The sequence below is a fragment of the Flavobacterium sp. WG21 genome (assembly GCF_000335775.1).
Lineage (GTDB): Bacteria > Bacteroidota > Bacteroidia > Flavobacteriales > Flavobacteriaceae > Flavobacterium > Flavobacterium tructae.
This window is the reverse complement of sequence record NZ_AMYW01000002.1, coordinates 230,686-288,356: the sequence shown is the minus strand read 5'-3', so window position 1 is coordinate 288,356 and position 57,671 is coordinate 230,686. Positions and strand designations below refer to the sequence as shown.

50 protein-coding genes and 1 pseudogene (1 of these 51 running past the window's edge) are annotated in these 57,671 nt (G+C 35.2%); 31 read left to right on the top strand and 20 right to left on the bottom strand.

Annotated features, from left to right (window positions below; all coding sequences use genetic code 11):
• The 17 genes and pseudogenes from C245_RS23875 to C245_RS0102830 form a co-directional block, all read left to right on the top strand.
• Window positions 1-135, top strand: the 3' portion of a protein-coding gene (locus C245_RS23875) for a DUF1843 domain-containing protein (protein WP_017495080.1). 39 nt of this gene lie to the left of the window's left edge; 135 of the gene's 174 nt are visible here — the last part of the coding sequence; the start codon falls outside the window, past its left edge; the stop codon is at window positions 133-135.
• Between the two features lie 183 nt (window positions 136-318).
• Window positions 319-1,749, top strand: coding sequence for a radical SAM protein (locus C245_RS0102910; protein WP_017495079.1), 1,431 nt, complete (start codon window positions 319-321; stop codon window positions 1,747-1,749).
• Between the two features lies 1 nt (window position 1,750).
• Complete coding sequence (locus C245_RS0102905) at window positions 1,751-2,329, top strand: hypothetical protein (protein ID WP_017495078.1); 579 nt, start codon at window positions 1,751-1,753, stop codon at window positions 2,327-2,329.
• 58 nt (window positions 2,330-2,387) lie between these two features.
• Entirely contained in the window at window positions 2,388-3,200 is an 813-nt protein-coding gene (locus C245_RS0102900; RefSeq protein WP_017495077.1) for a hypothetical protein, read from the top strand.
• Window positions 3,201-3,248: 48 nt separating this feature from the next.
• On the top strand, window positions 3,249-4,475 hold the full coding sequence (locus C245_RS0102895; protein ID WP_017495076.1) for a hypothetical protein: 1,227 nt from the start codon (window positions 3,249-3,251) through the stop codon (window positions 4,473-4,475).
• A gap of 93 nt (window positions 4,476-4,568) precedes the next feature.
• Window positions 4,569-5,396, top strand: a complete 828-nt coding sequence (locus tag C245_RS0102890; protein WP_017495075.1) for a glycosyltransferase family 2 protein — start codon at window positions 4,569-4,571, stop codon at window positions 5,394-5,396.
• A gap of 11 nt (window positions 5,397-5,407) precedes the next feature.
• Window positions 5,408-6,604: an AMP-binding protein gene (locus tag C245_RS0102885; RefSeq protein ID WP_017495074.1), complete on the top strand. Its 1,197-nt coding sequence runs from the start codon at window positions 5,408-5,410 to the stop codon at window positions 6,602-6,604.
• A gap of 259 nt (window positions 6,605-6,863) precedes the next feature.
• Window positions 6,864-8,708, top strand: coding sequence for a hypothetical protein (locus C245_RS0102880; protein ID WP_017495073.1), 1,845 nt, complete (start codon window positions 6,864-6,866; stop codon window positions 8,706-8,708).
• 104 nt (window positions 8,709-8,812) lie between these two features.
• On the top strand, window positions 8,813-9,226 hold the full coding sequence (locus tag C245_RS0102875; protein WP_017495072.1) for a DUF1842 domain-containing protein: 414 nt from the start codon (window positions 8,813-8,815) through the stop codon (window positions 9,224-9,226).
• A 182-nt stretch (window positions 9,227-9,408) separates the two neighbouring features.
• Window positions 9,409-11,229 (top strand): hypothetical protein, encoded by a 1,821-nt coding sequence (locus tag C245_RS0102865; protein ID WP_017495070.1) that lies wholly within the window; start codon window positions 9,409-9,411, stop codon window positions 11,227-11,229.
• A 668-nt stretch (window positions 11,230-11,897) separates the two neighbouring features.
• Window positions 11,898-12,110: pseudogene (locus tag C245_RS24680) on the top strand (helix-turn-helix domain-containing protein); the annotation flags it as partial.
• 171 nt (window positions 12,111-12,281) lie between these two features.
• Window positions 12,282-12,569, top strand: coding sequence for a helix-turn-helix transcriptional regulator (locus C245_RS24675; protein WP_255348294.1), 288 nt, complete (start codon window positions 12,282-12,284; stop codon window positions 12,567-12,569).
• A 358-nt stretch (window positions 12,570-12,927) separates the two neighbouring features.
• Window positions 12,928-13,149 carry a hypothetical protein gene (locus tag C245_RS0102850; RefSeq protein WP_017495067.1) on the top strand — a complete coding sequence of 74 codons (222 nt, stop codon included), beginning with the start codon at window positions 12,928-12,930 and terminating at the stop codon, window positions 13,147-13,149.
• A 230-nt stretch (window positions 13,150-13,379) separates the two neighbouring features.
• Entirely contained in the window at window positions 13,380-14,090 is a 711-nt protein-coding gene (locus C245_RS0102845; RefSeq protein WP_017495066.1) for a hypothetical protein, read from the top strand.
• A gap of 85 nt (window positions 14,091-14,175) precedes the next feature.
• Entirely contained in the window at window positions 14,176-14,901 is a 726-nt protein-coding gene (locus C245_RS0102840; RefSeq protein WP_017495065.1) for a hypothetical protein, read from the top strand.
• A 241-nt stretch (window positions 14,902-15,142) separates the two neighbouring features.
• Window positions 15,143-19,291, top strand: coding sequence for a glycosyl hydrolase family 18 protein (locus C245_RS0102835; RefSeq protein ID WP_017495064.1), 4,149 nt, complete (start codon window positions 15,143-15,145; stop codon window positions 19,289-19,291).
• A 216-nt stretch (window positions 19,292-19,507) separates the two neighbouring features.
• A complete protein-coding gene (locus tag C245_RS0102830) occupies window positions 19,508-20,755 on the top strand; it encodes a hypothetical protein (RefSeq protein WP_026109823.1) in 1,248 nt (415 codons plus the stop codon).
• A 135-nt stretch (window positions 20,756-20,890) separates the two neighbouring features.
• Here the strand turns inward: C245_RS0102830 and C245_RS0102825 are convergent, their stop codons facing one another.
• Window positions 20,891-21,337 (bottom strand): hypothetical protein, encoded by a 447-nt coding sequence (locus C245_RS0102825; RefSeq protein ID WP_017495062.1) that lies wholly within the window; start codon window positions 21,335-21,337, stop codon window positions 20,891-20,893.
• Between the two features lie 161 nt (window positions 21,338-21,498).
• On the opposite strand from C245_RS0102825, the gene C245_RS0102820 reads away from it, so the two are divergent.
• Window positions 21,499-22,740, top strand: a complete 1,242-nt coding sequence (locus C245_RS0102820) for an IS1595 family transposase (protein ID WP_232424318.1) — start codon at window positions 21,499-21,501, stop codon at window positions 22,738-22,740.
• A gap of 17 nt (window positions 22,741-22,757) precedes the next feature.
• A complete protein-coding gene (locus C245_RS24150; protein ID WP_017495060.1) occupies window positions 22,758-22,928 on the top strand; it encodes a hypothetical protein in 171 nt (56 codons plus the stop codon).
• Between the two features lie 20 nt (window positions 22,929-22,948).
• On the opposite strand, the gene C245_RS0102810 is transcribed toward C245_RS24150, so the two are convergent.
• The 3 genes from C245_RS0102810 to C245_RS0102800 all read right to left on the bottom strand — a co-directional run bounded on the left by C245_RS0102810 (window position 22,949) and on the right by C245_RS0102800 (window position 24,009).
• A complete protein-coding gene (locus C245_RS0102810) occupies window positions 22,949-23,446 on the bottom strand; it encodes a hypothetical protein (RefSeq protein ID WP_017495059.1) in 498 nt (165 codons plus the stop codon).
• Window positions 23,430-23,648, bottom strand: a complete 219-nt coding sequence (locus tag C245_RS0102805) for a hypothetical protein (RefSeq protein ID WP_017495058.1) — start codon at window positions 23,646-23,648, stop codon at window positions 23,430-23,432. The genes C245_RS0102810 and C245_RS0102805 overlap by 17 nt, the downstream gene beginning before the upstream one ends.
• Before the next feature lie 112 nt (window positions 23,649-23,760).
• Complete coding sequence (locus C245_RS0102800; RefSeq protein WP_017495057.1) at window positions 23,761-24,009, bottom strand: hypothetical protein; 249 nt, start codon at window positions 24,007-24,009, stop codon at window positions 23,761-23,763.
• Window positions 24,010-24,400: 391 nt separating this feature from the next.
• On the opposite strand from C245_RS0102800, the gene C245_RS0102795 reads away from it, so the two are divergent.
• Window positions 24,401-25,222: a hypothetical protein gene (locus tag C245_RS0102795; protein ID WP_017495056.1), complete on the top strand. Its 822-nt coding sequence runs from the start codon at window positions 24,401-24,403 to the stop codon at window positions 25,220-25,222.
• A gap of 222 nt (window positions 25,223-25,444) precedes the next feature.
• Here the strand turns inward: C245_RS0102795 and C245_RS24145 are convergent, their stop codons facing one another.
• The 5 genes from C245_RS24145 to C245_RS22620 all read right to left on the bottom strand — a co-directional run bounded on the left by C245_RS24145 (window position 25,445) and on the right by C245_RS22620 (window position 29,740).
• Window positions 25,445-25,606: a hypothetical protein gene (locus C245_RS24145; protein ID WP_017495055.1), complete on the bottom strand. Its 162-nt coding sequence runs from the start codon at window positions 25,604-25,606 to the stop codon at window positions 25,445-25,447.
• Window positions 25,607-25,708: 102 nt separating this feature from the next.
• Window positions 25,709-26,734, bottom strand: a complete 1,026-nt coding sequence (locus C245_RS0102785; protein ID WP_157495763.1) for a hypothetical protein — start codon at window positions 26,732-26,734, stop codon at window positions 25,709-25,711.
• Between the two features lie 34 nt (window positions 26,735-26,768).
• Window positions 26,769-27,332: a hypothetical protein gene (locus C245_RS22625; RefSeq protein ID WP_017495053.1), complete on the bottom strand. Its 564-nt coding sequence runs from the start codon at window positions 27,330-27,332 to the stop codon at window positions 26,769-26,771.
• 101 nt (window positions 27,333-27,433) lie between these two features.
• A complete protein-coding gene (locus C245_RS0102775; protein ID WP_017495052.1) occupies window positions 27,434-28,594 on the bottom strand; it encodes an IS3 family transposase in 1,161 nt (386 codons plus the stop codon).
• 36 nt (window positions 28,595-28,630) lie between these two features.
• Entirely contained in the window at window positions 28,631-29,740 is a 1,110-nt protein-coding gene (locus C245_RS22620; protein ID WP_017495051.1) for an IS3 family transposase, read from the bottom strand.
• Between the two features lie 274 nt (window positions 29,741-30,014).
• Here C245_RS22620 and C245_RS0102765 point away from each other — a divergent pair, with 274 nt between their 5' ends.
• Window positions 30,015-32,060: a T9SS type B sorting domain-containing protein gene (locus C245_RS0102765; RefSeq protein ID WP_017495050.1), complete on the top strand. Its 2,046-nt coding sequence runs from the start codon at window positions 30,015-30,017 to the stop codon at window positions 32,058-32,060.
• 35 nt (window positions 32,061-32,095) lie between these two features.
• On the opposite strand, the gene C245_RS0102760 is transcribed toward C245_RS0102765, so the two are convergent.
• The 5 genes from C245_RS0102760 to C245_RS0102740 form a co-directional block, all read right to left on the bottom strand.
• Complete coding sequence (locus C245_RS0102760; RefSeq protein WP_017495049.1) at window positions 32,096-32,755, bottom strand: vancomycin high temperature exclusion protein; 660 nt, start codon at window positions 32,753-32,755, stop codon at window positions 32,096-32,098.
• A 144-nt stretch (window positions 32,756-32,899) separates the two neighbouring features.
• On the bottom strand, window positions 32,900-34,927 hold the full coding sequence (locus tag C245_RS0102755) for a M3 family metallopeptidase (RefSeq protein ID WP_017495048.1): 2,028 nt from the start codon (window positions 34,925-34,927) through the stop codon (window positions 32,900-32,902).
• Window positions 34,928-35,042: 115 nt separating this feature from the next.
• The gene (gene purE, locus C245_RS0102750; protein ID WP_012022518.1) at window positions 35,043-35,528 is read right to left on the bottom strand and encodes a 5-(carboxyamino)imidazole ribonucleotide mutase; all 486 of its coding nucleotides are present in this window, start codon (window positions 35,526-35,528) and stop codon (window positions 35,043-35,045) included.
• A gap of 67 nt (window positions 35,529-35,595) precedes the next feature.
• The gene (locus C245_RS0102745; protein ID WP_017495047.1) at window positions 35,596-36,744 is read right to left on the bottom strand and encodes a 5-(carboxyamino)imidazole ribonucleotide synthase; all 1,149 of its coding nucleotides are present in this window, start codon (window positions 36,742-36,744) and stop codon (window positions 35,596-35,598) included.
• 132 nt (window positions 36,745-36,876) lie between these two features.
• The gene (locus C245_RS0102740; RefSeq protein WP_017495046.1) at window positions 36,877-37,431 is read right to left on the bottom strand and encodes a hypothetical protein; all 555 of its coding nucleotides are present in this window, start codon (window positions 37,429-37,431) and stop codon (window positions 36,877-36,879) included.
• 213 nt (window positions 37,432-37,644) lie between these two features.
• On the opposite strand from C245_RS0102740, the gene C245_RS0102730 reads away from it, so the two are divergent.
• The 6 genes from C245_RS0102730 (at window position 37,645) to murC (ending at window position 45,400) form a co-directional block, all read left to right on the top strand.
• Entirely contained in the window at window positions 37,645-38,175 is a 531-nt protein-coding gene (locus tag C245_RS0102730; RefSeq protein WP_017495044.1) for a phosphoribosyltransferase, read from the top strand.
• 74 nt (window positions 38,176-38,249) lie between these two features.
• A complete protein-coding gene (locus C245_RS0102725; protein WP_017495043.1) occupies window positions 38,250-38,822 on the top strand; it encodes an adenylate kinase in 573 nt (190 codons plus the stop codon).
• A 211-nt stretch (window positions 38,823-39,033) separates the two neighbouring features.
• On the top strand, window positions 39,034-40,308 hold the full coding sequence (locus C245_RS0102720; protein WP_081603501.1) for a hemolysin family protein: 1,275 nt from the start codon (window positions 39,034-39,036) through the stop codon (window positions 40,306-40,308).
• A gap of 101 nt (window positions 40,309-40,409) precedes the next feature.
• Window positions 40,410-41,411, top strand: a complete 1,002-nt coding sequence (gene obgE / locus C245_RS0102715) for a GTPase ObgE (RefSeq protein WP_017495041.1) — start codon at window positions 40,410-40,412, stop codon at window positions 41,409-41,411.
• A 230-nt stretch (window positions 41,412-41,641) separates the two neighbouring features.
• Complete coding sequence (locus tag C245_RS0102705; RefSeq protein WP_026109821.1) at window positions 41,642-43,786, top strand: S46 family peptidase; 2,145 nt, start codon at window positions 41,642-41,644, stop codon at window positions 43,784-43,786.
• A 258-nt stretch (window positions 43,787-44,044) separates the two neighbouring features.
• Window positions 44,045-45,400 carry a UDP-N-acetylmuramate--L-alanine ligase gene (gene murC / locus C245_RS0102700; protein ID WP_026109820.1) on the top strand — a complete coding sequence of 452 codons (1,356 nt, stop codon included), beginning with the start codon at window positions 44,045-44,047 and terminating at the stop codon, window positions 45,398-45,400.
• 73 nt (window positions 45,401-45,473) lie between these two features.
• Here the strand turns inward: murC and C245_RS0102695 are convergent, their stop codons facing one another.
• The gene (locus tag C245_RS0102695; RefSeq protein WP_157495769.1) at window positions 45,474-46,103 is read right to left on the bottom strand and encodes a DUF1287 domain-containing protein; all 630 of its coding nucleotides are present in this window, start codon (window positions 46,101-46,103) and stop codon (window positions 45,474-45,476) included.
• 125 nt (window positions 46,104-46,228) lie between these two features.
• On the opposite strand from C245_RS0102695, the gene radC reads away from it, so the two are divergent.
• The 3 genes from radC to C245_RS0102680 are packed head-to-tail and all read left to right on the top strand — an operon-like array spanning window position 46,229 to window position 48,405.
• Entirely contained in the window at window positions 46,229-46,966 is a 738-nt protein-coding gene (gene radC, locus C245_RS0102690; RefSeq protein WP_017495037.1) for a DNA repair protein RadC, read from the top strand.
• 3 nt (window positions 46,967-46,969) lie between these two features.
• Complete coding sequence (locus C245_RS0102685) at window positions 46,970-47,656, top strand: YjjG family noncanonical pyrimidine nucleotidase (RefSeq protein ID WP_017495036.1); 687 nt, start codon at window positions 46,970-46,972, stop codon at window positions 47,654-47,656.
• A gap of 2 nt (window positions 47,657-47,658) precedes the next feature.
• Window positions 47,659-48,405, top strand: coding sequence for a hypothetical protein (locus tag C245_RS0102680; protein WP_017495035.1), 747 nt, complete (start codon window positions 47,659-47,661; stop codon window positions 48,403-48,405).
• A gap of 15 nt (window positions 48,406-48,420) precedes the next feature.
• Here C245_RS0102680 and C245_RS0102675 read toward each other — a convergent pair whose 3' ends face one another.
• Window positions 48,421-49,698, bottom strand: a complete 1,278-nt coding sequence (locus C245_RS0102675; protein ID WP_017495034.1) for a replication-associated recombination protein A — start codon at window positions 49,696-49,698, stop codon at window positions 48,421-48,423.
• Window positions 49,699-49,917: 219 nt separating this feature from the next.
• Here C245_RS0102675 and C245_RS0102670 point away from each other — a divergent pair, with 219 nt between their 5' ends.
• Entirely contained in the window at window positions 49,918-50,682 is a 765-nt protein-coding gene (locus C245_RS0102670; protein ID WP_017495033.1) for a rhomboid family intramembrane serine protease, read from the top strand.
• Window positions 50,683-50,831: 149 nt separating this feature from the next.
• Here the strand turns inward: C245_RS0102670 and rlmB are convergent, their stop codons facing one another.
• The 4 genes from rlmB to C245_RS0102650 all read right to left on the bottom strand — a co-directional run bounded on the left by rlmB (window position 50,832) and on the right by C245_RS0102650 (window position 57,431).
• Complete coding sequence (gene rlmB / locus C245_RS0102665) at window positions 50,832-51,566, bottom strand: 23S rRNA (guanosine(2251)-2'-O)-methyltransferase RlmB (protein ID WP_017495032.1); 735 nt, start codon at window positions 51,564-51,566, stop codon at window positions 50,832-50,834.
• 81 nt (window positions 51,567-51,647) lie between these two features.
• Window positions 51,648-52,529, bottom strand: a complete 882-nt coding sequence (locus tag C245_RS0102660) for a hypothetical protein (RefSeq protein WP_017495031.1) — start codon at window positions 52,527-52,529, stop codon at window positions 51,648-51,650.
• A 19-nt stretch (window positions 52,530-52,548) separates the two neighbouring features.
• A complete protein-coding gene (locus C245_RS0102655; RefSeq protein WP_017495030.1) occupies window positions 52,549-54,264 on the bottom strand; it encodes a SusD/RagB family nutrient-binding outer membrane lipoprotein in 1,716 nt (571 codons plus the stop codon).
• 11 nt (window positions 54,265-54,275) lie between these two features.
• Window positions 54,276-57,431 (bottom strand): SusC/RagA family TonB-linked outer membrane protein, encoded by a 3,156-nt coding sequence (locus tag C245_RS0102650; RefSeq protein ID WP_017495029.1) that lies wholly within the window; start codon window positions 57,429-57,431, stop codon window positions 54,276-54,278.
• Between the last annotated feature and the right edge of the window lie 240 nt (window positions 57,432-57,671).

Here is a 57,671-nt window from a genome sequence, read left to right as displayed (position 1 = left end):
ATTGCCTCGAATGATTTAGAAAAAATGGTTGCGGTAGCTGAACAAGCTAAGAAAACCATAAGAGAACAAAAAGATTTGCATGTAGCATTAGTAGAATTGCTTGATGCAATTGATGCCTTGAAAAAGAAAAGGTAATCTAAAAAAGACGGTTTATCAAGTTTTACTTTTTAAACCGTCTTTTAAATAATTGTCAAACCACAAACAAAACTAATACCGATTGTATATTCAATATAGTCCAATTGCATGGTACTATTTTCATATTACATCGGCATTATATCAGAAAGCATTGAACTAAAATATAAGTAAAATTGATATAAGATGGATACTAGTAAGACTTCAACAAGATACAGAGTAAGGGATGATTATGCAACGGCTACCCCAGTGCATGTCGTATGGGAAATTACGCTGGCTTGCAATTTGAAATGCTCACATTGCGGATCGAGAGCCGGAAAAGTAAGACCGGGTGAATTAACTACAGAACAATGTTTTGGAGTTATTGATAGTCTTAAACGTCTTGGTACCAGAGAAATTTCGATTATTGGGGGGGAAGCTTTTTTAAGAAAAGACTGGATTGAGATTATCGAAAGAATACATCAAAGTGGGATCGAATGCTCTATGCAGTCCGGTGCCTATAATTTAAACGAAGAAAGAATCATTGCTGCAAAAAAAGCGGGAATAAATAATATAGGTGTTTCTATCGATGGAATGCCGGATACTCATAATAAAATAAGAGGAAGAAGAGATTCTTTTGAACATGCTGTTAATTGTCTGGGATTACTTAAAAAGCACAATATAACTTCTAGCGTAAATACAGTAATTACAAAAAGAAGTAAAAATGAGATGAATGAGCTTTTGGATGTTTTGATTGAAAATAATGTAAAAAACTGGCAGATACAACTTGCCGTTGCTATGGGGAATGCCGTAGACAATGCGGATGAACTGATCGTTCAGCCTTATGAATTAATTGATTTTTACGATGAGCTTATTGTGATCTACAGAAAAGCCTTAGCTCATAATATCCTAATACAGGCGGGGAATAACATTGGTTATTTTGGACCGTATGAGCACATTTGGAGACAGGGCAATGAAAAATATTATACCGGATGTTCGGCAGGACATACCGGAATAGGGATTGAAGCAGATGGTAAAATTAAAGGCTGTCCTTCCTTACCAACAAGTGCCTATACAGGAGGAAATGTAAAAGATATGGCACTGGAGGATATTTGGAAATACAGTGAAGAGATGGTTTTTTCCAGATATAGAAATAAAGAAGAATTATGGGGTGGTTGTAAAGGCTGCTATTATGAATCTTCTTGTCTGGCGGGCTGTACCTGGACAAGTCATGTATTGTTCGGTAAGAGAGGGAATAATCCTTTTTGCCATCACCGTGCTTTAGAATTAAAAAAGAAAGGTCTTAAGGAACGAGTAAGAAAAATACAGGAAGCACCGGGCGACTCTTTCGATATGGGACTTTTTGAAATTATCGTCGAAGATGAAAATGGCGTAATTGTAGAAATACAATCACCTCATACTGAAACTCCTGTTCCTGTTGTTGATGTGACAGCAAGAGTTCCAAGAATACCTAAAGCCTTAAAGTTGTGTAACGGTTGCGATAATTATGTCTATGAAGAAGAAGAGGTTTGCAGTTTTTGTAACAGCAACGTGAAAGAGGTAAATGATGAATATGCCGCTAAAATGGAGAAAGCAAAACGCTCACTGGAAAAACTAGAATTCTTAATGATGAAATAGTATGGAGCAATTAAGAAGTATTCAATCAGAAATTGATCAGTATTTGCATCATATTGAAGAAGGTTTAAGTCTGTCGGAAATTACGATTAAATACGGACTCAACTCTTATCGATACGGATCTTCCAGTTTCTTAGAGGCTCTTTTTGACCCGCTTTCAATGACACCACAAACGGTATTTTATGATTTGGGTTCCGGTTATGGAAATATCATTTTATACGGTGCCGTAAAACATCCGGATGTTCAGTTTAAAGGAATCGAAATTCTTGAAGAGCGAAATAAAGTTTGTGTTGCTTTAATCGAAAAAGAAGGACTTGCGAATGCCAGGGCAATTTCGGGAGATATTTTAAAAGCAGATATCTCAGATGGAAATGTTTTTTATCTGTACAATCCTCTTTACGATTTTCAATATGCTGAATTATTAGAGAAACTCTATCACATCTCTCTCCGTAAAAACATTATTGTAATTGCCGAGTCCAGCTGCATCTTTTTCGATGAAGCCGATTGGTTAGAGCAATATCACTTTAAAGATATTGATGTGCTTCGGAAAATTAAATACTACCGCTCTAAATCTGTTCATTAAAAACCACCAACAAACAATAGAAATCAAAATCATTAATTAACCTAAAATCAAAACAGTTATGGCAAGTTTAAGTTCAATTATTCTTCCGGTTCTTGAAGGAATGGAAGAATCACATTTAAAAGATCAGTTATTAAAATTCCTTCCAAATCAGGAGGAAGCATTTTCAAAAATTGAGAAAAGTTTCAATCAGCTGACTTCTAAAGTTCAGGACAAAGAACGTTTACAGCGTTTCTTTCACAGCTGGAGTCAAACCAATAACAGCGCAATGACAGTATCGGGAATCAGCAATCGTATGACCATGCTGGTTCATAAAAATCAACCTATTGCAGATGAAAAAGCACTATTGCAATCCATCACCAGCTTAAACCGTATCGTCGATGAAGATCTGGCAGTGGTAGGCAGAATTTTGCATTCGCAGCTGTTTTATACTATGGCCACTACAATCTGTACAGATGATGACTGGCTTTCCCGACGTTACCTGAATCAAAGTGCCTGTGATTTTAAAGCATGGAAAGATCAAAACTCATTACGAAATAAAGACATCATGATTGCTTTACTGACAACTTTGATACATGAAATTTATACGCATGGAGAAGTAGAAGTGATCTTGCCAAAATTCCAGTCCTGGTTGATTAATGATTACGGTTACACAGAAGAAGAATGCGACAAGACATTAGCATGGATCAGTGTTCACTGTGGACCAACAGAGAAAAATCACTTCTTTTTTGCTGTTAGTTCAATTTTTCACTACGCCAAGGCAATGAATATCGATCTTGAATCGTATGATCTTGAAGCAATTGTCAACGACTATTTAGCAAAAAAATCGGCCGTGATGGTGGATCTTTTGGAAGTAGAAGAATTGAGTTTTTAAATCGGCGTATCTAATAATCTATTACAAAAAAATAAACTTCAATCTTATATGTCAAAAATTAAACTACAGCAAAACCAAGCTGATCAACAGGAAAAATGGAATCAGTTGTTTTTTGAATACTTTCAGAATATCAACATATTAGGCAGAGATGCTTTTGCTAATTCGTCTGTCGTCCTGTCTCCGGAGTATAACAAACCGATGGATCGCCTGTGTGCTGTTTTAAACAAAGCTTGTACAGCAATTGTTTTGAATTACTTTGAAGACAGTAGAATCCGGAACTATTATCAACTGGAGAATGACCTTGAAGCTTTATTAAAAAAGTGTAGTAACCAAAGCTATAATCAGGGTTTTTATCGCCCTGATTTTTTATATGATAGTAATGACCAGCCCAAAATCTGTGAAATAGGAGCACGTTATCCGTTAAATGGATGGATGATCAGTTATTATTTACACCTGATAAACAATCAGACCAATGAATATAAAGATCAAATAGCTGCAGGAGGTACAGATTTAAAAAATCTTATCGACGATCTGTCTCATCAGTTTGCTCCCCATAAAAAAGTAGCTCTTATTCATGATGATGAAAAAGGCAGCGATATTTTTAATGCACAAAGAGAGTTGGCAAAATTAAATATTGAATTAATTTCTGCAAAACCTCAGGAGCTCGTGATTGTAAAGGATTCAATAGAAGCCAACGGAGTACCGGTTTCACAATTTATACTCGAAATGGATCGGGAAGAATTAAAAAAAATTAACCCCGATGTATTGGACAAGTTAATTGAAGAGAATTGCTATTTCAATGACATTCGAACTTTAATCCTTATTCATGATAAAAGAGTTTTGGCTGTCATGTATGATGCCGCGATTATGCTGGACTACCTGAGTAAGGAAGAGTACCATTTTTTGAAAGAGTACCTTATTCCAAGCTTCGTTATTACCGATCCTGTTGAATGCGATGAATTTACAAATACAAAGCAAAATCTGATTTTAAAACTAAACAGCGGTGGAAGGGGAATCGGAGCCTATGTGAAAAGTGATTGCACTGATGAAAACTGGAATACTATAGTGAGAGAAAACTGGAAGAGCTATCTCATTCAGCATTTTGTAGATCAGAAAGAGTTTGACGATGCTGAAAACAATCGTCAGATTTATTTAGTGGGAATGCTGTTGTGTAAAGACGATAAAAGTTATGGATCCGGTATGTTTCGGGGATCAGATGAATCTGTTGTGAATGTGCATCAGGGAAGAGCTTTGATTTATCCAATAGCACAGTAGTCAAAATATGAAACATACCGTTGTGATACCTCTTTATAATAAGGAAGCTTACATCTATGATACTATTCGTTCTCTGGCTTTTCAGGAAAAAAAGTGTCAGAGCTTATTATTGTCGATGATTGCAGTTCAGATCTGAGTTTGGTATATCTAAAAGACGCACTCTCTTTTTTTGCTCCTCAATTTTTGCAGACGGATGTTCAGATCATCGAGCTGGAAGAGAATAAAGGTCCGAGTAACGCCAGAAATATCGGAATTGAATTGGCAACCGGAGATTTGATCAGTTTTCTGGATGCAGACGATTGTTATTTACCAACTTGTTTACAGGATAGTAGTTCTATGATGGAGAAGGAGAATCTCGATGTGCTGATACTTGGCATTCTGCTCCTCCCGTCAAACTATTATTTACCGAAAATTAAATCATTTGAAAAAGAAATGATTCCCTTTTCAGAGGAACTATTTTTAATTCCGGATCCATTACACACTATTAGTTCTCCCGATTTTATTATGGGTTTTGGCAGTAATGTTGTGATCCGAAAAAAACATCTTGAAGATATTTTTTATGAAACGGATGTTTCAATAAGCGAAGGCATTGACTTATGGTATCGGGTACTAAAAACATTACCTCAACCTTCCAGAGTTGGATTACTGAATAAAGCCTGCATTGAAGTACGGGAAGTAGAAGGAAGTTTGTCCAGAATCAGCCCCACAGATTGGAAAGCAATTGAAATCCCGATCATCATAAAGCGGTATAGAAAAAGCTCCAATCGATACGATCAGCAGTTAATGGGAATGTATTCGCAGCGATGGCTGGAACACGCCATGGAGCGATTGCCGTCCTGGCAGCAAAAAGGCTTGTTTATTTTCAATCATTTCAAATTATTGGTCAAGAACAGTTATTATTTAAAAAGAAGAAACTCCTAAAACAACTCCTTATGTATCCCGTTTGTATCCCTCCAAAAATAGACCATTCTGAATTACAGGATTACTTTGAATTGGCCAAACAAAATCCGTTGTATATTGAATTTTACAAAGGAAATGATTTTGCTGCCGGAGCACCTGTACTGAGTAAAAAAGAGTTAATGCCAATTTTAGAGACAAAGTTTAAACTTGAGGAAGAAAAAACAGGAGTGTATCTCGTACGCTCAGGCGGGAGCACTCAAAAGCCGCTGGTTTTTCCGGTTGATATTCAGGAGAATCATAATCAGCGTCTTGCATTGGCAGGCGAACTTACCCGAAATAATTTTTTTACTTCCAAAACAATTGCCCTGAACATTTTTGGTTATTCCGATATGTATCGCACGGCAGCTATTATGGATGATATTCTTGAAAAATGTCAGGCAACAACTTTGGCATTAAGTGCCCATGCCAGTTATGCCGATATGGAACAGGCAGCCCGTCATTTCAAACCTGATTTTATATTCGGAACTCCTTCAAAACTAATCTGCTTTGCTCATTTTTTACAAAAGAACAACAGACAAATAGAAATCGGGAAGTTGTTTTATGCGGGAGAGTTTTTACGACCTAATACACAAAAATTTTTACAGCAGGTACTGGGTTTTCAGGAAGTGTATTCCATGTATGGTTCCGCCGAAACTGGAATTTGGGCCTGGTCACATTGTACTAAAACGCCATCCTTGTTTTCCGTTATTAAAGGTATTATTGTCGAAATTATAAATCCCGATGAGGAAGGATACGGTACAATAGCGGTTACTAATACATTCCGTAAAAGATTTCCGGTTTTTCGATATGCCATCGGAGATATAGGCCGATGGGTGGAACTGGATGGAAAATCTTTTTTGGAATTAAAATCCAGAGAGGCAAAATCTTTTATAGTTTGTGAACAGCATTACGACTTAGATAAATTTCTGTCGCTTACAAATGAGGCAACCGCTTTTCAGATTCAATTGTCAACAAATAAAAATTTTAAGGATGTTGTAAAGATGCTAATCGTGCAAAATGTTTCTGAAGATAAAAGAGAGGCTTTTGTTGAGGAAAAAGATGCGGCATTGAAAAAACTGTTGAACTATGAAGACGGTTTTATGGATGTTGAGGTTTTGCTGGTTACGGCCGCAGATCTGTACATAGATCCCAATACGACTAAGACACCTGTGCTACTGGATCGTAGATAATGCTTTTGTGCAAGTTTGTAATTTTTATTCCCTCTTTAAAAGAATTCTGTTCCATTGATTATTCGCTTTATGGATAAAAAAACCAGTCTCATGACATTTTTTTATCTAGGGTTTCTTATGCATTGTAATTTTAATCGGGAAAATTAAAAATACTGGTTTCGTAAAGTTATTCTAAAGGAAATCAGAATGATAAGGTTATCCATTGAGAATCAAAATAATACCAAACAATCCGAATTAGTAACCCCAAAAGCAAACTACCATGAAAGATTTAACCTCTTCCTCGAAAAATTGCGTGGATCCGATACCAGATTCAAGATATCCGGTTTTGGAGACTTTTACAGGGCCTCAGCCCAGACTTCCACAATTTTGGAAATGTACTTGTGTACTTCACCCTTTTAGCCCCCTGCAGAGTAATAGTACTACTGCTGACAAAGAGAGCCCTTTTTTTGAAATTTGTACCGCGACGGTTTATTATGCCGAAGGACTTGGATTAAACGCTTTGCTGGTAGGTGCTTCCGGCAGAAGATGGTGGTACAAAGTAACGCCAACTCAAACAGAAGTGTCGACCGACGGAATACGCTATACACCGATCAATGTAGGTTGGCGAATTCCAACTACAAACTGGTTTGGAAATGAAAGTAGTAGAGCAAAATGTTCCGGAACCAGTTATCTGAACTGGATGAAAGCACAAAAAGTAGATTGGTGGAAAATTCCGGTAGGTAACAGCAGTCCTGCACCTGCTACCTGGATGTGGTTTGATCATAAAACTAATTTTCCGGTGCGTCTTATGTTTGGACAAGGACCTGTTGCACGCCCAGGTTTAGGAGATGTTAATCAGTTGGCCTTATTTCAAATGTTCTCGTTTACTTATTTCTCTACTTTTGAGAAATTATCAAGCAATCCTTTAAACACACCTTTAGTACTTCCGGTTGTAGAAGGTTTTTCATTTGGAAACCCTGATAACTATGAGCTGTTTACATGGAATACTAATTTTGGGATGACTGTTTTCATGACACCAGTCAATGAAGCATTCAATCCTCTTCCTACAAGGGTTTTATACAATTGGAGAGACAATTCGCAATACCGCGTTTCATCAGACAGGAGTCAGAGTACCCTGATGAAATATACCTACAATCCCACAAATCCATTTACTGCGCAACAAGCGCTTCTTACCGGACCAACTCCTACCGGAATGACTCCGCCGCCTAATAGTGGTGCAGGATTTTTAATTAATTATGTAGGAGACAGAATAACAAATGCGATTGGTTTTGGAAATTTTCCATTCCCGCAACAACCGCCAAACTGGGTTCAGATTCCGGCGGTACAAGGAAAAATTCATGCCACTATTGTGAGGAATCCTGCGCTTTGTCCGGGTAATATAGCCACGGTTGTTGGTGTATTTTTTCCGCCTTCAGGAAATAATTATCCAGATTCTACTTATTTATGGACCTGGTATAGCCCTTTCGATCGAACCGGAAGACGCAGCCGACCAATAACCTTTATGCAATCGCAGTCAGGTGTAGGTTTAGGAACGAGTCTTGCTTTGGCAGATTATTTTGATTATGAAGAATTTACAACGCCAATTCCGGCTTGCAATTTCGCGGTTCCACCAGTTGATTTTACCGTTCAGGCGAAACCGAATCCAAGTACTCCTGATAATCCTAATCCTTCTTATCCATGGTTGGATACAGGTGTTCGATTGAATCCTAGTAGAGTTGCTACCATAAAATATAAAGATGGGCTATGGACGGCGAATCCAAATATCAATAACGGTCATTTGTACAATTCTGCCGGAAACCCAACTTTTATTAGTGCTAAACCCGGTTACGCACTTCCAGGGGCAAACGAGGGAGCATTGGTAGGTAAAATAGGAGATACTGTTTTCTTAATCGGATTGGGAGCAAACACACCACCGGGATTAGTTGGAAAATTAGAATTATGCATCAATGACGATTTAAAAGGCATTTACGGAGCAGGTCTGACAGATAATATAGGACAGGTAAACGTGCAGATAAGTGTTAGTTCTCCAAGAAAGGAAAAACTTGAACCCGTAATAGAAAGCGGGACAGAACCTACTCTGGAAAACGAGCCGGTATCTGAATAAGGAGAAACTTGATCCAATGATAAAAAGTGGAGCAGAACCCACTATAAAAAACGAGGCGGTATCTGAAAAGCCCCATGAGTAAGAAAAATTTAAATTAAAAGATTATGGCAGATTTATTAGCAGGTGCCTATTTAGCAAAAGGCACAATCGGGAATGTAGGAACACCAGGTGCTCCAATTGCATCATTTAGTTTAGTTGTTGTACCATCACAACATTCTGTTTCGGGTACAGTAGTCATTACACAGGCCATCCCTGGTCCTGATAGTCATATCGTTGTTCATGTTAAAGGAAGAATATACGCAACCGGATTCGGTAAAATTACTCAGGTAGTTAGCCTAAGCGGACAATATGTTCAATCTGTTCCTCCTCCTGCAATTGGTTCTTTCTTGGCTAATTTTGAGGCACACTTGGCAATCGATAGTTCATGGAACGGAACAGGAGGATTCTCTTATTGGAATCACCACATAGAGAATGTGCCGGTAAAGTCTGCAAAGACCCCGAAAAAAGAACTGGCATAGAAACTAAATTCTCCCCAAACAATTCAATACAGGAATACTGAATTAAGAAAAAAAACGTATTTCATTAAAATCTAAAGACCGCCTGCTTCGGGCGGTTTTTTTTTAAAGAGGTTCTGATAATTAAAAACTTCAGACGATTCAAAAAAGCAAACAAAAGAAACACCCATTAACTACACCAAATCATGAAAAAAATAAATATAAAAACAACAGCTACCGTTATCGCGGTTTTTGCCATCTTAATCCTTGGGTGCAAAAAAAATGATATACTGGCAAAGGTTGATTCCGATTACGAATACCTGCCACAAGATGTACAGGATTCATGCAGTGTTTCAGAAGATGAATTCAAGACCTGGTTTAAAACAAAAAAAATTACTGAAAATGGACTTGTTGAACCTGCAAACAGTGTTGATTTTCCACATAGAAATAATTGCGATTTTTATAAATGGTCTGAACAAATGTTTTTATGGATTACCTCTCCAGTTTCCGACGGTGACTATAAAAGTGGTGGCACTGTAATAGAATCTCCGGTTTTCTATAATGTTTCTGCAGAAGATCCGGTTACCAAAAAACGTGTTTTAACACCACATAAACCAAATACTTTATTGAGTGCTGTGAGTAATATTAGCCAAACTGGACCAAACAGACTTCCAATTATAATTGATAAAAAAGGAAGAGCATTTGAAGTAGAACCTCAAAGTAAAAATGAAGCTGTTAAAGATGCGTCAAATAAATCTGTGATAGTAGGTGGGGTTATTGCTAATGCCAATGGGGTGCATTCTTTTATAGATACCAAAGGAAAAGCTATTTCTAAGCCTAAAGCGATAATAGATACTAAAGGTCATCGTGAAAACATTGTGCAGGAGTTTATAACAAAAGATAATAAAACTTTGTTCCTGGATGCAAAGGGAGATGTAATTGATACAGAACAAGGACAGGCTGGTTCTAACGGAGCGTTAGTTGCGGTAAATAAATCACTGGTGTATTACATCACAATGGTAAACGATGTTTATGCTTATTTCCTCACGGGTGTACAAAACAAGAAATTAAATGGTAATCAGTTCCCTACTACAGCCAGTGCTAGAGATAGTATTCTTGCCTATGCAAAGAGCAGCGGTTTTGCCGCTCCACCGGATCCGGACGCTTTGGCAATAGAATTAAAAACATCATGGGTGGACGTAAAGGATTTACCAAATCCGGAGAGTTATGTTACAATCAAAGCTAAGATTCCTGTATACGATAAATCAGACCCTAAGTTGTGGAAGCTAACAAATAAAACAACAACAGCAACACTGGCGTTGGTTGGAATGCACATTGTAGGAAGTGTTGCAGGACATCCCGAAATGATCTGGGCAACTTTTGAACACCAAAAAAATGCACCAAACGAAGCGTATTCTTATAGAGATGTTAATGGTAAAATCAAGCAAGTAAAAGCTGATGGAGGAAAAGACTGGCTCTTTAATGTTAATGCCGACGATACCACAAAAAATACCCAGAAGATGACCGTTGAAAACAATACAATTAAAATTACTGACCCTGCGATAGACAAGCCTAATATAAAAAGAGTTATGGCCTGGGGAGTAGCTTCTGATACTGTTCCAAATCAAGAGAATAGAACTCCTGCAGATTCGAATAGTGAAGTTATTGCTATTAACAACAGTATACGTAAAATGTTGGTTGGTAATGATATTAGAAAGAATTATTTACTAATAGGTGCGACCTGGACTTTTGGTGGTGCGGGGCCTAATGGTAATTCATATCCTTACGGTGGAAATAACGGAGATGCAATTGGAACAGGGCGATTAGCAAATAGTACTATGGAGACCTTTTTTCAGTCCCCAAGCTCCAATTCTGTTCCGGATGGAAATTACAAATCAGTTACGTCCTGCTTTTTTTGTCACAGTGGCGGAAATAGTGTAAAACCAGATAGTCTGAGTCATGTGTTTACTCATATAATACCATTATCTACAAAGACGAGAGATTTACTTAAAAGAAAAATAAATTAATTCAACAAAAGCCGGGACTAAACTTTAGTTACCGGCTTTTAATTTTGTAAAAGGAATGATGAAGATAAGTAAATTTATCTTTGATACTTGTAGTCAGATCGAATCAAAAAAACCGAAGCATTTCTACTCCGGTTTTTAATATATCTAATAATTTTAAAGTAACCCAGCTGTTTTCAATAAACTTCCGGTTTGGGTTTCTGACCACCGAACAGTTCGCAAAAAAAATATAAGTTTTAGAGACTTTTACAATTACAGCATTAAGAAAAATCTTATGACTGATTTATTTGTTTTCGTGCCATCATATAGGGATCTCGTGACATTTTCCGATATTAAATTGAATGGCTCGTTTAGTTTTGAACAGATAAAGATATAAAAGCCATAGATTTAGTATGCTGACCCCAAACAGTATGAAACATCCCTTTTTGAAAATTAGTTCGACATTATTTTTTTAGTTGGTTTTTAAGTGTTTTTCTGTTTTACAGTTCTTTTTCTCGGCTTGTCTTTATTTAAATATGATAAAGTATTATTTAAAGCGTACAAACTATGAAAGAACTTGAGATTGAAAAAAACATTAATTTATCGGATGAAATTTTTTTAAGGCAGATTGATGCTATCATGCAAGAAAAAAAACGGACCCATCTTTTGGTGTCTCTCAATTAGCCGATCAGTTAAAGATCAGTAAAGCACAGCTTAACCGTAAAGTGCAAAATCAAATGAGTTTCCCGCCAGGGAAACTCATTTTGCATTATAGGATGCAGCTGGCCAAAGATATTTTAGAAACTAATAAATATTCTATTGAAGAAACAGCTCTTTATTGCGGTTTTAGCGGAGTGACTTCTTTCAGCCGTAAATTCAAACAAGAGTTTGGAATTTCCCCCTCAGCATATCGTAATGATAGTCTGATTACAGGATTTAAACCGGAAGATTGGAAGATTCCTTTAAGCAATGCGTGTTTCAACAAACTGATTCAGTTAAAAGAAGAATACAAATGGCTGGCGAAATTGCTGATCATCGTTATCGATAATCTTGATAACGAGGCATTCTGTATAGAGATGCTGTCAGCGAAACTTTTTATGAGTCAGTCAAATCTTAACCGTAAGGTGAAATCATTATTTGGATTTCCGGCTATACATCTGTTACGTGATATACGTCTTCAATTTGCTGCTGAGGTATTAGTGGTACAAAAGAAATCAGTTACTGAGGCAGCCTCTCTTGCCGGCTTTTTTGATGTCGCCCATTTTTCCCGCGTTTTCAAACAGAATTTTAATTATCCCCCAAGTAAGTACAATACAGATAACAGTTTATTTCCATTTGTAAATTTATTAAGAAAAGTGCTATGATTCAAATTGACAAAAAGTAGCTTATTCTGTACAAATAAAAGCAGGAATAAACAGATAATTTTGGCTTATTAGAATTAAGGATTGTACAACCCGAATCTAAAAAACTCATTGAGGGATACTGCAGATCACGAAAATGAGGAAATTATTAGTAAGGTAAAAATCTAATTCGTCTCAACAATGTAAATGAGATTTTTATCTCAAAGAAAAGAGAAAAATACAGTTTGATTGATACGGATTTTGTGTTTACGTTATGGATAAAAGTATATCATTTATAGGAGTAAAATCCACAATTTTTCTGAGGCAGGCAATGAAAAAGAAATGCCTCATCAAGTAATGTTTAATTTAAAAAAGGAAAATCATGGCAGATGTATTAATTAAAAACGAAGCAGGAACCGGGCCTTTAGCAACTGGAAGAACAAATGACCCAATAAATGCTGATCACTTACATGTAACTGATATCGACCCTGTAGTCCGAATTGTATTAGGAAATGAGTACGTAGTAGGTTTGGACAATGGTACTAATATGGTAGGTCGTATGTGTACAGCATTAGCAGGAACTAATGCAACATTTACAAAATAAGTAAAGGTTCCGTTTGCGGGTCATTAGGTTTGTTTCTAAAAATAGGGTATCACTTTTACGAACCATGAAATTTTACTATTAGAGTTTCAAAAAGTGCAAACTATTTTACAGAAGCATTAATAAGGAGTGGAGCAGATTCCACTTTAAAAAACGAACTGTTTGCATTCAGAAAATAATGTAAGGCGTTACCCGAAAAGCCTCATGAGTAGGGCCAAACAAACAAATTTATTATGGCAACTTTTAACACGACAGTTAGTATTAGTCCTGAAGACGTAAAAATTTTAAAAGCAGAAGGATATTCTTTATACGGATTCAAATCTGTAGCAGCGTCAGGGGATGGTTCTCCAACCGTATGGTTTCATTTACCGGCTGAAAAATTATTGACTTCAACCAAAATTACCTGGCAAGAACAGTTTCAGGCCTACAATTCAACAAGTACGGTGGCACCTCAGGTTGTAATTGAAGCGAGTAATACCATCGATACAGATTTGGGTGAAAAGATAACAATTGAAAAAGGGTCCGGTAATATCGAAGCAACTTCAGACGGTTATCCGGGAACAGTATCTTTTTTGAACGAAGATACACAGCGTTTTACAGTGGGGATTAATCAGTTAGTAAACGGGAAATCAAACATTTTGTGTGCCTTTCCAATTTTAGGAGCAGGGTCTGCAAGAGTGATCACACCTATTACTAAAATTGCTCTTATTTTTTCTACAGAGAAGATAGAAACAGCAACCGTAATTACAAAAGCAATGTCTGCCGGAGCTTTTATTGACCTTACTGGTACAGAGTCACGTGTGGTTAATTATAACATAGATGAAGGTTGGAGTGCAAAAGGAGGTAATTGGCTGAAAAACTTTAATGCTTTTACGGATTTGAAAAAGCTGTTAATTGAAAATACCAGCGCCCGAGAAAAAGCGTTAAGCGAAAGAAGTAAGTAACAATATAGGGTAGTGTTGTTTGAATTACTCTTCATCTGTATTTGGATGAGGAGTAATTCTTTTGTTTAAACTTAAAGAAAATAGAATGGCCAATAGACTAATAATTAACTTCTCTCAGGAAACCGTTGAGGTATTAAATAAAGGAAACTATAGTTTATGCTGTTTTCTGGCCTCAAGATCCAGAAATGTTTCACAGTTCAGGCCTTTGTGTTGGAGTGTGACTAAAAATTTTCTGAGATCGGTCCTTATAGAATGGGAATACAATCTGAGTGGTTATATATCGACAAGTGAGATTACAGAAAATCAAACGATATATATTCCGCAGCCACAATCTGAGAGCCCCGCATCTAGTTCAACTTCAAGAAGAAGTATAGGAGGAACAAATTACAAAATAGAGTTAAAACAACGATTGCTGATTCAGGATTTTGGAGGACTTTCAGTAGATCCCCATAATGATAATCCAACCGTATTAATTCAGAATGAATCCGGTACAGAGTATGCCACTGGAATTTGTGTTCACAATACTAACGATAATCGGTACTATGGCAGCTGTACTTTTAGAATTTTCGGAAGGCAAAATATTGAGGTTACTCCCGACAATAAAGCCTTCTTAATGTTTAGTGACAACAATCCTCAAAACAATACGGTAATGCTTATTTCGGAAAGCCCGGGAATATTGGTTGATTTTGATTTGATGAATGATTCCAGAACAGTCACATTTGATGTAGATCAGGGCTGGAGTTCAAATGACGAAGCATGGGGAACAAAATATCCTGCGGGCACAAACTTGCAAACTTTGTTAGTTTCTTAAAGCAGTAAAAAATTCATTTGAAGGTATCGTTTCAAACTTTGACTATTACGACAAGTTTAGAAAAATATACCCCACATTCTATAATGTTTCGATAAAGCAGTCTTAATTTTTTGTAGAAGAAAATCTCCCTGCCAAATATTAACTATTCCGGTGTAATCTGCTGATTATTACATGTAACGAGCCAGTTGTTACACTGTGAAAGTTAATTCTATAACATAGCTTTATTTTTGAAAAAAAAGTTATGAAACAACGCTACTTATTATTTTTATTTTCAGTTTTATTCCCAATCTTCTTAGTTTCTCAACCGAGTCATACTAAAAAAGTAGTTGGCTATTATGCACAATGGGCTATTTATGGTAGAGATTTTAATGTCCCTAAGATAGATGGAAGTAAATTGACACATTTAAATTATTCTTTTTACGGTACAAGTTATGATCCTGCCCATCCGGAGAATACAAAATTACAATGTTTGGATACCTATGCTGATTTTGAGCATATGGAAGGAGGAATTCCGTGGGATGCTCCCGTAAAAGGGAATTTTTATGATTTAATGAAGCTGAAGCAAAAGTACCCTCATTTAAAAGTACTAATATCTGTTGGTGGCTGGACAAAAGGTCAGGATCTTTCTCCAATAGCGGCCAGTCCTGTGGCAAGAGCCGCTTTGGCTGCCGATATGGTAAAATTCATCACTACTTATCCGTTTATTGACGGATTTGATATCGACTGGGAATATCCCCTCTCAGGTGGTACAGATGGTACTGAGATTCTTAATGGTGCCCCGGTTCCTCCTCAAAAATACAATCCTGACGACAACAAAAATTTAGTGTATTTATTAAAGGCAATGCGTCAGGCGATGCCCAATAAATTAATTACAATTGCGGCTGGGAACAATGTTCGCAATGTATCTAAACAATATCTTGGACCAAATAACAGAGCTCAATACGGAATGACAGAAGATATTTCGACCTATTGCGATTATATCACTTATTTTGGTTATGATTTTGGAGGAAACTGGTATGATAAAACCTGCTACAATGCTCCATTGTATGCAAGTGGAAACACCAACGATCCGCTTTATGGTGCAACGCAGTCAGAATCATTAGACGAATTAACGAGTCAATATTTGAATGTAGTTGGTTTTCCTGCCAATAAATTAATCATGGGATTACCTTTTTATGGAAAAAAGTTTGATCATGTTGCTAATGACGGAACCAATCCTAATTTGCCCGGATTATTCGTTGCCGCACCAAGAGATGTAGTTTCCGCTTGTAAAAATGCACAGCCTCCCCTCGGAACCTGGGATACAGGTGCTCCATGTGAAAATTCAGGAAGTATTGAAATTTGCGATTTGGTAGGGAATGCGGCAACCAATCCGCATCCTTATCTTGATCCTAATACCATGATGGTTACGCCTACTGCAGCAGCTGCAGGCTGGGTGAGATATTTTGATAACACCACCAAAGTTCCCTATTTATACAACTCGAAACTAAAACAGTTTATCTCTTACGAAGATAAGCAGTCGATCGATCTTAAAGCCAAATATATAGCGTCTAAAAACCTTGCAGGAGGTATGGTTTGGGAATTGTCCCAGGATACCAGAGGAGCTGTCCCTAATGCACTATTGAGTCAGATAAATGATTCGTTTAATGTTGCTGTTGAGGGAACTTTAGTCTTTAGTGGTGCTGTAAAAATGGGTGCAAATTTGGTTTCGGATGCCACAGTTCAGTTAAAAGATGAGAATGACGCCGTTATTCAAACTGTTAAATCTTCAGATGGAAATTTTACTTTTAACAAAATAGTTTCGGGAGGCAATTATTCGGTTACCGCTTTAAAAGTTTCCTATACTTTTACGCCGGTAAAATTAACAAAGGTTAATGCAAACCAAACAGGTATCGTGATACAAGGTACACAACCTCTTTATGCCATTACGGGAACCGTGCTAAATGGTATTACGGCACTTTCCGGAGTAACCGTTACGGTAGCCTCGGCAACAGCTAATGCTACTGCGGTTTCAGATTCAAAAGGAGCTTATAGCATAAGCGGTTTAACAGCAGGAGCAGACTATACCATTACTGCTGCCAAAACAGGAATGACATTCTCACCAGTTTCTACTTTATACAGTGCGTTAAGTGAAAACAAAGTTTTAGATTTTAATCAAAATGCCACTCCAACTAATAAAATAAGCGGAATGGTTAAAAATGGTGCCGTGCCAATCGCTGGTGCAAAAATTGAACTAAATCTTCCATGGACAGATAGTACACATCCTTATGCTACTTTTGTTGCTACAACAGATACCTATGGGAAATATAGCTTTGACAATGCAATATTTTCGGGTTATACAACCATTTCAAGTTTAAAAATGAATGCCTGGGATAACAACTCTGTTGTTTATTATCCTACAGATTTGGCCAATTTACCAATTCCGGTTTTATCAAAAGAATATAATTTTAACTCAAGCGGTGTTACTCCGGAAGTGACAATCACGAGCCCGTCTGCGGCAAACCTTGCGATAGTTCCGGGAACAGCTATCCAGCTTAAAGCAAATGCCAGCATGACTTTTGAGGATGGAAAGACTACAGTATCATCCGTTGTATTTAATGTGAATGGGTTAAATATTACAGGGACTCCTACAACAGGTACAGAGTATGCGGCAACATGGACACCGGCAACAGCAGATTTTAATAAAAACTATACGCTAAAAGCTACGGCTACAGCCTCTAATAATGCTACAGCCGAAAATAGTTTTCCATTTTATTTGCAATGTTCAGGTACAGCATGTCCAAATGTATTACCCGAAATTGTGTGGACTGCCCCAGCGTCAACCACAATTAATCAGGCATCAGGTTTTCAACCCGTTTCAATAAGTGTTAATGTTACAGATAGAGATGGCACAATTTCAAGTGTTGCAGTAAATGTAAACGGAACTTATTTTCCTATGATAAAAGGTTCTGGAGACACTTACAGCTATACTTTTACTCCTAATAGCTATAAAGAATATCCAATAATTGTAAAAGCAATTGATAATAAAGGCGGTGAGAATTTATTGAATCAATCGATTACTATTGTTAACTCAAAGTTCAATCCGTTGCCGACTAAAGTTATTGTTGGCTATGCACATGGATGGGAAAGTGGGAGTGCACCATTTTTGTATTTTAAAGAAATTGCAGACAAGAAATACAATGTTGTTGTTTATTCATTTATAGAAACGGTGAATAGAGATGGTTATACTCCAGTGTTAGTAGTAAATGAACCTCGATTTTTTACAAATGGAGTCTTTGATCCGCAATTGTTAAAAAATGATATCAAGACCTTAAGAGATAAAGGTATTCCGGTAATTGTGTCAATTGGTGGACAGAATGGACATGTTGTACTGAGTACCACTGACCAGAAAAATATTTTTGTAAATGGAGTAAAAGCGATTGTTGATCAATATAATTTTGATGGTGTTGATATTGATTTTGAAGGCAGCTCTATGAATTTTGGAGCGGGAGCACTAAAAGATTTTTCTTATTCGGCGATTTCGGCCTACCCAAAACTTAAGAATGTAATTGATGCTTTCAAGGAATTAAAGGCCTATTATGGAACAGGTTTTATTTTAACTGCTGCTCCGGAAACCTATTATGTACAAGTTGGATATTCGGTGTATGGAGATGGAGCCGGATCTTTTTTGCCAGTAATTCATAATTTGCGTAATGAGCTGGATCTTTTGATGGTGCAATTGTATAACACCGGATCTGTAAATGCTTTAGATAACATAGCATATTCTCAAGCCACTCCGGATTTTTTAGTAGCCATGTCAGATATGTTGATGAAAGGATTTAATGTGGCTTCTACCGGATTTTATTTTGCACCATTGCCGGCTTCTAAAATAGTGATTGCAATTCCGGCTTGTCCGGGAGCGGCACCGGCAGGAGGGTATCTAACACCTGACAAAGGGATTAATGCTTTTAATTACTTACGATTTGGCACTACATATTCCGGAAGAACTTACACCATGAAATCTTCTTTACAGCCAGGAATAAGAGGTGTCATGACCTGGTCTATCAATTGGGATGCTAGTTGTGGCAGTGGGTATGAGTTTTCTAATAAGTATCACGACTACTTTAGTAAATCACTTTCAGTGGATCAATTTGATAAAACAGCTGGTAAAAATATAATCGCCCATTTTAAAAATAATGTATTAGCAATAGCGGTACATAATGAAGCAATAGACATTGACCATGTTGAGGTTTATAATATTCTTGGCCAAGCTGTATTAAGCTATAAAAACAGTCAAAACCATAGAAATTTATTGTTAGAAGATGGAAGTTTCCTGACGAAGCAGCTATTTATTGTAGTCATAACCGATAATCTGGGACGAAGAAAATCATATAAGCTGGTTAATTTCTAAGACTAAATAATATCCAATTTCCTGAAAAATGAAGTTGACTAATAAAGTTAAATTCGTTAGGTCATCTAATTCTTTATGCCGATCGAAAATGAACTGTTTGGAGATCCTAATAAATACAAATAAATAATGATGAAATTTTATAAAATACCACTTCTTTTATTGTTTTTTTTGTTTAACCTAAATAACGCATATTCTCAAGTAAGTTATGAGTTTTGTATGACCGCTAAATATGGAAATACGATTGTTTTGGATTTTAAAGTTCATAATAATACGAATGCTTCCATACCGAATTATAGTTTTGTTTTTAATTGGAAAGGAGTCTCTAATGTTATCATGTGGTCCGGAATGGATGTCATTCAAAACGGAGATAACGGTATAGTTGAGCTTAAAAAAACGACTTGGGGAAATGTTCTGCCGGTAGGAACTACAACTTATAGTGTCACGATGGATTATGTGCCGGGAATGTTTCCGCCGGGCCAGGGTACATTAAATGGTACTCCCATAAAAGGAATTACTTGTTATACTCCTCCGGCTACCGAGAATTTTAAGTGTGAAAAAAGCTTTAGCAGTATCTGCGCCATAAAACCTGCGGGACCTAATGGTAATGAAATAAAAATCGGTGAAGGTTCTGTCTGGGCATGGGGTGAACGTGTAGATGTTTATATTCCCGAAAACAGAAAAGGCTGGGCTATTGGTATGGCTGTTTCTCACAGTTTGTTTACCAACCTGATGGGATTTGAGGCCATGAGTATCAATGAGTATTTTGCAACAACAATTCAGGAAATAAACGCAGGCTGCGAAGGGAGTAAACTTATTGCTCCAAGTTGGGTCACAAAAAAATACCCTTATCAGGATTTAATTAACGGTGGAATTAATTGTTATGATACTACAGGGAGTGTCGCAGCAGGATACTTTCAGCAAGAGATGGGAGGAAGCTGGATGGAGATGTTTATGAACTATCCTTGTTTTATACCTCAGGTTCCTAAGAATAATTTTATAAGCGATCCGGCCATAGGAGCAAGTTTTGAGTTTCAATCGATTATAAAAACGTATCATGATTACAGAAATATTGCTTTTTGGCAATATGTTAAATGCTGGAATCCCGTAGGATTCATAAAAGACTCAAAAGATCCTTATGCAGCGGTTAAAATTTTAGCTCTGGTTTATAATCAGGGAATGAACAGTGGTGCTTTTGAACCTGTTTTTGTTAAAAATCGTGCGAACGCTGTCGCTGCAACAAATTTGATGGATTACATCTCTCCGGCTTCACCTTCCGGTCTGGACCGACTTTATGCAGAACAAATTAATAGACTGACAAAAGTATTAGACAATAGGGTAGCAGATATAAGTTGGACAGATGCTGCTATTTGGGGCGTAACCGATAAATCGGCTCATACATTTAGAGGATTTTATGACTCACAAATTGAATGGAGTGACGTAGACGAGTATATAAAAAAAAGATAATAATATACCCAGATTACCACATTAAATTTTGGTAATTGGATTTTGATACAATATAACAATATTCAGGGTCATGTACGCAAGTATAATTAGTTAAGATAATACTATACTCTATGTACCAAGGAAAAATATTTTGAATTAGGAAGGTAACTCTGCAGATTGTAAAATACTCTTTATTAATTTTTGTGAAGTAATTATATGACTATAGAATTCTGCTATTGATAAAGATACTTCGCCATAATCAACATCTTCATTAAATAGCAATCCATATTTCACATTTTCTTCTTTAAGATGATATTCGATTGTGATCTTAAATTTTTTTCCTTGATATTGAAATACTATGAAAAATTTATAGGGTATTGATTGATAGTTTTTCCTATTTGGTAGAATTACAGCCTTTACCTCATTAATAATAAATAATGATTTCCCATAATTCATTTTTATAAATTTGGAAATATCTTTTGAAATATAATCCGTTATATCCTCTTGATTTATTGTCATGTATTTAAAGTAAATTTTGAAATTACTAAAAATCTTATGAAAATACCACTCAACTTCTCTAATTTTTTTTAAAATATATTTCATGACGATTAAAAATTTCAAAACCACCTGTTCGTAGCAGGTGGTTTTATTTTATAAATTAAACAATATCATCGATTTACTCTGAATGCTTTCCAAAGTTTCAATTCAGATTGATTTCATTTTCTAATGTTGTTGAATTAGCCAGAATTTTTAAATCTAAAATTATGGCTTCCATTAAATATGACTTCACTTCTTGCTACGATGCATACGATTTCTCACATGTTGACTATGAAGAAATCTACCCAGATTTAGAACCAACTGCATTACAAGAAACCTGCGAAGATTTTTTAAACAAAATTCTAGTTCAATGTGGAATAGTACTTCCTAAACCAATCTTTGTTAGGTTTCCTGACCCAGTAAAATTGTTAACAACTCGTCTAAAAAAGATAAGAAAAACCTTACCTATAACACCAAAAAGTATTATTTTTAATAAAACAAAGATGAGTAAACATCCTGATATTGAACTTGATACTGCACAGGTTTTTAAATCTGTATTTGACATGATGAGTACTTTGAACTCAGAAAAAGCATGTCGCGAACACCTAGAAAAATTACGCTGGAATGGAGAACCAATTTGTCCTCATTGTGGAAGTCAACGTGAAAATCATTATAGAATAAAGAAAAGAGGAGAAGATAGAGGTTATTATAAATGTAAAGATTGTCGTTCACCTTTTAGCGTTACTATTGGTACAATCTTTGAAAAATCAACAATTCCTTTACAAAAATGGTTTATGGCAGTTTTTCTATTTACGACTAATAAGAAAGGAGTAAGTAGCTATCAACTCATGAGAGAAATAGGAGTTACTCAGAAATCTGCTTGGTTTATGTTAAGTCGACTTCGAAATTCAGTTAAAATGAGAGATGATTTCGAATTTGATGGTATTACACAAGTTGATGAAACTTACGTGGGAGGTAAAAATAAAAATCGTAGCAAAGGAAAAAAAATTCCTAATACACAGGGGAGAAGTACCAAAGCCAAAAAACCTGTATTTGGAATGCTTAACAAAGGAATTGTATATACTAAAGTTGTGGAGGATACTACAGGCGCAACTCTCAAACCCATCATCAATGATAAAGTTAAAGAAGGTTCTACTATTGTAAGTGATGGATGGAGAGGGTATCGTGGATTAGAAAGATTTTATGATCATAAAATTATCCAGCATAATTTAGGACTATTCAAGGTTGGATCATATCATACAAATGGCATTGAAGGTTTTTGGGGTCTTTTAAAACGAGGTATTATAGGAATATATCACCGTACAACTGATAAACACTTACATCGTTATTGTGATGAATTTGCTTACCGCTATAACATTCGAACAATGCCTTTGGGAAAACAGTTTAATTTTACTTTGGTTAACTGTGATGAAAGATTAAGATATAAAGAGTTGATTGCAAAGATTTAATACATAAATAAAAAACTATGAAAACATTAACTCAACATATTCAAGAATCGCTAAATAAATCAACAAAGAAAGTTCAAGAAAAACCTGTTGAAGAAGATTTGTCTGATTTAATGAGGACGAATCCTGCTAAAGAGGGTGGTATTATGAAAGGTACTTTGAGGAATGAGGATGATAAAAAAATTAGATAACAAATAAAAACGAATTTTGATTAGTTATTAGGGTCTATTTTTTCTTTTATTTCAACATCAAAAAGTTTACCCATAGTATCTAAAAAACCATTTGTGGTAAAATTTATAATTAATGCAAAAAGCGCAATAATAGCAGATATAATTAAAGCTGCTACGACATTTTGCCAAACACCCGACATAAAATTTGGGGTAATTGGTTTAATGATCTCTTTTAAAATTTCAGATTGTTGATTTACAGCTTGTTCTTTGGTGTTTTTAAGCTCCTCTTCAAGAATATTTTCAATAAAGCCTTGTAGTATTAATTCAGCTTTTATTTTATAGCTATCAATTGAACTTTCTGAAGATGAAAAATCATTAAAGGGCATAAGTTGAATATCAGTTAATGTTTCTCCTTCAGATTTTTTCTTTTCAATATATTCGATTTTACTTTTCTTGTAGAGTGAATATGCAATATGTCCTATTAAATCTGAATCTTGCTCAACAAGTTTGGAATAAATATAATTATAATTTCGCTGCATAATCTTTAAGAGATTTATCGTAAGCTTCAATTATTTTTTGCTTACTTATCTCTCTAACTCTTAATACACCATTTAAGTTTGTTCTAACGGTAATTATACCTCTATAGTTATCCCTGACTCTTAAATCGATTCCATTATTTACCAAGCTAGTATTTGCTTTTCTAATAGCCTCAGGTGATATTTTAAATTTTAACGGTTTCATATTTCAGAATTATCTATAGTGACAAATATACGACAAAATGCGTGTCGAAGTAAGTTACAAGTCTAATTTCTATAAGCTTGTTATATATGTATAGGGAGATATATTTTTATTTTTATTTTTTCTCAGTTCCATTTGATTGTGAAAGTACAGAACCAGCTAAAGTTTTTGTTTCATCACTATATTTTTCACTTTTTAGTACCTGAGAAGCTTTTTGTTCCATCGCTTCGCTTGTCTGATTATTAGTATTAGCTTGTGAAAGAACTGATCCTGCAAGTTGTTTGGCAATTTGTGAAGAACTTGGATTTTTTAAAGTCTCGGAAGCAAGCTTAGTTACTGATGGAGAGGATTTTTTATTTGACATAAATTCTTGTTTTTGGTTGTGTGCTAATATATTATAATTTAGCTTTTACTTAAACACGTATAAATACCTGTTTTAAAATTTTTAAACTATCCCAATCAATTTGATTGTTCAAAACATTGTTCTCTTTCATTTCCCCACGTTACCCTTTTTATCTATTTTTGTATTGTAAAAATATTCGTGCTTAATTACGTTATTGCTAAATCCAAATTACCACCCTGAAGCTCAACAGCTTCTAGATTTAACAAGCCAATAATGTATGTGAGGTACGCCGTCATGGCGTGGCTTTGCATCATTGCTTGTTTAAGGGTGTGGTAACCCTGGATTTAGTGTGGTGTAAATGTCCACGCTTATTTTTTGCACTAAACATTTATAAATCCAAATTACCACAAAAATGAAAAAGCACTATCAAAAGTACTGCATGCATTTCGCGTACGTCATTATTTCCATTTCCACATTCTTATTTACAACACGGACAGTCGGTCAAGAAAAACTTAAAATTACTCCAGAATTATCCAAGAAAATTATTGAAAAGTACCAAGTCGAACCTTTCAAAATTTTCCCTGTTAAGATTAAAGAAACTGAAAATAAATCAATGCTATATCTGATGGAAGAGAATCCTATTGATCTAGATATATTATCAGGAGATTTTATCAAATTGCCCGATAATTATATACTTATCGAGAAAGACATCGAAGATAAATTTGTTAAAAATGAATTGGTTACTGAGAACCATGAAAACTTTGAAATCCTTAAAGGTTACTACGATCGATTCCCAATTCTAAAAAAATCAGGTTCAAACGAATTATTTTATGTTATGTCTAATCGATATATTGGTCAATTAGAAGTTGAAATAGATTATACTAATTTTAAAAATCTTGGAAACTCTGCTGAATACAAAACATGGAAGACCAACTACTTGGCTTTATTACAGTCAGCACAAACAAATGTAAACACTTGCAATGCTATAATTAAGAAACATACTTACTTGAATCGATTGGGACAAAAACGATATGATTCTGCTACGTTTACGAAACAAGAAAAAGTCAACTTTAATAAAAATCTTGATTCCTTGAATGAGAAACTGAAAAAGATTGGAGAGTTAGAAGATGAACGTGATTTTCTATCTTATTATAATGATAAAGTATCTACTGTGGAAGCTACTAAGTCTTACAGTTTGTTATCATTTTATAATAGTACGAGTAGAAGTTATTAAGTGTTAAAAAACTGATTGAAAATTTAGCAAAACATTAACATTTTAAGGGCTAAATTTAACATTTTGCATTAATACATATCGGGTGAAAAAATCACTTAAAAAGCCTAAATCTTCTAGGAAGACAAGGCTTAATAGGATAAAAAGGATGATTTCACTCGCTAATGTTTTAATTAGCATTTGGAAAATTATCAAGTTTGGCATCGAAAGATGGCCATTCTAAAATTAAGCACCGTCTGTACCAGCAGGCGGTGTTTCTTTTTCTACAGATTCATCTTCATTAACAGCTTCTTCCTTGTTGTCAATTTGATTCTCTATAACTGTTGTTTGTTGTTCTTCTTTGATAGGTTTAAAACTTTCTAGGATGTGATTTGAAAGTGTTTTCATGATATCTTTGTTTAGAATTATAATTTATATATAATTAAACAATTATCCAGAGTTGTATATTTTAAGATTTTCATTTGATGATTACACGTTATATTATGTGACTTATAATGGATCAATATAATCATGTATTTTTTTATACTCGGTACAAAATTCTAACCAGTTATTATAATTTGTTCCAGTGTAATTAATATGCTGAAGAAATTCTTTTATATAATTATCATAACGTGCAATTGATAATCTTGAATGTCTAATGATTCGTTCTGTAAAATTAAGATATTCCTCTTTAGTCAAAATTTCGTTAATGGTAATCTGCGTCATTGTTTTTAGAGTCGCAGTCTCATATTTCTCAGCATTTTCAATCCCTAAATAATTTATCATAATTAAATCAATATGATTTTGAATTTCAATTTGTGACATTTTATAAATCGAATTGTATATGTGATCTTTTGAATATATTTTTAAATGTTCGCGAATAAGTTTTCCAGCATTAGATACTACCAAAGTTAAATATCCACCGTCTAACTCATAAGCATGAGACATATCGTCATTACTATATTTTTCTTTTAAATCAATCTCAAATGGCGCAAATTCTAAAAGTCCCCAACTTAAATATTCCGAGTGAGTCTCAATACTATATTCATCATAGTCAGTAAAAATAAACCATTCTAATTCATTGATAATACTCCTCTCGATAACCTGCGCACAACGAACAAACGACTCATAGGAGATTGAACCTTTTAAAAATACACTAAATAACTTTCCTATGATTTCTGATTTTTCGTGATCATCACATTTATCAATAATATAAAGTAACTTTTCACCTATTTTGATTCTATACTTCTTTGATTCGTCAATTTCATCAATAACTTTCTCTCTATCTTTTGCAGGTATATCATTTAATTGTGAAATAAAATAAAGTATTTTTTTAAGAAATAACATCTCGTTTATTTTAACACCTGTTTTACCTATCCCAATTATAGTACTGATTATCGGTATTTCTTTAATAATACCATCTTCTAGAAATGTATCTAAAAATACTTCAGACCATTCAGTAGTTATACCATTTATGTCTGAATCTTTTAAAGTGTTAATCAAAGAAGTAGAAATGCTTTTAATACTGGACATCATTTACAATATTTTAAGGTTATGAAAATTTAAAAAACTATCTTCTTTTATAAGAATCTACATTAGTAAAATAGTTTTGTGTATTTGGCGCCCAATCAAAATAAATTCCTCCATCCTTACTTAACATTTCAACCTGATCTTCTTTAGTTAAATAAAGTTCTTGTTCAAAAATTTTTGCGGGACCATCATCAACAGTTTCAATGTAAACCTTTAGAATATAACTTCCAGAAAGAAATGAATAATTTCCATCTATAGGCAATAAAAAGTGATGATTACAAGCAATTCCACTTTTATTTATAAAAAGACCACTACCACGTACAAGTCCTTTATCGTCATAAACCCAGACATTAAAATTCTGCACAGATTCTCCACGTTGCAAGCTTATAAACATATTTTGAACATACTGCCCCCTTTCAGATGTGCTGTAAAGCAAAGTCCTAATGAAAACTTTATTATGTTTTTGATCTTTGCCATCAGGCCCAAAATAAATAACAGTCGGTCGAGTCATTTTCACCGTCCCCTTTTTCATTCTTGTTAGCCAAAATGTTAGCCCCGAAACTGTTAAGGAAAGTAATGATATAACAATGCTAATATTGTTCATATAATTGAAGTTAAGTAATTTGTGTTCCTCAAATTTTACTTCTGTAATATTATCAAAAATAAATGACAACCATAATTTATAAACTAAATTTAATGTAGCAACTATATTATTTCATTAATTCTATCAAATTCTTCGATTGTTTTATAACCTAAAGCCGAATGTCTTCTCTTCTTATTGTACCAATTTTCTATGTATTCATAAACTTCGATTCTCAACTGTTTTCTCGATAGAAGTTTATCTCTGTTAATGAATTCTCTTTTAAATATGCTGAAGAAACTTTCAGAAACGGCGTTATCATTGTGGTTCTGCTTACGGCTCATACTCCGTGTGACACAATTATAAGAGTCTAAGGTTTTTGTGAAAACTTTATTAGCATATTGGGAACCTCTATCGGAATGGAAAATTAGCTCTTTATCAATTTTCCTATTCCTCACTGCCATTTCCCAAGCTGGTAAAGTTGTGGTTTTGGTACCCATTGTGTCACTTAAACTCCATCCTATTATTTTTCTATCAAATAAATCTATAATGACGGTAAGATATAGAAAGCCTCTCATTGTTTGAATATAGGTAATGTCAGAAACCCACGCTTTAGAAGGCTCACTAACACTAAATTCTCTATTTAAAACATTTTTAGACACATAATGATTATGAAATGAATCAGTTGTAGCTTTAAATTTTCTTTTGGCTTTTCTACGTAGTCCTAATGTTTTCATATAAATATTTACTTGTGAACTACATAATATATATCCTCTCTTTTCAAGCTCTTTAGCAATTTTTGGACCTCCATATGTTTGCTTAAATTCATAAAATATAGCTGTAATTTGCTCTTTTAATAAATTTATTCGGATTTCTGTGCCTGAAATTTCTTGTTTCTTTCTTAAATAATAGGTCGTTCTAGATACTTCTAGTGAGTTGCACATTTTTAGAATTGAAAATTTATGTTTATTGTTTTCAATGAACTCTTTCGTCATTACCTTTCCTTGAGCAACATATTTACTTCCACTTTTTAAAATCTCAAGTGTAAGTTCTGAATTTTTAATTTTTTTCTCAAGGTTAGTAATTTTTTTCTGTTCAGGACTTAATTTTAAGTAGCCGGTTCCGCAAAAACTTCCCGCTCCAAATTTTTCAAAGTCTTGTCGCCATCGATACAAACAACTTGCAGTTATTCCTAACTCCCTTTCAATACTTGCAATTTGCCCTTTGCCTCTCTCATAGCTTAATTTGACAGCATTTACTTTAAAAGCACGATCATAAATTTTCATAGCATGAAGTTTATAATAATTTCTACTTTAACATTTTTAGAGCTTGTTTTCAAAATATTCAGATATTTTTTCTTCCATTTGTTTTTTAGTCAAAAGAATATTCAAATATGTTAGTTCAGATTTAAAGGAAGTAAAAAAACTTTTAGGAATAGGATTGTCCAAATGATTCGCTGTTTCGCTCATACTTCGTTTAATATGTTTATATGAGTTTAATTTACGAGTAAAAATCTTATTAGCGTATTGAGGTGATCTATCAGAATGAAATATCAATCCCTTCTTTGTTGTACGATTCTGGACAGCAATTTCCCAAGCCGGCATCGAAGTTTCTTTTATTGTCAGACCTGTACTCAAATTCCATCCAATAATTTTTCTATCAAATAAATCGATAATAATTGTTAGAAACAACATTCCTTCTGATGTTTCTAAGCTTGTTATTCCCGATACCCAAATCTGTGACGGTTCGTCAGCTTTAAACTGACGATTTAGAACATTAGGAAAAATACAAGGGTTATGAGGAACAAAAATAGAACCAGATTTCACTTTATGTCTAGTGCTAAGCTTACTGACAAGACCTAGTCTATTCATGTAGCGAGTTACCGAGGGAGGTGATAATCTAATACCTCGGCTTCTCAATTCTGTTGAAATTTTGATATTACCATATCTCTCTTTGTATTCGTAAAATATAGACATTATTTCTTCTTCTAATAAGATTGTTTCACGCTTTCTTGGAGAAACCATTTTATCTCTCCATTGATAATATGTAGTCTCTCTTATGCCTAAAACTTCACACATACCACAAATTGAATATTTATCTAAATTGTTTTCAATAAAATAAAAAATCATTGGTTTTCCTTTCAGGATATATTTTCTTGCACTCTTAAAAATTTCAACTTGACGTTCTACTTTTTGTAGCTTTTTTGTGAGTGTCATTTTAAGTACTGCAAGTCTTTTTTGCTCGGAGTTTCTAAAATGACCTTCTCTGCAAAAGCTATCCGCTTCACCATATTTTTGAAATTCGACTTGCCATCTATAGATGTTCGTAGTTGCTACACCAAGTTCTTTTGCTACTTTAAAACGATTTGTTTTAAGTGCTAATTTGACTGCATTTAATTTGAAATCACGGTCATAAATTTTATGCTTCTCCATTTCCTAAAGTGTAGGTTCCATTACGTGAATTTAAGAAATAATGAGGTAGATATATAAAATAATAAAAGATAATGATATTGTAATCATATCATTATCTTTATTAAAAATCTTGGTTATGTAGGGAAATTAAAGTGGTAACCTGGGTATATTATTATCAAAAAAAATTACGCCTTTTTATGCTGCTTTCGGAGTAACAGAAGCAAATTTCAGAGCCGCAGTCAAACCTGTTTTTGATCGTATCAATGGAGGAAATTCTATCTCTTTCAGATACCAGATGCACGATGTAGTAGAGGCAATAGTTGTCTTTTTGCCAGCCTTTGATCCTAAAAAAGGATTGTCTGAAGTTTATGGTAACGAATCAAACGGGTGTTATGCTCCTACAGCCAGAATGGAAGGATTTAACGGAGGCTGCGGAAAAGATTTAGGATTAACAGTTTATTTCTCCGGTACACCTCCTTATAAATTTACGTACAAGAGAACAGATGTATCTCCGGAAATTGTTTGTCCGGAAATAACCACTTCACAAAATCCGTATTCGATAAATTCGGCATCTCTATCAGAAGGAACATATGCTATTGTTGCAATCAGTGATGCTAATTCTGCCGGAGAAGTTGTGTGCGAGCCTATAGAAATAAAAAATGTTGGAGTTGCAATATCAGCAAAATTAGTTAAAGACGGAGGAGGAACATGTACGGGAACAGGAGCAGGGATTAAGGTTGAAATAAACGGCACTGGATCCGGTCCTTTTATAATAGAATATGAAATAAACGGAGTGGCTCAATCTCCCGTAACAATAAATAATACAGGTTTGCATCCTTTAATAGTTGCTCCGGCTAAGGAAGGAACTTATCGATTGACTAAAATTTCTACAGGGGGATGTACTTCGGTGCTTGACGATACAATTGTTATTAATAAAGAAATTCCAGCATCAGCCAGTGCTAAATTAACGAGATATGGAGGAGTTTCTTGTTCTGGGCTAGGTTCAGGGATTCAAGTAAACATAACAAGTACAAAATCAGGACCATTTGCAATAGAATATGAAATAAACGGAGTGGCTCAATCTCCTGTAACGATAAGCAGTACAGGTTTGCACACCTTAATAATGGCTCCGGCAAATGTTGGGACGTATCGATTAACAAAAATTTCAGTTGAAGGCTGTGATTTTTTGCTGGATGATACTTTAATTATTTATGGAGGAGTGCCTCCTAAAGCCAGCGCCGACCTAATTAAATACGGAGGGAATGCTTGTTTAGGAGAGAATTCAGGAGTACAGGTAGAAATTATGAGTCCCGATTCAGGCCCTTTTGTAATAGAGTATGAAATTAACGGAATACCACAATCTCCTGTAACTATAAATGATGCGGGTTTACATACTTTAGTAACAGCTCCCTCTAAGGCCGGAATCTATCGAATTACAAAAATTTCAAACGGAGGATGTAGCTTTTCATTAGATAATACTCTTGTAATTGATAATGAAGAACCATTTACTGCAAACGCTAAATTAGTCAAGTATGGGGGAGATTTTTGCTTAGGAGAGAATTCAGGAATTCAGGCAGAAATTACGAGTAAAGATCAGGGACCATTTACAATAGATTATGAATTAAATGGAATAGCTCAATCCCCTATAACAATAAACAATACAGGTTTGCATACATTAATCAGGTCTCCGGCTAAGGAAGGAACTTATCGATTGACTAAAATTTCAACAAGAAGTTGCAGTCTTTTAATGGATGATGTTCTAATTATTGAGGAGAATACAATACCGGCAGAGGTAGTAATTGAAGGAAATTTAATGATTTGTAAAGGGGACAATACTGTTTTGAAGGTGAACATTCCTTCAAATCATACAATTAAGTCCTATCAATGGGAAGTCGATGGCAATGCTATCTCCGGAGCCAGTACGAATACTTATGTTGCAAATCAGGAAGGAAATTATACCGTTAATGTTGTTACCAGTATGGGATGTTATTTACTTTCGTCTGTGGCAAAAGTGGTTTTTTTAAACAAAGAAGATTGTGAGTTACAAAAACCTGAATTAACCGAATTTGATTATCCTAAGTTTTTTACGCCTAATAGTGATGGATATAATGATACCTGGCATGTAAATAATCTGGAGAATTTCACCAAATTAGAGATCGATATTTTTGACAGATATGGTAAGTTCATCACTCATTTGACTAAAGATAGTCCGGGATGGGATGGCACTTATAGAAACAGTCCTGTTTTTGCTTCAGATTATTGGTTTGTTCTAACGTATGAAGAGATAAATAACCCGGGGATTACAAAACAAATAAGAAGTCATTTTTCTCTAAAAAGATAGTCCGGAAACTTTTGGGAAGTAAAAAAAGACCTTTATTATCGTTTATCCTCTTTCGAATAATTGGAAACACCATTTATATTAATTTCATTTCCTAAAAAGCGGGGTTCCCGATTTCTTAAAACATCAAGAAAAGACTTAAAAATAGAACCGTATTCTCTAAAAGTCACATATTGATATCCCAGATATTCTCCTTTGTTGGCAGAAAATCCAATTGATTTTACCCCAAGTTTTTGTCCAATGTAAATGGCCCTGTTTAAGTGATATTCCTGAGAAATTAAAGTTGCTTTTTTAATTTTAAAAATATGTGAGGCCCTGTAAATAGTGGAGTAGGTGTCAAAGCCGGCGTAATCAATAAATATTTTAGTAGTGTCAACTCCGTGATTGAAACAATATGTTTTCATAACGGTAAGTTCATCATATTCATCTCGGCCATTGTCGCCTGAAAGCAGAATTTTATCTATTTTATGTGTTTTATACAATAGAATTCCGGCATCAAGTCTGTCTTTTAAATATTTACTGGGCTGATCACCGTTGATTCCGGCTCCAAAAATAATTCCCACCTCATTTTTTGGAAGATTGTTTACAGTGTGATGGATCAAATCACGAGTTGAGGATTTTACATACCAATTAATAGAAATGATTGCAATAGCCCCAATGATGAAAAGGTAAATTAGTTTTTTGAAAAGCTTTTTCAATTTGAATTTCGAAGATAAAGGTTAAAAAGAATGGTGAAGATAAGTAAAATTATTTTTGGTATTTGTAGTCTGATTGAATAAAAAAACCGAAGCATTTCTACCTCGGTTTTAAATATATCTCATACGCTAAGAAGTCTAATACTCTTAAAGTAATCCTGCTCTTTTCAATAGAGCTTCCGGTTTTGGTTCCTGACCTCTGAAACGTTTGTATAAAGTCATAGGATGTTCAGTTCCTCCTTTTGAGAGAACATTGTCTCTGAATTTTGCAGCGACTTCGTAATTGAAGATGCCGTTTTCCTGAAAATATTCAAAAGCATCAGCATCCAGTACTTCTGCCCATTTGTAACTGTAATATCCTGAAGAATAACCGCCCTGGAAAATATGAGAAAAGGCAGTACTCATTGCATTCTCTTTTACATCAGGGTATAACTGAGTGTTGGCAAATTGCTCTGTCTCAAAAGTTTTCAGATCTGTAATATCGGTCGGATCCTGTCCGTGCCAGGCCATATCCAAAAGTCCAAAACTCAATTGACGTAAAGTGGCAAGACCTTCTTGAAAACTGGCACTTTCTTTAATTTTTTGAACATATTCGATCGGAATAATTTCGTTCGTTTCGTAGTGATTGGCAAATAAAGCCAAAGCTTCAGGCTCATAACACCAGTTTTCCATAATCTGACTTGGTAATTCTACAAAATCCCAAAATACTGAAGTTCCGGACAAGCTAGGGTAAGTGGTGTTGGCAAGCATCCCGTGTAAACCGTGACCAAATTCGTGAAACAAAGTAGTAACTTCATTAAACGTTAATAACGAAGGTTTGGTTTCTGTTGGTTTTGTAAAGTTGCAAACGTTCGAAATATGAGGTCTTTCGTTTGTCCCATCTTTTATAGATTGCGATTTGAAAGAAGTCATCCAGGCCCCGTTTCGTTTTCCTCTTCTAGGGAAAAAATCCGCGTAGAAAATAGCAACTAAATTGTTCTCTGCATCTTTTACCTCGTATGTCATCACTTCTTCGTGATATTTATCGATATCAAAAACTTCCGTAAAAGTTAACCCGTAAAGTTTTTGGGCAACCGTAAAAGCTCCGTCTAAAACTTTTTCCAATTGAAAATAAGGTTTCAGTTTTTCGTCATCTAAGTTGAAAAGCTGCTGTTTTAATTTTTCAGAATAGTAAGCACCATCCCATTTTTCCAATTGTTCAATTCCGTCCAAATCTTTGGCAAAAGCGGTTAATTCGGCAAACTCTTTTTGAGCTGCAGGTTTTGCTTTGGCCAGCAAATCATTAAGGAAAGAGAAAACTTTTTCCGGACTCTCGGCCATTCTTTCCTCTAAAACAAAATGAGAATGAGTTTTGTATCCTAATAAATTAGCTCTTTTAAAACGTAATTTGGCAATTGCCAGTACGTTCTCCTGATTGTCAAATTCATTATTTTGAAAAGCTTTTGCACCAAAGGCAATCGCCATTTTTTTGCGTAATTCACGATTATCGGCATACGTTACAAACGGAATATAACTTGGATAATCTAAAGTGAAAATCCAGCCCTCTTTTTCCTGACTTTTAGCTAATAATCTCGCAGCTTCGATAGTGCCTTCCGGTAAACCTGCTAAATCTTTTTCGTCAGTTAAATGCAACTCAAAAGCATTGGTTTCGGCCAAAACATTTTCGCCAAACTGCAGGCTTAATTTCGACAATTCTTTATCGATTTCACGTAAGTCTTCTTTTTTATCCTCAGGTAAATTGGCTCCGTTTCTAGAGAAGCTTTTGTATTTTTTATCCAAAAGCGTAGTTTGCTCCGGATTTAAATTCAGCTTTTCCTTTTGTTCGTAAACGGCTTTGATTTTGGCAAATAATGCTGCATTTAAGGTAATGTCATTTCCGAACTCCGAAAGTAAAGGAGAAACTTCCTGTGCAATTTTTTGCATCTCATCAGTGGTTTCTGCCGAATTCAGATTGAAGAAAATACTGGAAAGACGATCCAGAACATCGCCTGTAAAATCCATTGCTACAACCGTATTTTCAAAAGTGGGTTCGTCCGGATTGTTTACGATGGCATCAATTTCGGCTTTAGCCAAAGCAATTGCTTCGTTGAAAGCAGGAACATAATCTTCGATTTTAATTTGCGAAAAAGGTGCTGTATTGTGTTTCGTATTGAAATATTGTGTTAAGATGCTCATAGTATTTTTGTGTTACGCAAAGTTTCGCTAAGAAAACAAGAGCTTCGCAAAGTTTTTTAAATTATTCTTTGCGAAGCTTTGTGTCTGTTTTTGTAAATCTCTGTGGAATTAATTTTTACTTCTTTAATCCTTCAGCCGCTTTATTAACTGCCGCTTTTAATTCTTCTTTATACGAAATAATAGTATCAAGTACTTTTTTATCGTGACTTCCAATGATTTGTGCGGCTAAGATTCCGGCATTTTTAGCACCGTTTAATGCTACTGTTGCAACAGGAACTCCTCCTGGCATTTGAAGGATCGATAGTACCGAATCCCAGCCATCAATAGAATTGCTTGATTTTACCGGAACTCCAATTACCGGAAGAGGCGACATTGAGGCAACCATTCCTGGCAAGTGTGCAGCTCCTCCGGCTCCGGCAATAATTACCGAAATTCCGCGAGTGTGTGCATTTTTACTGAAATCGAATAGTTTTTCCGGCGTTCGGTGTGCCGAAACGATGTCTACTTCAACTTCAACATTAAATTGTTTTAATATGTCGATAGCATCCTGCATGACCGGCATGTCAGAGATACTTCCCATGATGATGGCTACTTTGCTCATTTTATTTTTTTGTTTCAGGTTTTTTTGTTTCAGGTTTCAGACTGTTGACTGTGAATGAAAACTGCGACTATTCACTAATCACTCTAATCGTATTCTTAACGTCTTCGGCAATTCTTCTCGCTTCAGACATGTTTTCATTTACGATGGTAACATGTCCCATTTTTCTAAAAGGACGCGTTTGTTTTTTACCGTAAATATGTGGGGTAACACCGTTCCATCCTAAAATGGTTTCGATATTTTCATAAACAACATCTCCCGAAAATCCTTCGGCACCTACTAAATTAACCATAATTCCGGCAACTTTACTGTCGGTATTTCCCAAAGGAAGATCCAAAATCGCACGCAAATGATTTTCGAATTGCGAAGTATAACTGGCTTCAATCGAGTAATGTCCTGAATTGTGCGGACGCGGAGCTACTTCATTTACTAAAATATCATCGTCATTAGTCTGAAACATTTCAACAGCTAAAAGACCAACATGATTAAATTTTTCCGAAACATTTAAGGCAATCGCTCTTGCTTTTTCGGCTACTTTCTCATCAATTCTGGCAGGACAGATTACATATTCGACCTGGTTGGCTTCCGGATGAAATTCCATTTCAACAACCGGATACGTTTTTATTTCTCCTGATGGATTTCTACAGACAATAACAGCCAATTCATTTTTAAACGGAATCATGGTTTCTGCAATGCATTCTACATTTGGTAAAGCATCCAGATCCGAAATCTGACGAATTACTTTTACGCCATTTCCGTCGTAACCAAACTCAGTGCATTTCCATACAAATGGTAGTTTTATATCTTGAATTTTAGCTTTTAGACCTTCTAAATTTTCAAAGCGCTCAAATGGTGCTGTCGGGATATGGTGATCGGCGTAAAATTGTTTTTGAATTCCTTTGTTTTGAATTCCTTTTAAGGTTTTAGGCGAAGGATAGATTTTCAAGCCTTCATTCTCTAATTGTGTTAGAGCCTCAAGGTTAACCAGTTCGATTTCAAAAGTCAGAACATCTACTTGTTTTCCAAAATTATAAACTGTTTCATAATCCATTAAATCCCCCTGAAAGAATTTATTGCAGGCAAATTTACTTGGAGCTTCGTCGCTTGGGTCTAGAACATAAGTTTGGATGTCAAATTTTCGGGTGTCAAACAAAAGCATTTTACCTAATTGTCCGCCGCCTAATATTCCTAATTTAAAATCAGAAGAAAAATAATTCATTGTAGTTGTGTTTTTGCAAAGATACTTTTTAATCTTTTTTTAGCCAAAAAATCGTTTTGCACTATTTTTTTCGCCACGAATTCACGAATTTTTACTTTTTCTGACTTGGAAATATAATTCGTGACAAAAATACTACTTCTCTATTTTCTTTAAAACTTCTTTGGCAACGGCTTTGTAAGCAGCAGAATGATCGCCATAATCCTTATTCAGAATAACTTGCAGTTCAGGATGTATCCAGTCATAATGGTTGCCTAATAGGTATAAAGTTCTGATTGAATAGGCCTTGGTCGCTACTTTTACATCATTGATAAGCCAGTCAAATGAAGCTTCAATACAATCCTGCAGATTAGTTTCGGAAAGAGAAATGCCGTTTTCATTTTTTTTATAGTGGGCTTTTACCAATAGCTGAACAACTTTTGCGATAGGACGGATGGCACTTTCGTCTTTTAAAACCTTCAAATTCGAACAGAAAAAATCAAGATACGATTGCAGCCAGATCAATTCTTCGTATGAAACAAATTCCATAATCCAGCAGGCTTTGTGATTGTTTTTGTCTGATGGAGAAAAACAAATTGAAACAAGTTCTTTAAATAAGGATGGGTTTTCTAAAACTTCGTTTGCAACATTAAGACGGTTTTCCCGATAAGCTTTTACGTAGTCTAATTTCGTTTGTAATTCAGAAGACATTTTGAGGAGTTTAGGACAGGTCTAAAATAAGTAATTTAACGTTATGGTTTTAAAATCTGCTGATTTAATAAAATCAGACCTGTTTTTAAGAAAAGATTTCTAAATAGTAAGTGATATTTAACATTCTTAAAAAAATAGGTATGCAGTTTGTTTTGATACCCGCAGTTTATTTCTAATTCTGTATCTTTGCCCATTATTTTAAATGTAAAAATAATGATACAACTTCACGATAAACAATTTGTTCCGTTTATTTCGGCTAAAGAAATTGATTTCGCTTTAAGTAAAATAGTAGCACAGGTAGAAGATGATTTTGGAGACGATACCCCAATTTTTATTGGTGTATTAAATGGGGCTTTCATGGTAGTTGCCGATTTTTTGAAGAAATACAAAGGCCTTTGTGAGGTTTCATTTATCAAAATGGCTTCTTACGAAGGAATTGAAAGTACCAATACGGTAAAAGAGTTAATAGGAATCAATCAGGATTTATCAGGAAGAACGGTTATTCTTATTGAAGATATTATTGATACAGGAAATACAATTGAAGAGTTGAAAAAACTGTTTAAAGCGCAAAATGTAAAGCATTTTAAAATTGCTACATTGTTTTTTAAACCGGAAGCTTATAAAAAAGATATCAAAATAGATTATATCGGAATCAGAATTCCGAATAAATTTATTGTAGGTTATGGACTGGACTATGATGGTTTGGGAAGAAATTTGCCCGAAGTTTATAAATTGGCAGAATAAATTTAAACACGCACACAACTATATATTCATTTAAAACTTCTTGTAAAATAGAAGTCACAACACTTACTCATATTATGATTAACATTGTTTTATTTGGAAAGCCAGGGGCAGGTAAAGGAACTCAGGCAGAATTTTTAAAAGAAAAGTACAAATTAACACACCTTTCGACAGGAGATATTTTTCGTTTTAACTTAAAAAATGATACAGATTTAGGAAAACAAGCGAGAGTTTTTATGGACAACGGAGAGTTAGTTCCGTGCGAAGTAACTACTGCAATGTTAATTGATGAGGTAAAAAAACATCCTGATACAGCAGGGTTTTTGTTCGATGGTTATCCTAGAACTTTAGATCAGGCAGAAGCTTTAGATCAATTTTTACCAACGATCGGATCAAGTGTAACGGCGACTGTTGCATTAGAAGCAGATGATGAAATTCTAGTGGCTCGTTTGTTAGAAAGAGGAAAAACAAGCGGAAGAGCTGACGATCAGGACGAAGAGAAAATCAGAGTAAGATACCAGGAGTACAATGAAAAAACAGCTCCGCTAATTGGATATTATAAAGAGCAAAATAAGTTTCATGCCGTGAACGGTATCGGAACTATCGAAGAAATTACAGAGCGATTAACGTCAGTTATAGATAATTTGTAGAAGCTTTTTTCGGCTGTCGTTTCATCCCGACTGCGATCGGGACTTTTAAGAACTATTTTTCTTGTCATAAAACGTGCATCTTTTGGTTGCTGTTTTCTGGGAAGAAAAATTAGTTTTTTAAGACAGGATTCTTTTGAATGATAGGGAGACGAAGTTTTAAGATGACAGAATTATCTTGATGAAGACAATTTTATAACGAATAAACCAAAAATTGGAAATACTAATAATATTTTTTCTAATACTATTGAATGGTGTTTTTTCCATGTCAGAAATTGCATTGATTTCGGCCCGGAAAAACAGACTTGAAACTGCCGCAAAAAAAGGAAACAATAGTGCTAAAATAGCACTTGATCTGGCCAATTCTCCAAACAAGTTTTTATCCACCGTGCAAATCGGAATCACTTTAATCGGTATTTTGACCGGTATTTACAGTGGTGATAAGATAACAATGGATGTTGAAGTTTTTGTTAGCGGATTTACATTTTTAAAACCCTATGCACATTCTGTTGCAGTAGGGATTGTTGTCGTGGTTTTGACATTTTTCTCTTTGGTTTTAGGAGAATTATTGCCAAAACGAATTGGTTTAAATTATCCGGAGTCGATTGCCAAAATGGTAGCGCTGCCTATGAAAACCATCTCGATAATTACAGCACCCTTTATCTGGCTGCTTACTTCTTCGACAGATTTTTTACTGAATGTATTTCAGATTAAACCAACTGCCGACGGTAAAGTAACAGAAGAAGAAATTAAAGCAATTATCAAAGAAGGAACTGAGGGAGGAGAAGTTCAGGAAATCGAACAAGATATTGTAGAACGTGTTTTTCACATTGGGGATCGAAAAGTAAATTCGTTGATGACACACCGTAAGTCAGTTGATATGCTGCCTTTCAATGCCGATAAAACGAAGATTAAGGAATTGGTTCTACAGGATTTGCATACTGTTTATCCGGTGTACAGAGACAATTATGATGATATTGTGGGGGTTGTAACCCTAAAGAATATCTTTGCAAACATCGAAAGTGAACATTTTGATTTGGCGGGAATCATGATTGATGCGCCTTACCTGATGGAGCAGACAACGGCATACAAGGCATTGGAGAATTTCAAAAAAACAGGAATTCATTATGCTTTAGTTTCTGATGAGTATGGTGTTTTTCAGGGAATTATTACCCTAAATGACATTCTGGAAGCTTTAGTAGGAGATGCATCTGATTTTTATAAAGATGAATTCCAGTTAATTGAAAGAGAAGACGGTTCGTGGCTCGTTGACGGACATTATTCGTTACACGATTTTTTAACTTATTTTGAGTTAGACGAATTGACAAACGATTATGAAGTAAACACGGTAAGCGGAATGATTATGACAGAGCTTTCGCATATTCCAAAAGAAGGCGAAAAATTAATCTGGCAAAAATTTGTGCTGGAAGTAATCGATATGGATGGCGTAAAGATTGATAAAGTGTTGGTAAAAGCGCTTAAAGAGTAGAAAGAATTTGTTTTAAGTTTTAAGTTTCAGGTTTCAGGTTGCGCAACGCATAATCTGAAACCTGAAACCTGAAACCTGAAACTACACATAAACAAGTAAAAATGACAGAAGGAAATTTTGTAGATTATGTTAAGATTTATGTTTCTTCCGGTAAAGGAGGGAAAGGATCTACGCATTTACATAGAGAGAAATTTATTGAAAAAGGAGGCCCTGACGGAGGTGATGGTGGTCGTGGAGGACACGTGTATTTGGTGGGGAATAAAGGACTTTGGACATTATTTCATCTAAAATTTGCACGACATATAAAAGCGGGTCACGGTGGAGATGGAGGAGGAGACCGTAGTACAGGTGCTGACGGAGAAGATAAATTTATCGAAGTGCCTTTAGGAACTGTTGTAAAAGACAAAGAAACAGGAGAAACCTTATTCGAAATTACCGAAGATGGTGAGAAAAGAATCCTCTCAAAAGGAGGAAAAGGAGGTTTAGGAAACTGGCACTTTAGAAGTTCAACCAATCAAACACCTCGTTATGCTCAGCCGGGTTTACCAGGAGTAGAAATGGATGTAATTTTAGAGCTTAAAGTATTAGCCGATGTTGGTTTAGTAGGTTTTCCAAATGCCGGAAAATCAACCCTATTGTCTGTTTTAACTTCGGCAAAACCAAAAATTGCCGATTATCCTTTTACAACCTTAAAGCCAAACTTGGGAATTGTGGCTTATAGAGATTATCAATCTTTTGTAATTGCAGATATTCCCGGGATTATTGAAGGAGCTGCAGAAGGAAAAGGTTTAGGTCATTACTTTTTGCGTCATATCGAACGTAATTCAACATTATTGTTTCTAGTTCCGGTTGATACACCGGATATTAAAGCAGAGTACGATATTTTGGTCAATGAATTAACCAAGTACAATCCTGAAATGTTAGACAAAGAGCGTCTTTTAGTAATCTCTAAATGTGATATGCTGGACGACGAACTGAAAGCTGAATTGAAGACCGAATTAGACGTCGCTTTCAAAGACGTTCCATATATGTTTATCTCATCAGTTGCCCAGCAGGGTTTAACAGATTTAAAAGATAAGCTTTGGAAAATGCTTAACGAATAAAAAATGCAATTTGCAAAAAAGGTGTTCTGGAAACAGAGCACCTTTTTTGTTTTGTGTACTATTCATACAACAAGAAAATAACAGATTTTCTTGGGCTAAAATTAAACGCATTATTGGTGTTAAATTCGTAACAAAATGCTAAAAAATCACTGAGATATCTAATTTCGGCAGGAATTGCGGTAATATAATTATGAAAATGAATTATATTCGCATCACTTAAACAAAATAACATGAAAAAAATAGTTTTATTCTTGACCATGTGTCTGATGGCTTTTCCAGTAAGAGCTGATGAGGGGATGTGGTTTTTGATGTTTATCGAAAGATTGAACCATAGAGATATGGAAAAAATGGGCTTGCAATTGACAGCCGAAGAAATTTACAGTATCAACCATCATAGTTTAAAAGATGCTATTGTACAATTTAATGGAGGATGTACAGCAGAAATTGTTTCTAAAGAGGGATTGGTTTTAACCAATCACCATTGTGGTTATGACGCAATTGCAGAACTATCTTCGGCAGAGCAAAACTACTTAAAAGACGGTTTTTGGGCAAAACAAAGAAGTGCCGAAATGAAACCTAAATCATTGTATGTACGTTTCTTCGTGCGTATGGATGATGTTTCTAAAAGAATTTTGTCAAAAGTAAATGATAAGATGACCGAGGCTGAAAGAAGTAAAGCAATTCAGCAGGAAATTGCTTTGATTGAAAAAGAAAATAATGAAGGTGGAAAATATACCGTTTCTGTTCGTCCTTTCTTTCAGGGAAATGAATATTACTATTTCGTTTACCAGGATTACACAGACGTACGTTTAGTAGGAACGCCTCCTGAAAGTGTTGGTAAATTTGGTGGAGATACGGACAACTGGGAGTGGCCTCGCCAAACAGGAGATTTTTCTATGTTCAGAGTGTACGCAGATAAAGACGGAAATCCGGCAGCATATTCTAAAGATAATGTGCCTTTGAAACCAAAGCATTACTTACCTGTAAGTATCAAAGGGGTTAAAGAGAATGATTTCGCTATGATCTTAGGATATCCGGGAAGAACAAACCGTTGGATGCCGGCTGGAGGAATTGAGCAAAACGTTAAGTTTGCTTATCCTGCTTGGGTTGAAGGTGCTAAAACCGGAATGGATCAAATGAAAAAGTATATGGACAAAGATGCAACGGTTCGTTTGCAATACGCGTCTAAATATGCTTCTACAGCAAACTACTGGAAAAACCGTCAGGGGATGATCGATGCTTTAACAAAAGCTGGAACAGCAGAGGTTAAAGCGGGACAAGAAGATAAATTTTACGAGTGGGCTACTAAACCGGCTAATAAAGAAAAATATGAGAATGTAATTCCAACGATCAATGATTATTACAGATCTACAAATGTAAAATCAACGCACGACAATTACCTGACACAGCTTTTACGTACGTCAGCTTACGCAACGGGACCTGCTAACCTAGGAAACGCATTGATCGCTTATTATAACGAAACTGATGCTAAGAAAGCTGAGATGCTGCCTAAGATCAACGCAATGATCGAAAACATCTACGGTGAATTTTATGCACCTCTTGAAAAAGATGTATTAACAGCACAATTGAATTTGTACGCTTCTAAAGCTGCTGAATATGGTTTAGCGACACAAATTGCTAAAATGAAATCAGAAAACAATGGTGACTTTACTGCCGATGTAGCAAAAGCAACTGAAATCAGTTATTTTACTTCTAAAGACAAAGTATTAGCATTTATGGCTAATCCTAAACCATTAGCAATTGTACACGATCCGTTGTATATTATTTCTAACGATTTGTTGACAAAATACCGTGCTAAAACAGACGATCAGTTGAAAGCTGATGACGGTTTCGCAAACGCTTATCGTAAATTGGTAGAAGGTTTAAGAGAATCTAAATTGAATGCTATTCAATATCCTGACGCTAACTCAACATTGAGACTAACTTACGGAAAAGTAAGAGCTTTGCCTGCTGATCCACGTAACGATGCTAAAATTAATAATTATACCACCATGGAAAGTATGGTTAAAAAGTATAAAGCAGGTGATCAGGAATTTGACTTACCAAAGCGTTTATTAGAGTTAAACAAAGCAAAAGATTTTGGACAGTATGCTGATAAAGCAGGTTATATGCCGGTAAACTTCTTGACAGATAACGATATTACTGGTGGAAATTCAGGTTCTCCGGTATTAAACGGAAAAGGAGAATTAATTGGAGTTGCTTTTGACGGAAACATCGAAGCGATGGCAGGAGATGTTATTTTCGATTCTAAATTGCAAAGAACCATTAACGTAGATATTCGTTACGTACTTTGGATTATCGACAAATACGCCGGAGCTAAAAACATTATTGACGAAATGACGATTATTAAATAATTCTGATTTTTGATATTGAACAAACACCCGGCAGGTTTTTAAAATCTGTCGGGTGTTTTGTTTCTAAACGATGATTTCGATGAAAGGTTGGGAATGATTAAAAAATATTATTCATACAAATTACTAATTTAGTATTAAAAGCAAAAAGGACATTTTATAATTCCTTATTTTTGAAAAATAATTAACCGATTTAAGCGTTGAATTGTACTTTCATTTCTCGAAGAAACAGTTCAACAAATAAACGATTCAACGTATTCAATGAAAACACATTTCATCGCCATAGGCGGAAGCGCCATGCACAATTTAGCACTTGCATTGCACAATAAAGGATATCAGGTTACAGGAAGTGATGATGCTATTTTTGAACCTTCAAAATCAAGATTGGAAAAGAAAGGAATCTTACCGGCTGAACTGGGTTGGTTTCCTGAAAAAATCACTACCGATATTGATGCTATAATCCTTGGAATGCATGCGAAAGCGGATAATCCGGAGTTGCTAAAAGCGCAAGAGTTAGGTTTGAAAATTTATTCGTATCCGGAATTTTTGTATGAGCAGTCTAAGAATAAAACCCGAGTGGTAATTGGAGGTTCTCATGGAAAAACAACAATAACTTCGATGATTTTGCATGTCATGCATTATCATAATATCGAAGTAGATTATATGGTTGGAGCACAGTTAGAGGGTTTTGATACGATGGTACATCTTACCGAAGAAAATGATTTCATGGTTTTGGAAGGGGATGAGTATTTATCTTCACCAATAGACAGACGCCCTAAATTTCATTTGTACCAACCCAATATTGCTTTGATTTCCGGAATTGCCTGGGATCATATCAATGTATTTCCAACCTATGAGAATTATGTAGAGCAATTCGAAATCTTTATTGGAAAAATTACAAATGGAGGGATTTTGGTATACAACGAAAATGATCCGGAAGTAAAACGTGTTGCCGAAGCCGCTACGAATCCAATTCGTAAATTGGCTTATTCCACTCCAAAGTACACCGTTAATGATGGTGTAACTTTATTAGAAACTCCTGAAGGTGATATGCCAATTGAAGTTTTTGGAGCGCACAATTTAAATAATCTTGCTGGTGCGAAGTGGATTTGCCAGAATATGGGCGTTGACGAAGCCGATTTTTACGAAGCAATTGCCAGTTTCAAAGGAGCTTCAAAGCGATTGGAGAAAATTGCTGAAGGAAAAGGAAAAGTAGCATACAAAGATTTTGCACACTCCCCAAGTAAAGTTGCTGCAACTACAAAAGCAGTAAAAGAGCAATATCCAAACAGAACTTTAGTGGCTTGTTTGGAATTGCATACCTACAGCAGTTTGAATGCAGAGTTTCTAAAAGAGTATGAGGGAGCTCTTGAACATGCAGATGTTGCAGTAGTGTTCTATTCGCCTGATGCCGTAAAAATTAAACAACTAGAAGAAGTAACCTACGGGCAAATTGCAAGTTCTTTTAACCGTGAAGACTTAATTATTTATACCAATCCGGATGAATTTAAAGAATACCTTTTTAATTTAAATCTTGAAAATTCAGCTTTATTGTTAATGAGTTCCGGAAATTACGGAGGATTGAATTTTGATGATGTGAAAGGGTTGATTGAGTAATTCGTCAATTAGAAAATTTAATAAAGTGCCAATTGTTACACAGTTGGCATTTTTTTTTGATGGGGTTTGAAACTTATTTTTGATATTTAAAATGCCCAACAATTTTATATTCAAACAAACAATCTTCCAGAATCTGACCGTGTCCCACGTTATGTACGATTAAATTTCGTTTTCCATCTCTGGATTTTTTGTTGGTTACAATTCCGATGTGAGGCAATTTATTATTAATTATCCACGTTACAATTTCTCCGGTCTTATAATCTTTGGCATTTTGAGAAAGTGGTAATTTTGCGCCTTTTCGCTCAAAGAATACTTCAAGATTGGGAACCCTTCGATGGTCGATATTGGTGTCAGTTTTGATCATTCCCCATTTTTTTAAGTTTGGATAATCAGAGAAATTTTCAAGCATATCTTCGTGAACTTCCTTTTGTAAATCAATACCTAATTTTCTATAAGATCGAATAATGACGTCCGTGCAAACTCCTTTGTTTTTTGGGATATCTCCATTAGGATAATCAATTTTAAAGTAAGATGGATCGTAATCTATAGAAGGATCAATGATCGAGATTGCTGCATCGGATAATTTTTCTGGAAAAGTTTTTGTAATACCCGATGACAAGCTTTCCGCAACAGCTGTTTTGTCCTCTTTTTGATTGCAGGAGAGGAGAAGAAGTAAGAGGGAAAAAGTACCTATTATTTTCATGCCCTTAAGATAAGCCATTTTGATGGGACATTTATAGTAATGAAATAATTAATTTGAGATTAGTATTGTTTTATTTGAGGGATTTTTCTTATTTTTATAAATTAACCCTCTAAGAGTATTGTAAAATGAGAGCAAGCTTAAAAGTTGTAAAAACAACAAATGAAAACGCGGATTTTGTAGCAACTTATTTTCCCATACCGGATTGGTCAGAAGAAGATCGTCCTCGTGAAAAATTGATGTTAAAGGGCAAAGAAGCTTTAAGTAATGCTGAGTTGATTGCGATATTAATAGGGTCAGGCAGTCGTAATGAATCTGCAGTAGATTTAAGTAAACGGATTTTGGCTAGTGCCGGAAGTTTAAATTCTTTAGGGAAAAAATCTACTGCTCAATTAATGGAATTTAAAGGAATAGGGGAGGCAAAAGCTATAACAATTATTGCGGCATTAGAACTTGGAAGAAGAAGAAGGGCAGAGGATGTGTCACAATTAAAGATAATAACTTCCAGTAAAATTGTCTTCGAAATCATGCAGCCTATTATTGGTGAACTTTCTCACGAAGAGTTCTGGGTGCTTTTTCTGAATAATTCCAATAAAGTAATTTCTAAATCTCAAGTGAGTAAAGGTGGAATTACCGGAGCCGTTGTGGATGTACGTATTGTTTTTAAATTGGCACTCGAAATTGGTGCTACAGGATTGATTTTGTGTCACAATCATCCGTCAGGAAATTTGCTGCCCAGTGATGCCGATAAAAAGTTGACGAAAAAGATCAAATTAGCAGGGGATAGTTTAGATGTTAAAGTTTTGGATCATTTGATTATAACTGAAGCAAAATATTATAGTTTTGTAGATCAAGGAATTTTATAAATTATGAATACCACTATTACCGATGTCTTTTTTGATTTAGATCATACACTTTGGGATTTTGACAAAAACTCTGAAATGGCTTTTGATCGAATTTTTAAAAGTAAATATCCCGAAATTAAAACTGAAGATTTTATCGAGAAATATGCTCCAATCAATCAGGAGTGCTGGAAATTATACCAGAATGATAAAATAACGCATCTGGAACTCCGTTACAATAGATTGAAGTTTTCATTTGATGCTTTAAATTACACCATGTCAGATGAAAATATCAATGAGATTGCCAATGATTATATTGAATTTTTAACCGACAACAATCATCTTTTCGAAGGAGCAATTGAAGTGCTGGAGTATTTAAAACCAAAATACAAGCTGCATATCATTACTAACGGTTTTGCAAATGTTCAGGATAAAAAAATTAATAATGCGGCACTTTCGGGTTATTTCGAAACCATTACAAATTCTGAGTTGGCTGGTGTGAAGAAACCAAATAGTATTATCTTTGATTATGCACTTAGTGCTGCCAAAACTTCAAAAGAAAACAGTGTAATGATAGGAGATTGTCTGGATGCCGATGTCAACGGTGCCTTAAATGCAGGTCTTGATGCTATTTTCTTTAATGAAAAAAGAATCGAAGCTCCGCAAAATATTAAACAAGTAAACCATTTATTAGAACTAAAAAAATATTTATAATTATGAGAATAAAATTTTTGTTAATTGCATTCCTTACATCAGTTATAGGATTTTCACAATCGGTTAATGATTACAAAGCGGTTATTGTTCCCTTAAAATATGATTTCCTTAAAACGGAAAATCAATATAGAACGTCAACAATGACTAAAGCTAATTTAAACAAAGCCGGTTTTCAGGCTTTTTATGCCAACGAGATACTTCCGGAAGGTTTTGGGGATCGTTGCGATCTTTTGTATGCCGATGTTAAAAGAGAAAATGGTTTTTTAATTACCAAGCTTTTTGTAGAGTTTAAAGATTGTTACGGTAAAGTGATTTTTACATCTGCAATAGGAAAAAGTAAAGAGAAGGAATATGAAACGGCTTACAGAGAGTGTCTTGATCTTGCGTTTGTTTCAATAAACGGTTTACGCTATAAATATAATGGAAAAAGTGCTAATACTGTAAAATCTTCAATTCCGGCTACTCCGTTGACAACTGCAGTTGTAGCTGCTAAAGTTGTAGAGGCGACTCCGTTGGTTGATCTTAAAGATCCAAATTTATTGTATGCACAACCTACAGAGAATGGTTACCAGTTAATTGATAAGACCCCAAAGGTGGTAATGAAATTGTTGAAAACATCTCGTCCCGATTCATTTATCGCTATAAAAGACGGAGTTCAGGGATCTTTAAATGCAAAAGACAATCAGTGGTTTTTTGAATATTATAAAAACGATCAGTTAGTTTCTGAAAAAGTATCAGTTAAATTCTAAAAATAGAATACGGTTTTAATAACCGTATTTATCTTTCCAACGGTTCTTTAAAAATTCGCGGTTGCTGTTCTCTCTTGAATTGCGCCCCGGATTATAAAGAACCGTTTCTTTTATGGCATCCGGTAGAAATTCCTGTTCAGCAAAATTATTAGCATAATCGTGCGAGTATTTATAATCATCACCATAACCCAGTTCTTTCATAAGTTTGGTTGGAGCATTTCGTAAATGAATCGGAACAGGTAAATCTCCCGTTTGTTTTACTAATTGTTGAGCATTGCCAATCGCCATATACGAGGCATTGCTTTTAGGAGAAGTTGCCAGATAAATAGCGCATTGACTCAGTATGATTCTGCTTTCCGGATATCCAATGGTAGTTACGGCCTGAAAGGTATTATTGGCCATAATAAATGCGGTCGGATTCGCGTTTCCGATATCTTCACTGGAAAGAATAAGCATTCTGCGGGCAATAAATTTTACATCTTCACCGCCTTCAATCATTCTGGCCAGCCAATAAACAGCCCCATTAGGATCACTTCCACGAATGGATTTTATAAAAGCAGAAACGATATCGTAATGCTGTTCTCCACTTTTGTCATACAACACTGTGTTTTGTTGTACCAATTCAAAAACACGATCGTTGGTGATTATAATTTCATCGCCCGCAGAAGCGTTGATAACAAGCTCAAAAATATTGAGAAGTTTTCTTCCGTCACCTCCCGAAAGTCGCAGTAAAGCTTCTGTTTCTTTTAAAGTGATATTTTTTGAAGCCAGATACGTATCCGTTTTTAGCGCCCGGTGCAATAAAGCTTCTAAATCGGCTTTTGTGAAAGCATTTAGAATATAGACCTGGCAACGTGACAATAATGCAGGAATGACTTCGAAACTTGGGTTCTCGGTCGTTGCACCAACCAATGTAATCCAGCCTTTTTCGACAGCAGCCAAAAGCGAATCTTGCTGTGACTTACTAAAACGATGAATCTCATCAATAAACAGAATGGGATTTTTAGCAGTAAATAATCCACCGCTTTGTTTGGCTTTTTCGATCACATCACGGATATCTTTTACACCTGAATTGATGGCGCTCAGGATATAAAACGGACGCTTGGATTCCTGCGCGATGATTTGCGCCAAGGTGGTTTTTCCTGTTCCGGGAGGTCCCCAAAAGATCAACGACGGAATTATTCCTTTCGAAATTTGCTGCGTTAAGGATCCATTTGGGCCAACCAAATGACTCTGACTGATATAATCTTCTAAGTGTTGTGGGCGAATACGCTCGGCTAAAGGTGCTTCCATTTTGTAAAATTACAGTTTTCGGGTTTAATTTTATAGTTTTTAGAAGCTATTCCTGCTATTCGCTGTATCTTTTGCGTCCACCGCAGCGGAAACAAAAGGATGTCACTTCCATCAGGGCTAGAACAGGGTTTAAGAATATTTCAATAAGCTGACAAATTATCAGTAAATTGTAATTGGATAGTTTTTTGATGTCATCATTATAAATTTACCTTAAAAATTATGAACGACAACCACTTTAAATTTACGACTGCAGTTATTGGTCTTCCGGTATTTTTTGTTCTTTTTTTGTGGATCGTGTACTGGGTTCAGATACGCTTTGATTTCGACTTTTACCAATATGGAGTCTACCCAAGAGATCTGTCAGGCCTGCAGGGTGTTTTGTTCAGCCCTTTCATTCATGAAAATTTAAGCCATTTATACAATAACTCTATTCCTCTTTTGGTATTATTGGCGGCGCTGCAATTTTTCTATCCTAAACAATCCTTTGCAGTGATTGGTTATGGGATTTTATTCTCAGGGCTAATTACCTGGATTATTGGCCGCGAAAATTTTCATATTGGTGCCAGTGGATTGATTTACGTCTTAGTCAGTTTTATTTTTTTTAAAGGAATCCAAACCGGCTATTATCGTTTAGTGGCACTCTCATTATCTGTTATCTTATTGTATGGTGGAATGATTTGGTATGTCTTTCCGGAGGTTGATAAAACTATTTCCTGGGAAGGACATTTGGCAGGCTTCATTACCGGATTTGTTATGTCTTTACTTTATAAAACCCCTGAGTATGTAAAACCTATTGTTTATGAATGGCAGAAACCGGATTTTAATCCCGATGAAGATGCTTTTATGAAGCATTTTGATGAGAATGGAAATTTCATAAATACGGAGATTGTTGAGGAAGAACCGGAGGAATTAATGACTTATTTTAATTCAGATGTTTCGGTTAATTATATTGTGACTAAGCCTGAGACAAAGGAGGATAGGTAATGTTAGGCTCAGATGTTTATTTACCCGTAGCTTAAAGTAGTAAGTAAGAGCACTACAATTAAACTACAGGTTTTAAGAAAGAATCGATGAGTATATTTTGAAGACAATACTATATTATTTATCTCGTAATTCTCAATTCTTTGTGTTATTTAGCTTCTTTGGCGAACAGCCTCATATAGAAATGCACCGCAGGCAACAGAAACATTTAAGGATCCAATGGATCCGAACATAGGTAATTTTGCTTTTTCATCAACAATTTTCAGAACAGAAGGATTTATACCTCTGTCTTCAGATCCCATGATGATGGCTACGGGTTCATTTAAAGTTACGTCGTATATATTTTGGTCTGTTTTTTCGGTAGCAGCTACTGTTTTGATACCCGACCCCTGAAGATAAAAAATAGCATCTTTGATATGTTCAACTTTGCAAATAGGAACATTAAAAACTGCTCCGGCTGAAGTTTTAACTGTATCTCCGTTCACTGGGGCAGAACCAGCTTTCTGAACAATGATTCCATTTACACCGGTACATTCAGCAGTTCTTATAATAGCACCAAAATTTCTGGCATCTGAAATCTGGTCCAGTATTAAAAATAAAGGTTTTGATCCCGATTCGATTGTTGATTCAACCAAATGTTCCAGTTCAATAAAACCAATAGGGGAGATGGTCGCTACCGCTCCCTGATGATTGTTTGGAGTTAAGCGATTGAGTTTTTCTACAGGAACATACGAGAAATTAATGTTAGCGCGTTTCATCACCTTCATTAAATCTTTCATTAATTCTCCGGAAATTTCTTTTTGAATAAATACTTTATCAACTTCTTTTCCTGCCTGAATGGCTTCTATAATGGCTCTAATTCCAAATATTTGATGTTCTTTTTCCATGGGACAAATATAGGTATAATGTTGAGATAAAAAAAACCACTCTGAGTGAACAGAGTGGTTTCAATATAAAATTTATTTTGATTAAGGAGCTTTAACTAAATTGAATGTATAGTCAGACGATCCGCTAAAACTAATTTTTAAATTAATGTCTCCGGTACATGAACTAACGTTACCGGTTCCGGTTACAGTATAAACCTGACCAGGCCCGTAATTCCATTGCTCATTGCTGGTAACGGTAACCGCATTTGTAGCCGGATTGATAGTACCAATAATATAAGAAGTACTTCCGTTTATCAAATAAGGGTTAGCTGTATTCAAAATTCTGAATACATATTTACCATTTGCTGCATTATAAACTACAGGAACAATATCTCCAATACTGTAATCCTGCCATGTGTCAGCAGTAACTTTATAGTTTCCATTGAACAGAGAAGCATCGTTTAAAGGACAAAGTGCAGTGTAAGTTTGTTGCACTTTCCATAATGTTGAATTGGCTACGTCAGCTCCGTATAATGGCTGGCCGTTATCAGTAAACATTTTCAAAACGCTACCGTCTTTCAATTTTAAATCAGCAGTGATTACTAATTTATCAGTAAGACCAAAACTTGCAAATGTTGGGAATGCCTTAATAAGGTCAGCTTTAGTATACTTTAGTGTTGCAGGAAAAGTGGTAACATTAGCTTGCAGAGTTGCTTTTGAAACTACACCGCTTTTTGTAAAATAACCCACTACATCCATAGAGGTAACATCACCAGTAGCAACTGTTAGAGTTAATCCTAGATTTACATCTCCTCCGCCTTGCAGTGCTATAATGTTTATACCCTGATCTGCAGTAGCGATTTTAATTAAGTTTGGAGTAGCCCCTTCAACAGCGCCAATCTGTGATGTTCCGCCATCGTCATCACATGAGAACGCTATTAGTAAAAATAGCATTGATGTGAATATTAGTTTTATATTTTTCATTTTATTCGTTTTTTAATGATTAAAGATCCCAAAAGATTTTGTAAGTACCTGGATTTTTCTGAGCTGGTGCATTAGCATTAGAGTTTAGCTCTACTTGTGGCCAGTACCATGATAGCTGAAATGGATTGTTCAGTACAGTTTGAGAATCATTCAGAGGGAAAGCATCATTGTTATTCAGCTGGTATTCTTTCGTGGTGCTAAGCGGGTTTGCTAATACAGGGAAGCCAGTTCTTCTGTAATCAACATATTGATCTGCTGGATCACCGAAAGTACCTACCCACTTTTGTGTCATAATAATTTCTAATTTCTTTGTAGCATCTGCAGCATTAAATTCAGTCATTATTTTTGTTATGAAGTTAGTTACTGCAGTAGAACCTGTCAGAACAGGAATTGTTGCTAACTGAGGCGATTGGCTTTTTGCTACTACCTGGTCTACTTTAGCAAAACTTGCCGTAATTGCCTGCTGAAGTTTAGTTGAGGCACTTCCAGCTAGTTTTCCAGTTTGTATTAACTCCGCTTGAATATATAGGAATTCATCATAAGTTAAAATTCTGTGAGGTGCAATACCTGTTCCTGATTTTGCAGCTAATGTTGATACAGAACCACCTTGTCCATCATCATATCTACCTCCTGAAGGGAAGATACCAGGATAGGTAAAAGTATTTTCAGCACTCTTATCTCTGTCCGGACCAGTACTTCCAAATCGAATACTAACAAAACCAGTTGATTTATCCCAATAATCTGCACCTGGGTTTCCTGTTGTGGTGTTTCCTTGGTCAGGAGGGAATTGGTTTGGCTTTAATTGGTTGTAGAAGTAATATTTCATCCTTGGATCCGGATTACCGTTATGGATGTTAGGATTTACTCCTTTTAAAATTTCATACATCCACGGGCTTTGGTAAGATCCAAACTGAGTACTCTCGTAAGATTCAATAAACAATCTGTTTCTTTCATTAGTAGGTGAAATTGAATTGAAACGTGCAAATTGAAAATCATCAGCATTAGAAGTGAAGAAGTCACCTTCGGCTACAAGTGCATTAAACCCTGCCTGATCAAAATCTGAAGTTAATCTTACCTGATTGTACAGTTTTAGTTTAAAGGTGTTCGCAAATTTGATCCATTTCGTATTGCTACCTCCATAAAAAACATCATCAAGACCTGGTTTTTTTAAACCGGCATTTGTTTTTAAGTTAGCTTTTGCAGCGTCTATTAATTTAAAAATACTGGCATAAATTTCTTTTTGGTTGTCAAATTTTGGCCCAAGGTTACCAGAAGTTAATTTGGTTGCTTCTGTATAAGGAACATCTCCCCACATGTCTACGGCATATGCCATAATATATGCCTTTTCCATTTGAGCAATACCAAGATATACTAAATTTCCTGATTCAGTAGCTTGCTTTATTAAGGTCTCAATGTCATTTAAACCTAAATAAACAGTATTCCAGTCATTATTCATTGGAATGTTGTCAACTTTTACGCCATATTGATCTTCTTCTTCTCTTGAAGTCATTTGATGGGTGTAGACCGCTAATATGTCTCCTGTACTGTTATTGAAATCACCTAGTTCAGAAATGGTCGTTTGCGTATTTGTTAACAGGTAATTTAACGGGGCAACTGTAGGGTCATCTGTATCTTTATCAACATCTAAATAATTACTGCAGCTACTGAAAAAAGTAGTGAGGGATAATAAAACCAGAGCAGTTTTATTATTTTTTATAGAGTTATATAATTTCATGTCGTTTTGTATTAAAATGTTAAATTAATTTTGAAGCCCCATCTTTTTGCAGTCGGAGCAGCTGAAGTCTCTATACCTTGTAATGTTGAATTACCGTAGCTTGTTGTTTCAGGATCAAAATTGGTATACTTAGGAACGTTTGGTGCAAAATACCATAAGTTGTTTGCAATAAAACTTAAACTGATTTTTCCAAATGGAGTTTTTTCCAAAATTTTACTTGGTACATCATAAGTTAAGTTTATCTCTCTTAATCTAAATACAGTTCCGTCATAAATTGTTGCTTCATCAACAGAATTTATTCCAAAAGTACTTCCTCCGGCAGGAGAAAAGTAAAGCTCATTCATACTTAATTGTGTGCTGTTTGGAATTTGATTTCCATTAGCATCTAAGATCGGAGTTCCATCATTGTTTCCGTAATAACCTGGAATTATAAATGTTTTTTCTCTGTCTTCAGTATCTCTGGTTACACCTCTTCCTAATAATGACTCAATAGTAGAAGAAGATATGTCACCTCCTTGTTTCCAATCAATTTGTGCTCTTAAGCTCCACGCTTTGTAAGTAAAAGTATTTGCGAAACTCACTCTAAATTTAGCATTTGGATCTCCAATAACGCCAAGTGAAGGATCCTGAATAACTGCTCCTCCAGATCTGTTGATTAAATAATTTCCATTGGCATCACGAGCAAATCTTGTTCCGTAGAAAACTCCAAAAGGTTGCCCTGGAATTGCATATGCAATTTGATTTGCATTAAGCTGAATTCTGTCTAAACCTTCTTTCAATGTTAATACTTCATTTTCGTTTTTAGTGAAGTTAGTTAGTAATGACCATGTGAAGTTTTTAGATTTAACCGGTACTAATGTTAATCCAAGTTCAATACCTCTGTTTCTAATAGAACCTGCATTAGTGTTTAACTCTGTAAATCCAGTTGAAGATGCTACAGTTACAGGTGTAATTAGGTCTTTTGTTGTTTTAGAGTACAAACTCAAATCTACTACGATTCGCTTTCTGAAAAATTCTAAGTCTGTACCAATCTCAAATTCTTCTGAGAATTCTGGCTTAACATCTTGATCTCCCAAGAAAGTATTGTTTCCAATTCTAGGAAGGCCATTGTAGGCTTGTCCTTGATTGTAAGATATTTTTAAGAATTCTGCAGGCACATCTCTACCAACTTTAGCGAAACTCGCTCTTAGTTTTGCAAAAGTTAAAATATCGCTTTGGATGTTGAAAGCATCAGTTATAACTGCTGAGGCACTTACAGATGGATAGAAATAAGAGTTTCTTTCTTTTGGTAAAGAAGAACTCCAGTCATTTCTGGCTGTAGCATTTAAAAACAGGTAATCTCTATAAGACAGAGTTACATCGGCAAATACTCCGACATTTCTTTTCATAGCTCGCTCATCTGTTAGATTTGCTATACTTTTAACATTTTTAAAAGTAAAGATGTTTGGAACAATGAATTCTCTTCCTTCGTTTACAAGTCTTGAATACTCATTTTGCAATACGTTATTACCAACTATTGTTGCTAATTTAAAGTTTTCATTCAATTCATAATTGAAGTTTAATAAGAATGTAGATTCAATATCTTGGTTTACGTAGTTATCAGCAAGTAAATTCCCTAACCCATTATTTGCTCTGGAAGCCAAATCACGAACTTGACTTCTTGCTAATGAATATTTGTTAATACCAGCTCTGTAAGATGCAGAAATATTGTCGTTTAAAGTGTAGTTTAAGTTAATACCTGCAACAATTCTATCTGTATTAGTGATAATCTGATCGTGTTGCCAAGACCAAAGAGGGTGGTCAAATTGTGTTCCGTTTGGAGTAACAGATCCACCTGTTACAGGGTCTATGTATGGAAGATTTAAATCCCAGTTTCTAGCTAAGAACAAAGTTCTCGCAAATGAAGAAGAAGATCCTGCAAATTGATTTTCTCCAAAGAAACCTCCTACTTGTTTTGTTTTTGAGTAAGCTAAGTTGGCTCCAACAGTGAATTTTTTACTTAGTTTGAAGTTTCCACCTGCAGACATTGATGTTCTGTCGTAAGAGTTGTAAGGAATGTAACCATCCTGACGTAAATCTGAAATAGTAGCATTAAAAGTTCCGTCTTGTCCGGCATAGTTAAAACCAATTGTTTTGTCTAGCACCGTTCCTGTTCTGAATAAGTCTTTTACGTTGTTTGGTTTTGCAACATAAGGAACTGTAGGTCCAAATTGGTCAGGGAAAGCAGCTAGCAATGTTGGCCAAGTTGGAATTGTAGCTAATGAATCAAAGCGTGGTCCCCATGAACCATTTGCGTTTGAGTACTGGAAATTTGCTCCTGAACCGTATGTGTTTTGGTAGTCTGGTAAGTTAGCAATGGTTTCAAAATAAGTACCCATTCCAACATTTACATTTAATTTTTGTGTTTTATTTGGTTTAGATGCACCGGATTTAGTGGTTACAACGATTACCCCGTTCATAGCTCTTGAACCGTAAAGTGCAGCAGCAGCAGTACTTTTAAGTACGTTGATACTTGCGATGTCATTAGGATCTAATGAAGATAAAGCAGATTCATATCCTCCTCCTCCAGTGATTTGACTAGTTGAAGTTACGGATACATTACTGTATGCAATACCGTCAACGATAATCAAAGGATCTGTATTACCCGTTAATGAGTTTACCCCTCTAATGGTAATTTGGTTGGCAGCTCCTGCAACACCAGTTGATGTATTAATGTTAACCCCCGCAACTTTTCCTGCAAGAGCTCTTGATAAATCTGGTTCTGAGTTTTGAGTAATTTGTTCTGCTTTTACTTCGCTAACAGAGTATCCTAGTTTTTTAGGGTTACGCTTAATACCGAATGCAGTTACAACAACACTTTCCAGCTGTTGTGCGGCACCATCTAATAATTTTACATTAATTGCAGAAGAGGTGGCTGCTACTTCCTGGCTTTTCATACCGATGTAGCTAAATACCAAAACCTGGTTTGAAGAAGCTTTGATAGAGTATTTACCATCAAAGTCTGTTTGTGTCCCTGTTTTTGTTCCTTTAATCAATACACTAACACCTGGTAAAGGCATTCCTGTATTGTCAGAAACTGTTCCAGAAACAGCTCTTTCTTGCGCAAAAGTAAGTTGCGCTACTAGTACTAATAAAAGTACTAGGAGTCCATTGAACTTTAGTTTCATTTTTATGTGTTTTGAATTAGTCTGGTAAAAATCTTAATTATTTGTTAATCTACCTAATATAAAAAGCTTTTTTTTTGGTCATTTTGCAGTTTTGTTGTGAGATGTGTTTTTTTAATGTTAAAAATCAAGGGTTAATATTGCCTTATTTCTTTTTTGTTTAACATGTGTTAATGCTTGATTTTGCTGGTTTTTTTCGCGATTTTGATCAATTTTAAAAGACACTTTTTTGAGTGTACTTTT

Bases quoted from the DNA above. Each gene is read 5' to 3' on its own strand.
- C245_RS0102740 (WP_017495046.1), bottom strand. From the start codon at position 37,431: ATGTCTTCTGAATTACAAACGAAATTAGACTACGTAAAAGCTTATCGG.
- obgE (WP_017495041.1), top strand. From the start codon at position 40,410: ATGACAGAAGGAAATTTTGTAGATTATGTTAAGATTTATGTTTCTTCC.
- C245_RS0102800 (WP_017495057.1), bottom strand. From the start codon at position 24,009: ATGTCAAATAAAAAATCCTCTCCATCAGTAACTAAGCTTGCTTCCGAG.
- C245_RS24675 (WP_255348294.1), top strand. From the start codon at position 12,282: ATGCTGTCAGCGAAACTTTTTATGAGTCAGTCAAATCTTAACCGTAAG.
- C245_RS0102820 (WP_232424318.1), top strand. From the start codon at position 21,499: ATGGCTTCCATTAAATATGACTTCACTTCTTGCTACGATGCATACGAT.
- C245_RS0102895 (WP_017495076.1), top strand. From the start codon at position 3,249: ATGTCAAAAATTAAACTACAGCAAAACCAAGCTGATCAACAGGAAAAA.
- C245_RS0102755 (WP_017495048.1), bottom strand. From the start codon at position 34,927: ATGAGCATCTTAACACAATATTTCAATACGAAACACAATACAGCACCT.
- C245_RS0102805 (WP_017495058.1), bottom strand. From the start codon at position 23,648: ATGAAACCGTTAAAATTTAAAATATCACCTGAGGCTATTAGAAAAGCA.
- C245_RS0102865 (WP_017495070.1), top strand. From the start codon at position 9,409: ATGAAAAAAATAAATATAAAAACAACAGCTACCGTTATCGCGGTTTTT.
- C245_RS0102900 (WP_017495077.1), top strand. From the start codon at position 2,388: ATGGCAAGTTTAAGTTCAATTATTCTTCCGGTTCTTGAAGGAATGGAA.
- C245_RS0102810 (WP_017495059.1), bottom strand. From the start codon at position 23,446: ATGCAGCGAAATTATAATTATATTTATTCCAAACTTGTTGAGCAAGAT.
- C245_RS0102875 (WP_017495072.1), top strand. From the start codon at position 8,813: ATGGCAGATTTATTAGCAGGTGCCTATTTAGCAAAAGGCACAATCGGG.
- C245_RS0102840 (WP_017495065.1), top strand. From the start codon at position 14,176: ATGGCCAATAGACTAATAATTAACTTCTCTCAGGAAACCGTTGAGGTA.
- C245_RS0102785 (WP_157495763.1), bottom strand. From the start codon at position 26,734: ATGATGTCCAGTATTAAAAGCATTTCTACTTCTTTGATTAACACTTTA.
- C245_RS0102765 (WP_017495050.1), top strand. From the start codon at position 30,015: ATGCACGATGTAGTAGAGGCAATAGTTGTCTTTTTGCCAGCCTTTGAT.
- C245_RS0102680 (WP_017495035.1), top strand. From the start codon at position 47,659: ATGAGAATAAAATTTTTGTTAATTGCATTCCTTACATCAGTTATAGGA.
- C245_RS24145 (WP_017495055.1), bottom strand. From the start codon at position 25,606: ATGAAAACACTTTCAAATCACATCCTAGAAAGTTTTAAACCTATCAAA.
- C245_RS22620 (WP_017495051.1), bottom strand. From the start codon at position 29,740: ATGGAGAAGCATAAAATTTATGACCGTGATTTCAAATTAAATGCAGTC.
- C245_RS0102675 (WP_017495034.1), bottom strand. From the start codon at position 49,698: ATGGAAGCACCTTTAGCCGAGCGTATTCGCCCACAACACTTAGAAGAT.
- C245_RS0102685 (WP_017495036.1), top strand. From the start codon at position 46,970: ATGAATACCACTATTACCGATGTCTTTTTTGATTTAGATCATACACTT.
- C245_RS0102695 (WP_157495769.1), bottom strand. From the start codon at position 46,103: ATGAAAATAATAGGTACTTTTTCCCTCTTACTTCTTCTCCTCTCCTGC.
- rlmB (WP_017495032.1), bottom strand. From the start codon at position 51,566: ATGGAAAAAGAACATCAAATATTTGGAATTAGAGCCATTATAGAAGCC.
- C245_RS0102660 (WP_017495031.1), bottom strand. From the start codon at position 52,529: ATGAAAAATATAAAACTAATATTCACATCAATGCTATTTTTACTAATA.
- C245_RS0102850 (WP_017495067.1), top strand. From the start codon at position 12,928: ATGGCAGATGTATTAATTAAAAACGAAGCAGGAACCGGGCCTTTAGCA.
- C245_RS0102830 (WP_026109823.1), top strand. From the start codon at position 19,508: ATGACCGCTAAATATGGAAATACGATTGTTTTGGATTTTAAAGTTCAT.
- C245_RS0102775 (WP_017495052.1), bottom strand. From the start codon at position 28,594: ATGAAAATTTATGATCGTGCTTTTAAAGTAAATGCTGTCAAATTAAGC.
- C245_RS0102885 (WP_017495074.1), top strand. From the start codon at position 5,408: ATGTATCCCGTTTGTATCCCTCCAAAAATAGACCATTCTGAATTACAG.
- radC (WP_017495037.1), top strand. From the start codon at position 46,229: ATGAGAGCAAGCTTAAAAGTTGTAAAAACAACAAATGAAAACGCGGAT.
- C245_RS0102795 (WP_017495056.1), top strand. From the start codon at position 24,401: ATGAAAAAGCACTATCAAAAGTACTGCATGCATTTCGCGTACGTCATT.
- C245_RS0102880 (WP_017495073.1), top strand. From the start codon at position 6,864: ATGAAAGATTTAACCTCTTCCTCGAAAAATTGCGTGGATCCGATACCA.
- C245_RS0102670 (WP_017495033.1), top strand. From the start codon at position 49,918: ATGAACGACAACCACTTTAAATTTACGACTGCAGTTATTGGTCTTCCG.
- C245_RS0102730 (WP_017495044.1), top strand. From the start codon at position 37,645: ATGATACAACTTCACGATAAACAATTTGTTCCGTTTATTTCGGCTAAA.
- C245_RS24150 (WP_017495060.1), top strand. From the start codon at position 22,758: ATGAAAACATTAACTCAACATATTCAAGAATCGCTAAATAAATCAACA.
- C245_RS22625 (WP_017495053.1), bottom strand. From the start codon at position 27,332: ATGAACAATATTAGCATTGTTATATCATTACTTTCCTTAACAGTTTCG.
- C245_RS0102650 (WP_017495029.1), bottom strand. From the start codon at position 57,431: ATGAAACTAAAGTTCAATGGACTCCTAGTACTTTTATTAGTACTAGTA.
- C245_RS0102705 (WP_026109821.1), top strand. From the start codon at position 41,642: ATGAAAAAAATAGTTTTATTCTTGACCATGTGTCTGATGGCTTTTCCA.
- C245_RS0102910 (WP_017495079.1), top strand. From the start codon at position 319: ATGGATACTAGTAAGACTTCAACAAGATACAGAGTAAGGGATGATTAT.
- C245_RS0102725 (WP_017495043.1), top strand. From the start codon at position 38,250: ATGATTAACATTGTTTTATTTGGAAAGCCAGGGGCAGGTAAAGGAACT.
- C245_RS0102905 (WP_017495078.1), top strand. From the start codon at position 1,751: ATGGAGCAATTAAGAAGTATTCAATCAGAAATTGATCAGTATTTGCAT.
- C245_RS0102835 (WP_017495064.1), top strand. From the start codon at position 15,143: ATGAAACAACGCTACTTATTATTTTTATTTTCAGTTTTATTCCCAATC.
- C245_RS0102745 (WP_017495047.1), bottom strand. From the start codon at position 36,744: ATGAATTATTTTTCTTCTGATTTTAAATTAGGAATATTAGGCGGCGGA.
- murC (WP_026109820.1), top strand. From the start codon at position 44,045: ATGAAAACACATTTCATCGCCATAGGCGGAAGCGCCATGCACAATTTA.
- C245_RS0102825 (WP_017495062.1), bottom strand. From the start codon at position 21,337: ATGAAATATATTTTAAAAAAAATTAGAGAAGTTGAGTGGTATTTTCAT.
- purE (WP_012022518.1), bottom strand. From the start codon at position 35,528: ATGAGCAAAGTAGCCATCATCATGGGAAGTATCTCTGACATGCCGGTC.
- C245_RS0102655 (WP_017495030.1), bottom strand. From the start codon at position 54,264: ATGAAATTATATAACTCTATAAAAAATAATAAAACTGCTCTGGTTTTA.
- C245_RS0102845 (WP_017495066.1), top strand. From the start codon at position 13,380: ATGGCAACTTTTAACACGACAGTTAGTATTAGTCCTGAAGACGTAAAA.